Origin of the sequence: Thermodesulfobacterium sp. TA1 (assembly GCF_008630935.1) — a bacterium.
GTDB lineage: Bacteria > Desulfobacterota > Thermodesulfobacteria > Thermodesulfobacteriales > Thermodesulfobacteriaceae > Thermodesulfobacterium.
Genome location: NZ_CP043908.1, coordinates 1,308,238 through 1,364,760, shown reverse-complemented (window position 1 = coordinate 1,364,760; position 56,523 = coordinate 1,308,238). Strand labels below are relative to the sequence as shown.

Below are 56,523 nucleotides of genomic sequence, written 5' to 3'. Positions count from 1 at the left end.
GAGAAGTGGTCTTAAACGGAGCGGCTGCCAGGTTAGGAGAAGTAGGAGATAAGATAATTATAGTTTCTTATGCTTGGGTTTCACAAGAAGAATTAAACAATTTTTATACTACTTTGGTCTACGTAGACGAAACAAATCAAATATTAGACATAAAAAAAGTCTTTTCGTCTTAAGATGTTCAAACTCTATCCTGTAAGCCTTGGTTGCGCCAAAAATAAGGCAGATTTTGAGAAGTTGTTGGCCCTGTTGATAAAAAAGGGGGCAGAAATAGTCCTTTCTCCAGAAGAGGCCGACCTTTTTTGGGTTAACACTTGTGCTTTTATTAAGCCAGCGATAGAAGAATCTTTAGAACATATCTTTGATTTAGGTGAGGTAAAAAGGCAAGGCCAAAAGCTGATAGTGTCTGGATGTTTAATCGGAAGATATGGAGTAGAAATATTAAAAAACCTTCTGCCTGAAGTAGACGAGTTTTATGGAATAGAACCTTATCGAATTTTTACCCAAGAGGAGCCCTATGAAAGAGTATTAACCGAAAGTCCTTTTTATGCCTTTCTTAAAATTTCTGAAGGTTGCCATAGAAACTGTTCTTACTGTACTATACCTAAAATAAGAGGTCGTTTAAAGAGCAAACCTTTGGATTTACTTTTAAAAGAGGCAGATTTTTTGCTTAAACTTGGAGTAAAAGAGCTTATTTTAGTAGCCCAAGACATTACTTCTTATGGTTTAGACCTTAAACAAAAAAGAGGTCTGGTAAATTTGGTTAAAAGTTTAAGCCAGCTTCCTTTTGAGTTTAGAATAAGACTTCTTTATCTTTATCCAGTTCCTAACTTAAAAGACTTGATAGAAGAGCTGTTGTCTATACCCAAAGTAGTTCCTTACTTTGATATCCCTATCCAGCACGCCCATCCCGAAGTTTTAAAAAATATGAAAAGGCCTGATAACCTGGAGGTTTTAGCTGAGACGATTACTTATTTAAGGAAATTATCCCCTGAAATTGCCTTTAGGACTACGGTTATCGTAGGTTTCCCAGGGGAAGGGGAAAAAGAATTTGAATTCCTTTGTGATTATTTAAAAAAGGTTGAGTTTGACTATTTAGGGGTTTTTCCTTTTTATCCTGAAGAAGGGACTTTGGCAGAAACCCTTCCAAGTAAAGTGCCTTATAAAGAAAGACTAAGACGAAGAAGAGAGGTTTTGAAACTGCAAAAAGAAATTTCTAAAAAAAGATTAAGTTTAAGGAAGGGAAAAGAAGAAGAGGTTTTGGTATTAGGGGAGGATGAAAACGGTAGGCTTTGGGGAATAGCCAAGGCTCAAGCCCCAGAGGTTGACGGTATCACCTATATACTTTTCCCTAAAAATAACGTTTTTAATTTAACTCCAGGAGAATTGATAAAAGGAAAGATAAAGAGAACTACTACTTATGACCTTTATGTAGAGCCTATTACAAAATAAACTTAGCTAATTCTTGGTCTTGGATAATGCTTTCTAATTTTTCTCTTACATACTCTTTGGTTATCAAGACTTTTGTAGGAGCTATGTCTGGTGCTTCAAAAGAGATGTCTTCTAAAAGTTTTTCCATCACGGTATAAAGCCTTCTGGCACCGATATTTTCCATTCTTTGATTAAGCTCAAAAGCTATCTCAGCTAATTCTTCTATTGCTTCTGGGGTAAAGTCTACCTCAACTTGTTCTGTAGCTAATAAGGCTTTATATTGCTTAAGGATAGCGTTTTCAGGCTCGGTAAGGATGCGGATAAAATCTTCTTTGGTAAGAGGCTCAAGTTCTACCCTAATAGGGAACCTACCTTGAAGTTCAGGTATAAGGTCAGAAGGTTTGGCAATGTGAAAAGCTCCACTACCAATGAAAAGAATGTAGTCAGTCCTTACCATACCATAACGGGTGTTAACCGTCGTTCCTTCTACGATAGGTAGAAGGTCTCTTTGTACTCCTTCTCTTGAGACATCTGGGCCATGGCCTTCTCCACGGCTTGCGATTTTATCTATTTCGTCTATAAATATTATGCCGTTAGTTTCTGTCCTTTTGATGGCTTCTTTTACAACCTTGTCCATGTCTATGAGTTTAGCTGCTTCGTCTTTGGTTAAAATTTCTAAAGCTTCTTTTACCTTTACTTTTCTTTTTTTAGGTTTAAAAGGTAAAAGGGTAGAAAGCATGTCTTTTAGTTGCATTTCTATTTCTTCTAAACCTGAGGCTGCGAGTATTTCTATGGTAGGTGGTTTTTGAGAGACTTCAACCTCAATCTCTACATATCTTTCGTTTAAAGCACCATCTCTGAGCATTTTAAGAAGTTTTTCTCTGGTAAGAGGGTCATATTCTACCTTAGAAGATGTAGAGGGTAAAAGAAGGTCTACCAACCTTTCTTCCGCCAAAACCTTGGCTTTTTCTAAAACCTTTTTTTCTTCTTCTTCTCTTACCATTTGGACTGCAATATGGACCAAATCCCTTATCATCGATTCTACATCTCTTCCTACGTAACCGACCTCAGTAAACTTAGTAGCTTCTACTTTTAGAAAGGGAGCATTAGAAAGCTTAGCCAACCTTCTTGCTATTTCGGTTTTACCTACCCCTGTGGGTCCGATCATCAAAATGTTTTTAGGATAAATTTCTTCTTTTAATTCTTCTTTTAATTGCTGTCTTCTCCACCTATTTCGCATAGCGATGGCTACAGCTTTTTTAGCCTTATTTTGACCTACGATATATCTATTAAGTTCTGCTACTATTTCTTTTGGGGTAAGTTCTTTAGGTTCTTTCATAGCTCCTCAACCGTTATTTCTGAATTGGTGTAGATGCAGATTTCACCTGCGATTTTAATGGCAGTTTCTGCGATTTCTTTAGCAGAAAGAGAAGAAAACCGAAGCAAGGCCTTGGCTACTGCTAAAGCCATCGGACCACCTGAACCGATAGCAACTACATCTTCATCTGGTTCTACTACATCCCCTGCCCCTGAGATAAGAAGAATATGTTCTTTATCACAGGCTATAAGAAAAGCTTCAAGCCTTCTCAAAATTTTGTCTGTCCTCCAGTCCTTAGCAAGCTCTACCGCAGCCCTTAAAAGTTGTCCACCATAAGCTTCAAGTTTTTTTTCTAACCGTTCAAAAAGAGTTAAAGCGTCTGCGGTAGCTCCGGCAAAACCAACTATTACATTACCTTTATATAATTTTCTAATTTTTTTAGCTTTGTGTTTTAAAATAGTATTACCAAAAGTGACCTGGCCATCACCAGCTATGGCAACTTTCCCATTCCTTTTGACTGCAATAACCGTCGTTCCGTGAAACATACTCTATTTATACCACAAAAACCAAAAATAAAAAGTCTCTTAAATTGAGATATTGAAATATAATATAAAACATTCTTTCTGGGCTGTTTTTATTTTATACCTAAGCTAATTTATTACTATATCGGTTTTATCCGATACCTTGCTACAAGGTCATATTTGGTCTAAACTCGAAAAAAGGATGGTATAGATGGTTTTATAAACTTTTCAAGTTCTTGACTTTTAAAAGTACAGGTTTTAAAATAAATTTATTAATAAAATTTAACACAAAAATTTTTTTGGTAGTTAGGTCTTATATGGAAATTAAGAAATTAAAAAAAGTCTCGGAATATGAATGGGAAATTCTTCCTGTAGGAGACATGAGAGTTCCGGGGAAGATCTTTGCTAGTCAAAGGTTAATAGAAGAAATGGATGATAAGGTCTATGAGCAGGTATGTAATGTAGCCAGCCTTCCAGGAATAGTTAAGGCTTCTCTTGCCATGCCAGATGCTCACTGGGGTTATGGTTTTCCTATCGGGGGGGTAGCTGCCTTTGACCCTGAGGAAGGAGGAATAATTTCGGTTGGAGGGGTAGGATACGATATTTCTTGTGGAGTGAGAACCCTTCTAACCCCTTTAGAAAAAGGGGAAGTAGAACCTTATATAGAAACTTTGGTAAAAATGCTCTTTGAAACCGTTCCTTCGGGGATAGGCTCTGAGGGGACTATTAAACTTTCTCCTTCTCAATTAGATGAGGTCCTTGTTGAGGGGGCTAAATGGGCGGTCAAAAAAGGATATGGAGAGCTTGAGGATTTAGAGTATATAGAAGAAAAGGGTTGTATGTCAGGGGCAGACCCTGGATGTGTTTCGATGGAAGCCAAAAAAAGACAGCACAGACAGATTGGTACTTTAGGGTCTGGCAACCATTATTTAGAAATTCAGTATGTAGCAGAAATCTATAATCAAGAAGTAGCTCAAGCCTTTGGTCTTTTTAAAAATCAAGTAGTAGTAACTTTTCATTGTGGGTCTCGTGCTTTAGGACATCAAATCGCTACCGATTATCTTCCTGTTTTAGCTAAGGCTGCAAGAAAATATGGGATTCCTATCAAGGAAAAAGAGTTGGTTTGTGCCCCTATCAATTCCCCTGAAGGTGAAAGTTATTTTAAGGCGATGGTTTGTGGAGTAAACTGTGCCTTAGCCAATCGACAGGTAATCACCCACTTGGTAAGGACTGTTTTTCAAGAAGTATTTCCAGGGATAAAACTCAAGATACTTTATGATGTAAGCCATAATACTTGTAAGGTTGAATATCATTTAGTCGAAGGTAAACTCAAAAAACTTTATGTCCATCGTAAAGGTGCTACCAGAGCGTGGGGGCCTGGGAGAAAAGAGTTACCTTTGGCTTATCAGGGGGTAGGACAGCCGGTTATCATCGGTGGGTCTATGGGAACAGCCTCTTATATTTTGGTTGGTACAGCTGAAGGTGAAGAAAAAGCCTTTGGTTCTGCCTGTCATGGTGCAGGAAGGACGATGAGCAGAAATCAAGCCTTAAAATTTTTTAGGGCAGACCAAATCATAGAAGACCTTCGTAAAAAAGGCATAATCGTCATGGCTAAGTCTAAAAGAGGTTTATGTGAAGAGGCTCCAGAGGCCTATAAAGATGTTAACGAGGTAATAGAGGCTACTTGCAAAGCCGGGCTTACCAAAAAGGTAGCTAAGTTAATCCCTATGGGGTGTATTAAAGGCTAAATAAATTAAAAGGAGGTATCAGCGATGAAAAAAGGATGGATTAAATTTTTAGGTGTAATTTTTTCAGGGATGTTGGCTTTTGGTTGCGCTTGTCCGGTAGAAAACCCAGAAAAAGCGGTAGCTCAGCAGCCTTCTCAGCAGCCACCAGCCTGTCCAGAATGTGTTAAAAAAGTAGAAGATGAACTAAATGCTTTAAAACTTCAGGTAGAAAGTCTAAAATCTCAATTAGATAATTTAAAAGTTGAGGCAGCTGAGGCTAAACAGGCTTCCCAAAAAGCTATAGAAGCCGCTAACAAGGCTGAGGAAGCTACCCAAAAAGCTGAAGCAGCGGCTAAGAAATGCGAAAGAGTTTTTGAGAAAGGGTTGAAGAAATAACTTTTATGCAACGTCCTTTTGAAGTCCTCGGGGAATACTTAGGGTTAAGTATTCCCCGAAAAAATTTAGAATTAGATGATCCTTTAGCTTTGGAAAAGCCCTTTTTATCTGAAGAGAAAGAATGGTCTGAGGTAGTTAAAAAGGTTAAACCTCTTAAAGAAAAAAATTTTTTTTATTTTTTTTCTCATAAAAAACCCTTTTGGGAAGTCAAAAAGGAGTGGCCTCCTAAGAGAATAGACCTAAAAGTTTGGCTTACTTCAGAATATATCGAGGGTGTTTCTTCTAAGGTTTATAAAAGCTTGTTATATGACCTAAGAGAAGGGAGGTTTGCGATAAAAAGAACTTTAAACCTTAGAGGAATGTTTGTAGAAGAAGCCAAAATAGCCTTTGAAGATTTTTTGAAAGAGGCTATTTTAAACGGAGACAATTGTGTCCTTATTATCCACGGCAGAGGTCTTTCTTCTAAAAAAGAACCCGTTCTTAAAACCAAAGTAAAAGAATGGCTTGAAAAAGGGCCTTTTAGAAAGTATGTTATAGCTTTTTGTTCTGCTAGACCTTGTGATGGGGGGTTAGGAGCTACTTACGTCCTTTTATCTTCAAAACCTATTAAAAAGTCAACAAAAAAATCAAGAAATAATCGATGTTTTTAAATGGTCCTAGGGCTAAACTTTTTATTACCGGAGAACCTGGAGTAGGAAAAACTACTTTAGTAGAAAAGCTATTTAGATTTTTTAAAAAAGAAATAGAACCTCGATTTAAATTGAGAGGTTTTATTACTAAAGAAATCCGAGAAGATAGTAAAAGAACAGGTTTTAAACTTTTAGACCTTACTTCTTCTAAAGAATTTCTTTTTGCTAAAAGAAAAGATCTGGTTGTAGGGAGTAAGGATTTAGATAAATTTCCTACTATAGGTAGCTATGTAGTTTTTTTAGAAGGTTTAGAGGTTCTTTTAGACGAAAACAAAAAGGAGATAGACAACGATAAGGTTTTTTGGTTGATAGACGAAATAGGCAAGATGGAAGCTTTGTCTCCAAAGTTTTGTAGATTTATAGAAAAGATTTTAGGTTCTTCTCAATTTTTATTAGCAACCATAGGTAAGGGAGAAGACCCTTTTTTGAAAAAGATTTGGTCTTTTACACCGGCTTTAAGGTGTGAACTTACCCCTGAAAATCGAGATTTTTTGGCAGAAAGGCTTAAGGTAGAGTTTAAAAGAAAAGGTAGGTTGATCGTTTTTGAGGGAATAGACGGTTCAGGTAAAACCACTCTTAGTAAGCTTTTAGTCAAAGCCTTAGAAAATTTAGGGATTAAGGTGTTTTGGGGTTGTGAGCCTACAATAGAGGGACCTTTTGGTAAGGTTTTAAGAGAAAAGCTGCAAAAAAAAGAAGCCTCTCCTTTAGAGTTAAAGGAACTTTTTTTAAAGGATAGGTTTTGGAATGTTAAACATGTTGTCCTTCCCAAGCTTAACGAAGGAGTTTGGGTAGTTTTAGATAGGTATTATCTTTCTACCCTATCCTATCAAGGGGCCCAAGGTTTTGACCTTAAAGGTTTACTTTTGGAAAACGAAACCATAGCCCCTTTGCCAGATTTAGTGGTTTATTTAGACCTTTCGATAGAAGAAGCCTTAAAAAGGCTTAAGGATACCAGAGAAAACCTCACCTTTTTTGAAAAGACCGAATTTTTGGTAAAAGTAAGAAAAAATTACCTAAACTTACTCCCTTGGTTTAATCACTTAACTTTAGAAGCAACTAAACCTTTAGAAGAAAACTTAAACTATTTATTAGAATTTTTACACCGTAAATTTAAAAGTTCCTTTTCCTAAAACATCATGAAGGTGGAGAATACCGATAAGTTTTCCTTCAAAATTTACTACCGGTAAAACCGTAATAAGATGTTTTTCCATTATTTCCAAAGCCTCATAAGCCAAAGCGGTGTCTTGGATGGTTTTAGGGTTTTTGGTCATAACTTCTTCTACCTTTAGATGATCGATAATGCCATATTTAAGAAAAATTCTTCTTAAATCTCCATCGGTAATAATCCCCATAAGGGCGTTAAACTGATTTACTATCAATACACAACCTAACTTTTTTTGGTCTATCTCTTTTATGGCTTCTTTAAGAGGGGTTCCTTGAAAAACCTTAGGGATATTTTCGCCGGTGAGCATTATTTCTCTTACTTTTACCTTAAGTCTTTCTCCTAAGGAGCCTCCTGGATGGTTTTTCCTAAAGTCTTCTGATCCTAACCCTTTTATTTCAAAAAGGCAAATGGCTAAGGCATCTCCTAAAGCTAAACAAGCGGTGGTGCTGGTGGTAGGGGCAAGATTAAAAGGACATGCCTCCATAGGTACTTTCCCGTTAATAACTATATCTGAAAGTTGGGCTAAACGGCTTTCTTTGTTTCCTGTAATACTGATGATTTTTATGCTTCTTTTTTTTAGAATAGCTACTAACTCACAAACCTCAAGGGTATTTCCTGAATAAGAAAGCGCAAGCACTACATCTTCAGGGGTTACCATACCTAAGTCTCCGTGTAAAGCCTCTACTGGATGAAGGAAAAAAGCTGGAGTTCCAGTAGAAGAGAGGGTAGCTGCAATTTTTCTTCCTATAAGTCCGCTTTTACCTACTCCGGTAACTACTACCCTTCCTTTAGTTTGTAAAACCATTTCTACAGCTTTTACAAAAGCCTCATCAAGATTTTTAATAATCTCTTCTAAACCTGCTTTTTCGATTTCTAAAACACTTTTGGCCTTTTCTAAAACTTCTTTTTCGCTTAGCATACTCAAACCTCAAAAAGACTTTTTAGTGAAAAATCGGAGGGTTAATAGAGACTTCAAAAAGTATCTTCTGTTCCTCAATACCTACCATTACAGAAAGAATCTCTAAAACCTTATTTATCATCTTTGTAATCATTTCTTCTCTGTAAAAAAGAGCATTTAGTTTTTGTTCTAAATCTCCGGAAAGGTCAAAAGAAAAATTTTTTTTAGATAGATACCTATAAAATTGATAAAAAATCTTTCTTGTTCTTACCCTTTCTTTTATGTTGTTTAAAACTTCTCCTGGATCAAAAGGTTTATTATTAGAGACCAAATCTTGAAAATACTTTATATCTTCTTCTTGGAAGTCCCAAAAAAGATTTATCCAATCTTCAAGACTTATAACCTTATCTTGATTCTCCATATTTTTAATGTAAAACAAATCTTTGAAAATGCAACCTGAAAAAAAGAGGTTAAGGTGTTTAACCCAAGTTTTTTAAAGACTTAAATTAAGAGCCGATATCTTCAGGAAAAGAAGTAAGGTTGAATAAGATAGAACTTTTAAGCACCCTTTTAGCTCCTACAAATCGGGTTTTAAAATAATTACTATCTAAGGAATCTATAGCCAATCCTTTCTTAGTTGAAGAAAAATGAATAAAGCGATTGTTTCCAATATAAATACCTACATGGCTAATCCTTTCAGATCTATGATTTCTAACAAAAAACACTAAATCTCCTGGAATAAGCTCTTCTTTAGGCACAGGAATACCTACCATAAATTGCTCTCTTGAAGTCCTTGGTAAAGTTAGCCCTAAATTTTCAAATACCTTTTTCACAAACATCGAACAGTCCATATATCCGTTGCCGTTTCCTCCTAATTTATAACGATACTCTTCGTATTGTTGAGCTATCGCCATAAATTTATCTTTTAATAATTTTTCATCTTCTTGGTCTAAGAACGATTTGTTTAAAAATAAATCAGAAAAGCTGTAAGATTTTTCTTTTTCTTGAAAGGCCATAGCAGGATTTTCTAACACAAAAGGTGGTTCATTTCCATAGGTTGGGATTTTTAAATCCTGGCCTACAAAAATTACATTATCCTCAAGGTTGTTTAGTTTTTTGATATCTTCTATAGGGATAGCATATCTTAAAGATATGTTGTATAAAGTTTCACCTTCTTTTACCTTGTGCCAGACAAAATCAGAAGAAAAAGTCTGTTTCAACTTAGGCAAGTTCACTTTCTCTTGAACAACAACTTTAGTTTCTTTGATTTTTAGCACCTGCCCTACGCTTAATTTAGAATATCTAAGATTGTTTATACGTTTTAATTCTTCTACCGAAATACCAAACTTTTTAGCAATACTAAAAAGGGTATCCCCTTTTTGAACTTTATAAGTTATCCATTTTATCTTTGTAGTTTCTATAGGCTGAGATTGGATTAAAACATCATCCTTAGAGTTACTACTTAAGGATTGAGACCTTTCATCTTTCAAAGAAATCATTTTAGTTGTTTCTGAAGGGTTACCGATTTTTAAAGTTTGTCCCACCTTTAAAGAATTTTCAGAGAGTTGGTTTAAGTTTTTAAGTTCTTCTACAGATACCCCAAATCTTTTAGCAATACTGAAAAGGGTATCCCCCTTTTGAACTACATAAATCAAAGGTTCTGAATTTAAATTTTGCTTAATAGAAGGGGCTTTTGTGGTTAAATTTCTAACTTTAGAAGGTGGTTGAGATACGACAATCTTTAAAATTTGCCCAGGTTTTAAATTATTACTTTTTAAGTGATTGGTCTGTTTTAATTCTTCTACCGATAATCCAAATTTTTTGGCGATACTAAAGAGGGTATCACCTTTTTTAACCGTATAAATCGTTTGTTTGTTATAGGTTTTGGTATTAACTAAGGTTTTTTTAGGTTTGGTTTTAGTCTTAGCCTCAACCTGATAGGTCATCAAAAGAAAAATACAAAAAAACAGCCAAACTATTAAATGAAGGTCTTTTAATTGACTTTTGAAGTTTTTGAAGTTATAGAAGTTTTTAAACATAATAAAACTTTTTGAGATGTTCTTCTAAAGAAGAGAATAACAAAAAATTTACAAAAGTCAAGTAATTTGTAAAAAAAAAGATCTTTTTTAAATTTTTAGGCGTAAAAAGGTTAAAAAATTGAAGTTTTTAGCGTTTTAGGTTTTTTTTTGGGGGCTTAAAGGCGGTTGTATTTTGATAAAAACTGTTTAAAATTAAAAGAAAAATAAACTGGAGGTTCTGCGATTAACGTTTTTTTAGATTTTGAAGTTTCTACCAAACTTAATTTATTACAAAAACTTTACGAACATTTAGATAAAACCTATAAGTCTTGGGAACTTTTTTGTAAACCTGGTTGTAATCTTTGTTGTACTGAAAGAGTTTTTGTTACTTCCTTAGAGGCTTACTACATCTTAGAAAAGGCTAACCCTGAGATTTTAAAAAGGTTAGCAGAGGATAAAGATTATCCAAGACCTAAGCTTACCCATAATCAGACTCTTCTTTGTTATCTTCAAGGCACAGAGCCCCCTTTAGAGGAGTTGCCAGCTAATCTATCACCTTGCCCTTTTTTGGATGAAAAAGGACTTTGTTTAATCTATCCCTATCGTCCCCTCATGTGCAGGGTTATGGCTTCTGTTGAGAGCTGTGAAAAAGGAGAGGCTTTTTTGCCTCCTTTTTTGTTCCAGGTTGGTACCCTTACCCTACAATTAGTAGAAAACATAGACCTTGGTGGAGTTTACGGTAATTTTTTTGAACTTTTAAAGTTTTTAAAGGATTACAAAGAGGGGCAGGTGGAGGAGGTTCCTGCTTATCTTCTTTCTAACATAGACGTGGACGAGCTACCTATTCTTCCAGATGAAAAAGAACTAAAGTCTTGGGTAGGTACCCTTTACCGAACCCCGGTTAAAGAAGAAAAAAACTTTAGAGAGATTTTACAAGAATTGAGGGAAAAGTTCAGGGCTCATAAATCCCTTTCCTTTTTAGAGGAAATTTTTTAAGATGTATCAGGGTGAGGTTATAAAAAACCTGCCTGTTTCTCAAAATATTTATCTTTTAAAAATAAAAACAGATTTGGATTTAATTGTTAGGTTTAACCCAGGCCAGTTTGTAAAAATCAAAATCAACGAAAGGATTGACCCTCTTATCCCCAGACCTTTTACCATCCATGATGTACGAAAAAACAGTTTTTATGTACTTTATCAAGTGGTAGGGAAAGGGACAAAAGCCTTATCTTTGGTTCAGCCAGGAAGTAAAATCGAGTTTTTGGGTCCTTTAGGGAACCCTTTTCCTAAGCTCGAAAATTACGTACTTTGTGCTGGAGGTATTGGAATAGCTGGTTTTATCTATCTTATAGAAAGCATAAAAAGGAAAACCCATCCGTATGTCTTACCTAAAAAAATTTTTTATGGAGCACGTACCGCAGAAGACCTGGTTTGTTATCCTTTTTTAAAAGATATGAGGTCTAAGGTGCAAGTGGCCACTGAAGATGGCTCCAAGGGATACAAAGGTTTTATTACCGAACTCTTGCAAAAATATTTAACCAAAGATAAGGCAGATATCCTTGCCTGTGGTCCTTTACCTATGCTAAAAGCTGTAGCAAAGATAACACAGGATTTTGGAGTAAAGGCTTACCTTACGATGGAAACCTTTCTTTCTTGTGGAACAGGGTTCTGTAAGGGATGTGTTATTCCTCTTAAAAATGGAAACTATGTACACCTTTGTGTAGATGGTCCCACCCTTTTAGCAGAGGAGATCGATTTTGAGGCTATATCTTAAGGTTAGAAACCTTGAGCTTCAAACCCCTCTGATGCTTGCCTCAGGCACCTGGGGGCTTGGAGAAAATTTAGAACAGTATCTTACTAAAGAGGAAATTAAGTCTACCATAGGGGCTATGGTTTCCAAGGGAATTTCCCTTCTTCCTAAAAAAGGTAATCCCCCTCCTCGTCTATATGAAACCCCTTGCGGTTTAATCAATTCTATCGGGCTTGAAAATCCAGGTTTAGAGGTTTTTAAAACAGACTACCTTCCCAAGCTTTTCTCTTACGAAGTCCCTCTTATTGTAAACGTGCATGGAGAAACATTAGAAGACTTTGTGAGGCTTGCTGAAAGCTTTAGGGACGAAAAGATAGCAGGTTTAGAGCTAAACATTTCCTGCCCTAACGTTAAAAAGGGAGGCATAGCCTTTTCTTCTGACCCTAAGGGGGTTAAAACCCTGATAAAGGAAGTAAGAAAGGTATGGGAAAGGTTTTTAGCGGTTAAACTTTCTCCTGTAGGTCCGGTTTATGAAATCGCAGAGGTCTGCGAAGAAGAAGGGGTAGATGCTTTGGTAGTAGCCAACACCTATCCAGCCTTAGGGGTAATTAGTTTATCTCCTTTAAAGGTTATCAAAGGAGGACTTTCAGGTCCTGCGATTAAGCCTCTAACCTTGCGTTTAGTGTATGAACTCTCTCAAAGGATAAAACTTCCTATCATAGGTAGTGGTGGTATTCTTTCAGGAAAAGACGCAATAGAATATTTAGCTTGTGGAGCTAAGGCCTTTCAGATTGGGGTGGCAAACCTGATAGACCCAACCTCTCCGGTAAAAATAATGAAGGAGATAGAGGAAAAATATGGATTACTTGGTTAAAGGTTTGCCTTTAGATAAAAATTTTAGAGCCTATGCTGTTTGTTGTAAAGAGGTGGTAGAAGAGGCAAGAAAATTGCAAAAGTTAAGCCCTGTAGCTTCAGCTGCCTTAGGTAGGGCTTTAGCAGGGGTGGCCTTACTTTCTGCTGACCTAAAAATAGGTAGGATTCTTTTACAGATTAAAGGAGACGGACCTCTAGGAGAAATTTTAGCAGAAGGAGATTATCAGGGCTTTTTAAGAGGCACGGTGCAAAACCCCCAGGTTTATTTAGACCCTGTAAATAACAAACTTCCTGTAGGTCTTGCCGTAGGCAAAAATGGTTTTTTGGCTGTGGTGAAAGACCTGGGGTTGAAAGAACCTTATCATGGTTCTGTTGAGCTTATCTCAGGAGAAATCGCCGAGGATTTAGCCTATTACCTTACTTTTTCTGAGCAAATCCCTTCAGCCGTAAGCTTAGGGGTGTTGGTCGATAGAGACGGTTCTATTCTTGCTGCCGGAGGTTTTTTGATCCAAAAATTACCAGAAGCTACCGAGGCAGAAATAGAAGAGTTAGAAAACAGACTAAGAAATTTTCCTCCAGTAACGAGTCTGCTATCCTCAGAAAAAACCCCTGAAGAAATTTTGCAGATGATCTTTCCTAAGATCGACTTTTTAGAAAGAAAGCCTTTAGCCTGGAGGTGTACCTGTTCTGAAAAGCGGGTAGAAGAGACTTTGGTAGCACTGGGTAAGGCGGAACTTAAAGCCTTTCTAAAAGAGGGGAAACCAGTTTCAGTAACCTGTGAGTTTTGTAAAAAAACCTATACCATTTCTTTAGAAAAGATAGAACAAATCATGGAGGAGGTTTTTAGTGATGTTTAGGTTGATAGTTTGGCTAATTTTGATATTGGTGGTGGTGTTTTTTGTGGTTTTTAACGTAGACCCAAAAGTTAAATTGCATCTCTTGCCAGGGGTAACCTTAGAAAATATTCCTTTGGCTTTAGTAATCATTATAAGCTTTACTTTAGGGGTGCTTTTTGGGATAATGGTTTCTATTACTCAGATGATAAAGTTAAAACTTGAGATAAGAAAACTTCATAAAGAAGTTGAAGTAAAAGATGAAGATTCTAAACAAACTTTTTGAACTTCTTAATCAGGGAGTAAAAGAAGAGGTTTTTCCTGGGGCGGTAGCAGGGGTTTATTATCAACAAAGAAGATATATCGTAGGGGCAGGTTATAAAGCCTTAACCCCTTATACTGAACCGATAGAAGAAGGCACCATCTTTGACCTTGCTTCGCTTACAAAACCTTTAGCCTTGGTTTTTTCTTTTTTAGATTTTTTAGCCCAAAACCCCAAAACCATAGACCTTTTTTCTCCGGTAAAAACATATTTAGACCTTAAAGGCCCTCTTTCCGAAGTTCCTGTATACAGATTTTTTAATCATACCTCAGGCCTTAAAGCCTGGTATCCCTTTTATCAAGAAATATTAGAGTTAAAACCTCAAAATCCTTTGGAATACATCTTAAAGAAAATAGAAGAGCTGCCTTTAGAATATCAACCTGGAGAAAAAAGCCTTTATTCAGATTTAGGTTATTTTTTATTAACCTACCTTTTAGAAAACCTTTCGGGGAAACCTTTGGAAGAATTTTTTGAACAAGCTAAAAAACGTCTTTTCTTTGGGAAACGCTCTTTTTTAGGGTTTAACCCTATAAAAAAAGGGATAGACCAGGAAGAGATTGCTCCTACCTCTGTTTGCCCTTGGAAGAAAAAACTTTTAAGAGGGGCGGTTGAGGACGAAAATACCAGGGCTTTGGGAGGAGTTTCTGGGGTGGCAGGACTTTTTGGGAATATTTACGGCGTACTTGATACCTTAGAGTTTTTCTTAGATGCTTATCAGAAAGGGAAAGACCTTTTTTCTGACTTTTTAAAAACTTTTATCACCTATCGAGAAAAAAACGCCGAATATACTTTGGGATTTATGCTTCCCAACCCTAAGGAAAGAAACCTTTTAAGTCATCAAGTTTCTTTTAATACTTTGAGACATACTGGTTTTACCGGAACCTCCTTTTTGGTAGACTTTGACCAGGGCATTATCATCGTGCTTTTATCAAACCGGGTCCATCCTACCAGAGATAATTTAAAGATAAGAGATTTTAGGCTCTATTTTCATCAGGAGGTTATCAAGGCTCTTAACTAAAGGCCTCGCTCAGTTCTTTACTTCTTAGGTAGGCTTCATAAACCGCAGAAATTACCGTCCCAGGGAACCCTTGCTGATATAAAACCTCTAAGGCGGTTATGGTTGTTCCAGCAGGTGAGGTTACCATAGCCTTAATTTCATAAGGATTTTTTTTCAGTTTTCTCATCATTTCTACCGAACCTGTGATGGTGGCAAGGGCAAGCTTTTCTGCCAGGGGTCTGGGTAGTCCTGCCCTGACCCCTCCGTCTATTAAAGCCTCGACAAATAAGGCTACGTAGGCAGGACCGCTTCCTGAAAGAGCGGTTACCGCATCAAGCAACTCTTCTCCTACTATCACCGTCTCTCCTATAGCAGAGAAAAGTTTCTCTGCTGTTTTTAAGTCCTCATCTGTAGCAAAACTGCCTTTAGCTAAAGCACTAATACTTTGATGAACAACTGCACAAGTATTAGGCATAACCCTTATCAACCGTGCACCCTTAGGTAAAATATTTTCATAAAACCTTATCGGAAGACCTGCTGCTATGGTAATTAAAAGATGTTTTTTGGGGTCTATTTCTTCTTTTATTTCGGTTAAAACCTTTTTCATCACTTGAGGCTTTACCGCCAAAATTATTTGTTGACAATCCTCTAAAACCTTTCCGTTTTGCTCAACAGTTTTTACCCTATAGGTCGAGCTTAGATATTCTCTTCTTTCCAAAACCGGCTCAGATACTAAAATATTATCAGGGTTAAAAAGGCCTTTGTCTAAAAATCCTTTGATGATAGCTTCTGCCATCATGCCTCCGCCAATAAATCCTATATTAGCCATTATCCCTTCCTCCTTTTTTAGTTTTTAAGATATTAACACTAAAAGCATATTATAAGCTATAAGAATTTTTCTGTAAAGAACACCTCTTGAAAACATAACCTGCCTTGATCTTTTTATTTATAAAATTAAATATATTTTGCTATAATTTATTTATCAACAAAAATCTAATTTTATTGAATTTTTTTATAAAATTGATGTTTTATATTGAAAATTTCTATTTGACTTCGTATTAAAACTATAATAAAAAAATATCATAAAAATAATACTATTAGTAAAAGGAGGGGTTAAAATGCCTAAGGTAGGTGTATATGTATGTCATTGTGGGGAGAATATCAAGGGGGCGGTTAATATTCAAGAGGTGGTGGAGTTTGCTAAAACTTTGTCTGATGTGGTGGTAGTAAGAGATTATCAGTTTATGTGTTCTGACCCTGGGCAGGAGTTGATTAAAAAGGACATTCAAGAGGGTTTGGTTGACAGGGTGGTGGTAGCTGCTTGTACACCAAGGACCCATGAACCTATTTTTAGGGCAGCGGTTGAATCAACTGGTTTAAACAAATATTTTTGTGAAATGGCTAATATTAGAGATCAGGATAGTTGGGCTCATTGGCACGATAAAGAAGGAGCTACTAAAAAAGCCAAAAGGTTGCTTGCCAGTGCAGTGGCTAAAGTTCGTTTGGCAGAGCCTTTAGAGGACCGTTTCCAAGATGCTGAAAAGTCTGTATTGGTTGTAGGAGGTGGAATTGCAGGTATTTTTGCAGCTTTAGACCTGGCAACCATAGGACTAAAGGTTTATTTAGTTGAGAAACAACCTTCTATCGGTGGGGTTATGGCTAAACTTGATAAAACTTTTCCTACGATGGACTGTTCTGCTTGTATTTTGACTCCTAAGATGGTGGAGGTTGCTCAGCATCCTAACATTGAACTTATCACCTATGCTGAGGTAGAAGATGTTAAAGGTTATGTAGGAAACTTTGAGGTTACCATCAAGAAAAAAGCGAGATATGTAGACTGGGATAAGTGTACTGGTTGTGGTCATTGTATGAATATTTGTCCTTCAAAGGCTCCTAATGAGTTTAACCTTGGGTTAGATAAGAGACCAGCCATTTATATAGAATTTCCTCAGGCAGTACCTAAGAAGGCGGTGATAGATGCGGAGAATTGTTTGTATTTTAAGACATTAAGAAAGACGGGTAAGACTGCCTGTCAGATATGTCAGAAGGGGATACCTAACAAGAACATAGAGGGATGTCCGGCAGGTGCGATTAATTATGAGGACAAGGATGAGTTTATCAAGGTAAAGGTAGGGTCTGTGATTTTAGCTACCGGGTTTAAAGCAATGGAAAAACATCATTTTAAAGAATACTCTCCTAATTGTCCAGACGTTCTTACTGCCCTTGAGTTTGAGAGACTTATTTCAGCCACTGGACCTACAGAAGGTCAGCTTAAGAGATTATCTGACGGAACGAAGCCTAAAAAAATAGCCTTTATTTCTTGTGTAGGAAGTAGAGACGAAAGACATCATTCTTATTGTTCTAAAGTTTGTTGTATGTATATGTTTAAACATGCCAAGATTTTAAAAGAAAAGTATCCTGACATAGACCTTTATCTATTTTTTATAGACGTTAGGACCGCAGGAAAAGATTTTGAAGAGTTTTATGTTTCTACTAAACAGCTTGGTGCCAAGGTAATAAGGGGAGGAAGGGTTTCAGCGGTTGACGTAAAACCTGATGGCAAGTTAAGGGTAAGGGCTTATGATAACGACCTATGCAGTCCTGTAGAGGTAGACGTAGACATGGTAGTGTTGGCTACGGCGATAGAGCCAGGACCAGATACAGAAAAATTGGGAAGACTTTTTAGTGCTAGTTGTGGTAGGGAAGGGTTTATCAGAGAGGTTCATACCAAGCTCTATCCAGTAGATACAGCCTCTAAAGGTGTTTTTGTATGCGGATGTGTACAAGGTCCTAAGGATATACCTGAATCTGTTTCTCAGGCTAAAGCAGCAGCCGCTTCAGCCGCCGCAACGGTTATCCCAGGTAAGATTAAGTTTGAGGCTATTGCGGCGGAGGTGATAAGGGATAAGTGTAGCAGTTGTGGGGTTTGTGTACAGCTTTGTCCATACAATGCGATAGTGCTTGAGGAATATAATGGGGTTTACAAGGCTAAGGTTGAGCCAGCCCTTTGTGCTGGTTGTGGAACTTGTGCGGCTGCTTGTCCGTCTAAGGCCATCATCTTCCATGGTTTCTCTACTGAACAAGTACTTGCTCAAATAGAGGCTATAGTTGAGGATTATCCAAATTTATAAACCAAAGGGGGTAGGGTAATGGAGAAGGAAGTAAACGTTATAAAGTTAGACGAGGAGTTTTCTAAGGAGTTTTGGGATGAGTTAGAGCAGATGGGTATGCCTGTGAAGGAGTTGAGGGAGTGTATACAGTGTGGGAGGTGTGCATCTACATGTCCGATGGCGTTAGCGGGTTTAGAGTATTTTATTAAGAGGATAGTGCATGCGAGTATATTAGGGTTGAGGGAGATATTTATGGAGGATTCATCGGTATGGGGATGTCAGAGTTGCAACAGGTGTGTGGAGATATGTCCGATGGACATAAAGCCATATGAGTTGATACAGGCGATAAGGAGGGTGTGTTTTAGGGAGTATGCGATGCCGTCTAATACGATAGATGGTTTGAGGAATTATTATGAGAGGGGTCATGCGGTGGTGGTTAAGGGATTTGAGGAGAGGAGGAAGAAGGTGGGATTGCCGGAGTATCCACCTACGGTGATAGGTAATGAGGAGATGAGGAAGAAGTTTCAGGAGGTAATGAAGCAGACTGCGTTAGCAGAGGTAGCACCGTTTCCACTTGATTAAAGAAAAAGGAGGGAAGAGATGAAGAGGGTAGGATTATTTTTAGGGTGTAACATACCGTTGAGGAGGCCGGATATAGAGTATTCGATGAGGTATTTATTGAAGGAATTAGGTGTGGAGGTAGTGGATTTAGAGGGTGCGACGTGTTGTCCTGCGTTTGGTACGATGCCATCGGTTGATTTGGTTGGTTGGTGTGTGGGTTCTGCGTGGAACATGGCGATAGCAGAGGGTAAGGGGTTAGAGGTGATGGTGACAGGATGTGGGAGTTGTTATGGTAGTTTGAATGAGGCTAGGTATCACATGGAGAAGCATCCGGAGATTAAGGAGAAGGTGAACGAGATATTAGGTAGTGTGGGGATGAGGTATGAGGGGAAGGTTAAGGTTTATAACATATACAATTATTTATATGATTTTATAGGGATAGAGGAGTTGAAGAAGGCGGTTAAGTATCCGTTGAATGGTATGGTATGTGGGGTGCAGGTAGGGTGTCATAATTTATGGCCGAGCAAGGCGTATCCGGCGAATGATGAGAATACATTTCAGCCTAAGAGGATGGGTGAGATATGTGAGGCGTTAGGAGGGGTTGCACCTTGGTATAGTATGATGACAGATTGTTGTGGGATGGGTGCGTTGGGTAGTTTGGCAAGGGACAAGTCATGGAGTTTGTTTAAGAGGAAGGCCGAGAAGATGATAGAGGAGATCAATCCAGAGTTATTTGTGACTGGGTGTAGTAGTTGTTTATTGAGGTTTGACAACGACCAGGCGCAGATGAAGAAGGAGGGGGTAATAGATTTTGAGGTGCCTGCGGTGCATGTGGCGCAGTTGGTGGCGTTGGCGTTGGGGGCGGAGCCTGAGAAGGCGGTTGGTTTGGCGGAGGTGCCTATAGATAAGGTGGTAGAAAAAATAAGAGGAGGTAAGTAATATGAGCTGGGAGCCAAAGATAGTGGTGATAGCCTGTAACTGGTGTACTTATGCTGGAGCAGACCTTGCAGGTAGTTTAAGATATAGTTATCCACCTACAGCATATATAGTAAGGGTTCCTTGTAGTGGTAGGGTAGAGCCTGAGTTTATAGTTAGTGCCTTGGTGAAAGGAGCTGATGCTGTTTTGGTTGGAGGTTGTCATCCAGGGGATTGTCATTACCGGTCAGGTAATTACAAGGCGTTGAGGAGGTTTAAGCTTTTGAAGAGGGTGTTAGAGGAGTTGGGGGTGGATGGAGACAGGGTTAGGCTTGAGTGGATATCAGGTAGTGAGGGTAAGAAGTTTGCGGACATAATAACGGAGATGGATGCTAAGGTAAGGGAAATAGGACCAAATCCAATGAAGGGGGTATAGGAGATGAGCAAGCCTAAGTTAGCATATTACCTGGCAGGTGGATGTGCAGGTTGTGATATAAGTTTGGTTGATTTAGCAGATTTTTTGGTGGATGTGGTTAGTGCGGTTGATATAGTGTTTTTTGCGCCGACACTGGTTGATGTTAAGTATAAGGATTTTGAGGCATTACCCGATGGGTCTGTAGATGTGGGTTTATTGACGGGTAACATAAGGAATAAGGAACATGAGCACATGGCTAAGGTGATGAGGGCTAAGTGTAAGGTGTTGATAGCGTATGGTATATGTGCGAGTTTAGGGGGTATAAAGGGATTGGTGAATTTGCACAGTAATCAGGAGTTGTTGGAGAAGGCGTACAGGGATACGTTTAGCACAGACAATCCGAGCGGGGAGTTACCGAGTCCGAGGTATGTGGTGGATGGGAAGTATGAGTTGGAGTTACCTGAGTTGACGGAGGCGAGGACGCTTGACCAGGTGGTGGAGGTAGATTATTACATAGGAGGGTGTCCGCCGCATTATGAGCATGTGAAGGCGGCGTTGTTGGCGTTATTGGAGGGTAAGTTACCGCCGAAGGGTAGTTGGATAACGATGGGTCATGCGGTGTGTGAGGTATGTGCGAGGAATCCGGTGTTAAGGGGTGAGAAGAAGAAGCCGGTAGGTGAGGTTAGGAGGGTGATAGAGGGTGGATTGGTAGAGGAGGAGTGTTTGCTTGAGGCAGGTTATTTATGTTTGGGACCGGTTACACAGGGAGATTGTGGGGCGAGTTGTTTGAAGGTGAACATACCGTGTAGGGGATGTGGAGGACCGATACCAGGGGTAAGGGATTATGGATTGAGGGCTATAAGTGCGATAGCGAGTGCGTTAGAGGATGAGACTTTAGTGGATAGGATAGAGGACCCGGTGAGGTTATTTTACAGGTATAGTTTGCCTGGGTCTATGATAAGGAAGAGGCTTGGTAAGTAATGGAAAAAACAAAAAAGAGATAGGAGGGGAAGGGTATGCAGAGGATAGAGATAAACCCCATGACAAGGTTAGAGGGTCATGGGAAGATAACGATATTTTTGGATGACAAGGGAAATGTAGACAACGCCTTTTGGCAGGTAGTAGAGTTTATGGGATATGAGAAGTTTTTAATAGGTATGCCTATAGAAGAGGTTCCAAGAACGGTAAGTACGGTTTGTGGCGTTTGTAGGGCTGTACATTTTATGGCCTCGTTGAAGGCCGCAGATGGGGTATATGGGGTATTGCCTACGGAGACGGCGAGGAAGTTGAGGGAGTTGTTTTACTATGCGCATTATGTAGAGGACCACATGGAGATAATATATGCTTTGGGGTTACCTGATTTTGTATGTGGTCCTACGGCTTCACCAGCTGAGAGGAACTTGGTTGGGTTGATCATGAAGGTAGGTGTAGATGTAGGAAGGGATGTTTTAAAGAAAAGGTTTGCTGCGGTTAGAATTATGGAAATCCTTGGAGGGAGACCAACTCATCCAGTTGCGGCGATACCAGGTGGGTGGAGCAAGAGGTTAACCGAGGAGGAGAGGCAGGAGATACTTAAGTATGCGGATGAGTGTGTGGAGTTAGGTAAGTTTACGCTTAAGGCGTTTAAGGATTTGGTGTTAAGCAATCCTCAGTATGTGGAGTTGATAAAGGGTGATGTGTATAAGGTGGTAACGAATTATTTAGGGACGGTAGATGGGAATGGCAAGGTTACGTATTATGACGGGACGCAGGTATTTGTGGACACTAAGGGGAATGAGATAGGAAGGTTTGTAGGGAAGGAGTATTTGGACTGGATAGCGGAGAGGACGTTACCATGGAGTTATCAGAAGGCACCGTATATAAAGAAGTTTGGGTGGAAGGGTATAGTAGACGGAGAGGGTACGAGTTTGTATAGTGTGGGACCGCTTGCGAGGTTTAACGTAGGTAATGGATTTGATACACCTGGAGCGCAGGAGGCATATGAGGAGATGTTGGAGTTTTTTGGAGGGAAGCCTGTGCACAATATATTAGGTTATCACTGGGCTAGGGCGATAGAGTTGTTACATTGTGCGGAGAAGATTAAGGAGCTTGCGTCAGACGAGAGTATTACGGCACCTGATGTGAGGCAGGAATTAGGGGAGCCGGTAGGAGAAGGTGTAGGTATAATCGAGGCAGTAAGAGGAACGCTTATCCATCATTACAAGACAGACAATAAGGGTATAGTAACCGATGCTAACATTATAGTGGCAACCACCCACAATAAAGGACCTATTAATATAGCCATCAAGAGGGCGGCAGAGAATTTTATCAAGGAAGGGAAGGTAGACGAAGGTATTCTCAACTTAGTAGAAATAGCTTATAGACCTTATGACCTTTGCCTTGCCTGTTCTACCCATACGTTACCTGGTAAGCTGCCTGTGCAGATAGACATTTATACTAAGGATGGAGAATTGGTAAAATCTTTGAGAAACTTTGAAAATTTAAAATAAAATGTCTTTTGTGTCATTAAGTAGGGGGCTCTCCCCCTACTTCCCCCCTACTTTCTTTTAATCCTTTGTCTTTTAATCCAATTCTGAAAAACCGTCTTGTTCAGTTTTAAAATTTATAATTTGGTTAGACCCTTTGGGTGCATGTCTTAGCTGTATAAATATAAAAAGTAAAATTTTTCAAAAACAAATAAAAAAGCCTAAATTTTTTAGAAAAAATAAATAAAAAACGAAAAAAATAGAAAAAAGCGCTGTTAAATCTATTTGACTTTGATTGTTAGTATTTTATAAATAAATAGTAAGAAGACTAATAGAATATTAAAATAAGGGGGTTAAACATGCCAAAGGTCGGGGTTTATCTATGTCATTGTGGGGAGAACATCAAAGGTGGGGTTAATATCCAAGAATTAGTAGAGTTTGCTAAAACTTTACCTGATGTTACGGTGGTTAGGGACTATTTCTTTATGTGTTCTGACCCTGGGCAGGAGTTGATTAAAAAGGACATTCAAGAGGGTTTGGTTGACAGGGTAGTGGTAGCTGCTTGTACACCAAGGACCCATGAACCTATTTTTAGGGCAGCGGTTGAGTCAGTTGGTTTAAACAAATATTTTTGTGAGATAGCTAATATTAGAGACCAAAATACTTGGGCTCATTGGGGAAAGATTAAAGAAGCTACTGAGAAAGCCAAGAGAATCATTAAAAGTGCTGTTGCTAAAGTAAGGTTAGCTGAGGCTTTAGAAGACCGTTTCGAACCTATGGAAAAGTCTGTATTGGTAGTTGGTGGCGGAATTGCAGGTATGTTTGCAGCTTTAGATTTAGCCAACATGGGATTAAAGGTTTATTTAGTGGAGAAGAGGCCTTCTATCGGCGGTAACATGGCCATGCTTGATAAGACCTTCCCGACTATGGACTGCTCGGCTTGAATACTTACCCCCAAGATGGGCGAGGTCGCCCAGCATCCTAACATTGAACTTATCACCTATGCTGAGGTAGAAGATGTTAAAGGTTATGTAGGAAACTTTGAGGTTACCATCAAGAAAAAAGCGAGATATGTAGACTGGGATAAGTGTACTGGTTGTGGTCATTGTATGAACATTTGTCCTTCAAAGGCTCCTAATGAATTTAACCTTGGGTTAGATAAGAGACCGGCTATTTACATTCAATTTCCTCAGGCAGTACCTAAGAAGGCGGTGATAGATGCGGAGAATTGTTTGTATTTTAAGACATTAAGAAAGACGGGTAAGACTGCCTGTCAGATATGTCAGAAGGGGATACCTAACAAGAACATAGAGGGATGTCCGGCAGGTGCGATTAATTATGAGGACAAGGATGAGTTTATCAAGGTAAAGGTAGGGTCTGTGATTTTAGCTACCGGGTTTAAAGCAATGGAAAAACATCATTTTAAAGAATACTCTCCCAACTGTCCTGACGTAGTAACGGCCATGGAGTTTGAACGTATCCTTTCTCCTACCGGACCTACTGAGGGACAACTTAAAAGATTGTCTGATGGACAAAAGCCAAAGAAGATGGCTTTTATTGCCTGTGTAGGAAGTAGAGACGAAAGGTATCATAGCTATTGTTCTAAGGTCTGTTGTATGTATATCATGAAACATGCAAGAATCTTAAAAGAAAAGTATCCTGACATAGACCTTTATCTATTTTTTATAGACGTTAGGACCGCAGGAAAAGATTTTGAAGAATTTTATGTATACACCAAAAAGCTTGGTGCCAAGGTAATAAGGGGAGGAAGGGTTTCAGCGGTTGACGTAAAACCTGATGGCAAGTTAAGGGTAAGGGCTTATGATAACGACCTATGCAGTCCTGTAGAGGTAGACGTAGACATGGTAGTGTTGGCTACGGCGATAGAGCCAGGACCAGATACAGAAAAATTGGGAAGACTTTTTAGTGCTAGTTGTGGTAGGGAAGGGTTTATCAGAGAGGTTCATACCAAGCTCTATCCAGTAGAGACTTCTGCTAAAGGTGTATTCATTGCTGGATGTGTGCAAGGACCTAAGGACATTCCTGAATCTATCGCTCAGTCAAGGGCTGCTTCTTCTGCGGCGGCTGCTTTGGTATTACCGGGTAAGATTAGGTTTGAGGCGATTTCTGCCGAGGTGATAAGGGATAAGTGTAGCAGTTGTGGGGTTTGTGTACAGCTTTGTCCATACAATGCGATAGTGCTTGAGGAATATAATGGGGTTTACAAGGCCAAGGTTGAGCCAGCCCTTTGTGCTGGTTGTGGGACTTGTGCGGCTGCCTGTCCGTCTAAGGCCATTATTTTCCATGGCTTTACTACTGAACAGATAATAGAACAGATTAAGGCTATAACGGTTGATTAAAAAAGAAAGAAACCAAAGGGGGTAGGGTAATGGAGAAGGAAGTAAACGTTATAAAGTTAGACGAGGAGTTTTCTAAGGAGTTTTGGGATGAGTTAGAGCAGATGGGTATGCCTGTGAAGGAGTTGAGGGAGTGTATACAGTGTGGGAGGTGTGCATCTACATGTCCGATGGCGTTAGCGGGTTTAGAGTATTTTATTAAGAGGATAGTGCATGCGAGCATATTAGGGTTGAGGGAGATATTTATGGAGGATTCATCGGTATGGGGATGTCAGAGTTGCAACAGGTGTGTGGAGATATGTCCGATGGACATAAAGCCATATGAGTTGATACAGGCGATAAGGAGGGTGTGTTTTAGGGAGTATGCGATGCCGTCTAATACGATAGATGGTTTGAGGAATTATTATGAGAGGGGTCATGCGGTGGTGGTTAAGGGATTTGAGGAGAGGAGGAAGAAGGTGGGATTGCCGGAGTATCCACCTACGGTGATAGGTAATGAGGAGATGAGGAAGAAGTTTCAGGAGGTAATGAAGCAGACTGCGTTAGCAGAGGTAGCACCGTTTCCACTTGATTAAAGAAAAAGGAGGGAAGAGATGAAGAGGGTAGGATTATTTTTAGGGTGTAACATACCGTTGAGGAGGCCGGATATAGAGTATTCGATGAGGTATTTATTGAAGGAATTAGGTGTGGAGGTAGTGGATTTAGAGGGTGCGACGTGTTGTCCTGCGTTTGGTACGATGCCATCGGTTGATTTGGTTGGTTGGTGTGTGGGTTCTGCGTGGAACATGGCGATAGCAGAGGGTAAGGGGTTAGAGGTGATGGTGACAGGATGTGGGAGTTGTTATGGTAGTTTGAATGAGGCTAGGTATCACATGGAGAAGCATCCGGAGATTAAGGAGAAGGTGAACGAGATATTAGGTAGTGTGGGGATGAGGTATGAGGGGAAGGTTAAGGTTTATAACATATACAATTATTTATATGATTTTATAGGGATAGAGGAGTTGAAGAAGGCGGTTAAGTATCCGTTGAATGGTATGGTATGTGGGGTGCAGGTAGGGTGTCATAATTTATGGCCGAGCAAGGCGTATCCGGCGAATGATGAGAATACATTTCAGCCTAAGAGGATGGGTGAGATATGTGAGGCGTTAGGAGGGGTTGCACCTTGGTATAGTATGATGACAGATTGTTGTGGGATGGGTGCGTTGGGTAGTTTGGCAAGGGACAAGTCATGGAGTTTGTTTAAGAGGAAGGCCGAGAAGATGATAGAGGAGATCAATCCAGAGTTATTTGTGACTGGGTGTAGTAGTTGTTTATTGAGGTTTGACAACGACCAGGCGCAGATGAAGAAGGAGGGGGTAATAGATTTTGAGGTGCCTGCGGTGCATGTGGCGCAGTTGGTGGCGTTGGCGTTGGGGGCGGAGCCTGAGAAGGCGGTTGGTTTGGCGGAGGTGCCTATAGATAAGGTGGTAGAAAAAATAAGAGGAGGTAAGTAATATGAGCTGGGAGCCAAAGATAGTGGTGATAGCCTGTAACTGGTGTACTTATGCTGGAGCAGACCTTGCAGGTAGTTTAAGATATAGTTATCCACCTACAGCATATATAGTAAGGGTTCCTTGTAGTGGTAGGGTAGAGCCTGAGTTTATAGTTAGTGCCTTGGTGAAAGGAGCTGATGCTGTTTTGGTTGGAGGTTGTCATCCAGGGGATTGTCATTACCGGTCAGGTAATTACAAGGCGTTGAGGAGGTTTAAGCTTTTGAAGAGGGTGTTAGAGGAGTTGGGGGTGGATGGAGACAGGGTTAGGCTTGAGTGGATATCAGGTAGTGAGGGTAAGAAGTTTGCGGACATAATAACGGAGATGGATGCTAAGGTAAGGGAAATAGGACCAAATCCAATGAAGGGGGTATAGGAGATGAGCAAGCCTAAGTTAGCATATTACCTGGCAGGTGGATGTGCAGGTTGTGATATAAGTTTGGTTGATTTAGCAGATTTTTTGGTGGATGTGGTTAGTGCGGTTGATATAGTGTTTTTTGCGCCGACACTGGTTGATGTTAAGTATAAGGATTTTGAGGCATTACCCGATGGGTCTGTAGATGTGGGTTTATTGACGGGTAACATAAGGAATAAGGAACATGAGCACATGGCTAAGGTGATGAGGGCTAAGTGTAAGGTGTTGATAGCGTATGGTATATGTGCGAGTTTAGGGGGTATAAAGGGATTGGTGAATTTGCACAGTAATCAGGAGTTGTTGGAGAAGGCGTACAGGGATACGTTTAGCACAGACAATCCGAGCGGGGAGTTACCGAGTCCGAGGTATGTGGTGGATGGGAAGTATGAGTTGGAGTTACCTGAGTTGACGGAGGCGAGGACGCTTGACCAGGTGGTGGAGGTAGATTATTACATAGGAGGGTGTCCGCCGCATTATGAGCATGTGAAGGCGGCGTTGTTGGCGTTATTGGAGGGTAAGTTACCGCCGAAGGGTAGTTGGATAACGATGGGTCATGCGGTGTGTGAGGTATGTGCGAGGAATCCGGTGTTAAGGGGTGAGAAGAAGAAGCCGGTAGGTGAGGTTAGGAGGGTGATAGAGGGTGGATTGGTAGAGGAGGAGTGTTTGCTTGAGGCAGGTTATTTATGTTTGGGACCGGTTACACAGGGAGATTGTGGGGCGAGTTGTTTGAAGGTGAACATACCGTGTAGGGGATGTGGAGGACCGATACCAGGGGTAAGGGATTATGGATTGAGGGCTATAAGTGCGATAGCGAGTGCGTTAGAGGATGAGGGTTTGGTGGATAGGATAGAGGACCCGGTGAGGTTATTTTACAGATATAGTTTACCTGGGTCTATGATAAGGAAGAGGCTTAGTAAGTAATGGAAAAAACAAAAAAGAGATAGGAGGGGAAGGGTATGCAGAGGATAGAGATAAACCCCATGACAAGGTTAGAGGGTCATGGGAAGATAACGATATTTTTGGATGACAAGGGAAATGTAGACAACGCCTTTTTACAGGTAGTAGAGTTTATGGGATATGAGAAGTTTTTGATAGGTATGCCTATAGAAGAGGTTCCAAGAACGGTAAGTACGATTTGTGGCGTCTGAAGGGGTGTACATTTTATGGCCTCGTTGAAGGCCGCAGATGGGGTATATGGGGTAGTGCCTACGGAGACGGCGAGGAAGTTGAGGGAGTTGTTTTACTATGCGCATTATGTAGAGGACCACATGGAGATAATCTATGCTTTGGGGTTACCTGATTTTGTATGTGGTCCTACGGCTTCACCAGCTGAGAGGAACTTGGTTGGGTTGATCATGAAGGTAGGTGTAGATGTAGGAAGGGATGTTTTAAAGAAGAGGTTTGCTGCTGTTAGAATATTTGAAATTCTTGGAGGAAGACCTAGCCATCCAGTTGCGGCGATACCAGGTGGGTGGAGCAAGAGGTTAACCGAGGAGGAGAGGCAGGAGATACTTAAGTATGCGGATGAGTGTGTGGAGTTGGGGAAGTTTACGCTTAAGGCGTTTAAGGATTTGGTGTTAAGCAATCCTCAGTATGTGGAGTTGATAAAGGGTGATGTGTATAAGGTGGTAACGAATTATTTAGGGACGGTAGATGGGAATGGCAAGGTTACGTATTATGACGGGACGCAGGTATTTGTGGACACTAAGGGGAATGAGATAGGAAGGTTTGTAGGTAAGGAGTATTTGGAGTGGATAGCGGAGAGGACGTTACCATGGAGTTATCAGAAGGCACCGTATATAAAGAAGTTTGGGTGGAAGGGTATAGTAGACGGAGAGGGTACGAGTTTGTATAGTGTGGGACCGCTTGCGAGGTTTAACGTAGGTAATGGATTTGATACACCTGGAGCGCAGGAGGCATATGAGGAGATGTTGGAGTTTTTTGGAGGGAAGCCTGTGCACAATATATTAGGGTATCATTGGGCGAGGGCGATAGAGTTGTTACATTGTGCGGAGAAGATTAAGGAGCTTGCATCAGACGAGAGTATTACGGCACCTGATGTGAGGCAGGAGTTAGGGGAGCCGGTAGGAGAGGGAGTAGGTATAGTTGAGGCAGCAAGAGGAACGCTTATCCATCATTACAAGACAGACAATAAGGGTATAGTAACCGATGCTAACATTATAGTGGCAACCACCCACAACAAGGGGCCGATGAACATAGCCATCAAGAGGGCGGCAGAGAATTTTATCAAGGAAGGAAAGGTAGACGAAGGTATTCTCAACTTAGTAGAAATAGCTTATAGACCTTATGACCTTTGTTTTGCCTGTTCTACCCATACGTTACCTGGTAAGCTGCCTGTGCAGATAGACATTTATACTAAGGATGGAGAGTTGGTAAAATCTTTGAGAAATTTTAAATAAAAGTTTTTAGTTTTTCGAGATTTTAAAAGGGGGCTTTAAAAGCCCCCTTTTTTATTTTGATAAATAGTTTATAATAAAGCATTATGCAGAAAAAGGCTATAGTTATAGGGATAGGTAATCCTAATTTTCGTGACGACGGGGTCGGTTATAAAATAGTCGAACAATTAGAGGGTTTAGTAGATACGGTCTGTCTGCTTAATACAGACTTGAAGGTAATAGATGTAATGTTAGGTTATGACTTAGCGGTTATAGTAGATGGGGTAAAGATTGGGGTTGAGCCTGGGACGATCGTTGAGCTTGACCCGCTTAAAACCTTTGAAAAAGTCTATGCCAGCGGCACCCATAGTCTTACGGTTTTTGAGGTAATAAGGATTGGTTATCAAGTGTTTCCAGAAGAGATGCCAAAAGAGATAAAAATCATCGGAGTAGAGGTAGAAGACATAGACACTTTAGATAGAGATTGTAGTCTTAAGGTTAAGGCAGCAATCCCTAAGGTTGTGCAACTTATTAAAGAATATTTAAAGCTAACTTAGTCAACAAAAAAGTAAGGGTTATCGAAATAGTAAGGGTGAAAATCCAGTTTATTCCTATCTTTTTAATCAAGTCTATTTTAACGGTTTGAAAACCTTTAGTAAGTCCTACTCCAGTAATGCCTCCTATGATGCAGTAGGTGGTTGAAATAGGCATTCCTAACAAAGTAAAAGAAAAAATGCATAAACCTGCTCCAAACTGGGCAACAAAACCTGAAAGAGGGTCTAAAGAGGTTATACCTTTCCCTACGGTTTCTATAACCCTATGACTAAGTAAAACAGCCCCTAAGAAAATAAGGCTTGAGGCGATAAAATAAAGTAATATTTTATTGATTTTTAATCCCGTATACATCACAGGACCAAGGACCGTTGCCAGTTCGTTAGCTCCGGTGTTATAAGCAATAAGCGAAGAACTTATCAGTAGAAAAAACCTTAAAAGCTTTTCTAATCTAAAAAAGGGCAATTTAGACATGAAGTTTACCACTAACTTATAAAGAAAAAAACTTATTATACAAGCTATTATTGGTGAAATCAGCCAAGACAAAACAACTTTTATTAAAGAAATAGTATTTATATTAAGCTCTAAAGCTAAACCGCTTCCGATAAGGCTTCCTATGATTACTTGATGGGTTGATAGAGGAAGTTTTCTCCAGTTTGAAAAAAGTATCAACAAAGCAGACAAGAGCAAAGAAAGACTTAGGGTAAGAGGGGTAGTTTCAACCAGATTTTTGCCTACGGTTTTCATTACTTTATCACCGTTTAACAAAACTCCAAGAAAAACTAAAATTCCAAAAATAAAAACAGCCCTTTTAAACTTTATTACTCCGGCTCCGATGGAGATGCCAAGGGCATTAGAGGCATCGTTTGACCCTATTCCAAAGGCAATTAAAAGGCTGGCTATGATGGCGATTTCTATCATAGATTAAGACCAAAGACTTATTTTAAACTTAGGTCTAAAAGATAGAGGTAGTCGCTTGCATCTTCTATAACATCGCTGATAGAGAGAAGGGAATCTACAAAGTCAGACATAATCTTCCCTTCCCAATAGTTGGTAATCCTGCAGAGTTTACAATTTCTAATTTTTTCTGTAATCTCCATCTTGATTTCATCTACCTTTTTTTCTAAAATTCTTATCGCTAAGTTTTTTTCTCGAATGTTATCTTTGGTCCAAAGAGATTCAAAAGATTTTATCAATATTTGACACATCTCAACGTTTATATGAGCAACCCTTAAGCACTCTTCTTCTATGTTTTTGTAGGTTAATCCATAAAGGTCAGAGTTTAGGATATAACGGTATTCAAAGGCACAGACTTTCATATGGTCAAAAGCCTTTTCAGTGATTTCTATAAAATTGCAAAGATTAGGTCTGATGTAGGGTAAAAAAGCTCCCTCATAAATAAGACCGATAACTTCTCTTTTTAAGGCGTCTGCCTCTCGTTCAAGATTTTCTATACAATAGGTGTTCTCAAAACTTTCTTGAAGTAAAGTTTCCTTTAAACATTCGGTAGCAGCACAAAGGGTTTTTAGATAGTCTTGTATTTTGGCTATGGCTTTTTTTTCTAACTTGCCACCACTAAAAAATTTTTCTAACATAACTAAAACCTCTTTTATTTTTTAGCTTGTTCTACTAAGACGTTGTTTAGGACATCAAAAAAGGATACAACCCCTATAATCTTACCTTCTTCGTCGCTAACAAAAACTCTTGCGATGTTGTTTTTGTCCATAAGTTCTAAAATTTTTTCTATCGGGGTGTTTTTAGAAACCCTCAATACAGGTTTGGAGGCTATATCCCCTATCTTTACTTTATGTGGGTCTAAATGTTTACTTAATACCTTGAAGATGATGTTTCTTACGGTAACCACTCCATAGTCATCATTAGGGTCCTTAGGTAACACCAACAAAGACCTAATACGTTTGTCTATCAACCTTTCTATCGCATCATAAACCGTAGCATCGGCAGAGATGTTTTCTAATTTTTTATTCATGATATCCTCTGCTACTTTTCCCATTATACCCCCTCCTCAACTTTCTTTAATTGTTTATAAAAAACATTATAAACATAAAAAATACAAAAATCAACCGATCTTTTAAAAGATGCGATTGCAATTTTAAAATATAAATCTTTTAACTATTGAGTATAGCAGACAATAAAAGCCTATCTTTTCTCAGTCTAAATTATAGATATACTTTGAGGTTTGGAAAAGTAAGGTGTTGCTTAATAAAAAATAATAAAATAAAAGGGTAGGTGTAGTTTTTCGTGGTCCAGGTTTTTAGACCGATTGAAACTCCAAGAGAATTAAGGAAAAATAAAAAATGGGCGGAAGAGGATTTGAACCTCTGACCCCCGGCTTGTAAGGCCGATGCTCTCCCCCTGAGCTATCCGCCCGTTTTTGTTAAAAGAATTACAAGTATTAATTAAAGATAATATAAAATGAGGTTTTGTCAATATCTCTTAGAAGGTTGTTCTAAAAATATTATTCTATCCCCTTAAGGGATTTCAAGGAAGCGCTGTCTGTCCTAAGACCTTTATTACTTTAAATATGGTGAGGCTTTTTATCAGAAGATTCCTCGATTAAGAGCTAAAGATGGTCCGGGAAAAATTTTAGGGCTTTTGTTGGCAACCTCAAATAGGTTGCCAACAAAAGCACGGGATTAAAAGGTTTTCCTAATCTTTAGCCTCTATTTTATATTTTCCGTTTTCAAAAATTACGTTAGCATTGAGATAATAGGCTTTAAACCCGGCTCTTTTTAAAATATTGTAGGCCATTTCAGCCCTTACACCTGTAGTACAATGTATAAGTATGGTTTTGTCTTTGGGAAGTTCGTTTAATCTTTTTTCGAGTTCTCCTAAGGGAATGTTTACTGCATGAGGCAACTTGCCTTCTTGGACTTCGTTAACTTCTCTTACATCTAAAATAAAATAATTATCAGGTAAGGTAGGAGATTTAATTAATTTTTTAAAATCCTCTACAGCAAAAGTTCCAGGACGTGGTTTAGGAATATAGTTGATCTTTGAAAGTAGCTTTCCTTTTTCAACCTTACCTCCTGCTTTTTTCCAAGCTTCTATTCCACCAGGAATATAGGCTACATTAGTATATCCCCAAGCTTTAATTATATTGATCGCTGATAAAGCCCTTTCGTCGTTTTCATCATATAAAAAGATGGGAGCGTTCTTGTGCTTGGGAAATAGTTTTTTCGCTTTTTTAAGATTTTCTAAAGGAAGGTTTACTGCTCCAGGTATATGTTCTTTTTCTGCAGAAGCTTTAGGTCTTAGGTCTATAAGAACAAAAGACATGCCTTGAGCTATTTCTGAAAGAATATGTTGAGGAGCTACTGCCACAGGTAACCCTGCTTTTTTCCAGGCAGGAAAACCGTCTACAAATCCTTTTACGTTGGTATATCCAAGAGAAGCGGCCACACTGACCGCTGCGGGAGTTAAGGCTCAGCGCGGACCTTCACAGTATACTACAGCTAAAGCCTGTTTATCCTTTAAAATTTCAGGCAGTTTTTTTCCAAATTGAGCTAAAGGAAGGTTTATAGCTCCAGGAATATGTCCTTCTGCATACTTTGCAGGAGGTCTAACATCTATAATCAACACTGATTTTTGCTCTACCAGTTTTTTAACCTCTTCTAAACTTATGATTTTCTCTGGAGGAACCTTTACCGGAGGTTTTACACTTATGATAGAAGCATATCTTTTACCTTCTTTTTCAGTGTAAACCACCTTTATAGGGGTGCCTTTGCTAAGTTTGTTTAAAGGTTGTTCCCAGTATGAAACCTTTGAGCTCTCATCAAAAAATACATCTATCGTCTGACCAGTATCAATTTGAAGAAGGCCGGCTTTTTGGGAAATAGAAATAAGATTACCCCACAATTCATTAGGAGCTGAAACCTTATGACATCCAGGCTGAACACACGAAGGAAGAGCCTGTTTAATACCTGGCTCTCCAGAAGAGGAAATTATTTGGTTTATACCTAAGCTAAAACTAAAAAGCACAGAAGATATACTTAAAGCTATCAGGTATTTTTTGTTCATAACCTCCTCCTTTTATTTGTTAGAAGTTTGTATAATTTTTATTTTAATATAAATTCTTTTGAGATCAATTAAGTTTATCAATAAATTCGTATAAGTGGAATAGGGATGGTTAAATTACTCTTGCCATAGATTTTTTTCTAAGGTACGGTATTGAATGGCCTCTGTTAAGTGATGTTTTAAGATGATGTCGCTTTCTTCTAAGTCTGCTATCGTTCTTGCTAACTTCAGTATTTTATGAATAGCCCTGGCAGAAAAGCTGAACTTTTCTGCAGCCTTTTCTAAAAAATCTTGGGCCTTGGGCTCTAAAACACAATACTTTTTGATTTCTTTGGGTTTTAACTTGGCGTTGGTTTTTAGTTTTGTGCCATAACGTTTTTCTTGAAACTTTCTTGCGGTTAAAACCCTTTGTCTTATTTCTGAAGAGCTAACTTGAGGCCTATCCGAGGTTTTCAGTAAAGCCTTATAGTCTACCGAAGGGACCTCGAGATGAATGTCTATTCTGTCAAGGATTGGCCCAGAGATTTTGGTTCGATACTTTTTAACCTCTTGAAAGGTGCACTGACAAGGTTTGGTAGGATGACCATAATAGCCGCATTTACAAGGGTTCATCGCACAAACCAACATAAACTTAGAAGGGTAGGTAACCGTAAAATTAGCTCTGGTGATGGTAACTTGACCGTCTTCTAAGGGTTGTCTAAGGGACTCTATCACGTCTTTTCTAAACTCAGGAAATTCATCAAGGAAAAGCACCCCATTATGGGCTAAACTGATTTCTCCTGGTTTAGGATGGGTTCCTCCTCCTATCATCCCAGCTTCAGAAATTCCAAAATGGGGGTTTCTAAAAGGACGGTAGTTGATAAAAGGTTGTTCTGGGGTTAAAAGACCTGCAACTGAATAGATTTTGGTAGTTTCCAACGCCTCTTGATAGGTAATAGGAGGTAATATGGTCGGAAGTCTCTGGGCAAGCATCGTTTTTCCAGCACCAGGAGGGCCTATCATCAAAACGTTATGTCCACCTGCAGCAGCTACCTCAAGGGCTCTTTTAGCCATCTCTTGCCCAAATATCTCTGAAAAATCCTCTTCTAAATTACTTCCTTCTAAACTTAACTCTTGTTTCGGGTTAAGAGGGATAAATTCACCCCTTAAGTAATCAACCACTTCCCTTAAGTGTTTTACTCCCACAACTTTAAACTCCCGAACCAAAGAAGCCTCTAAGTAGTTTTCTAAAGGTAAGATGATTTCCTCAAGCCCAACTTCTTTAGCCTTTAACACCGAAGGAAGTATGCCTTTGGTGCTTTTAACCGTTCCATCAAGAGAAAGCTCTCCTAAAAAGGCCTTTTTAGCTAAAACCTCCTTAGGAAAGACCTCCATCCCGGCCAAAATCCCAAGTGCCATCGCTAAATCAAACCCGCTTCCTTCCTTTTTAAGGTCAGCAGGGGCTAAGTTTATGGTAACCTTTTTCTGAGGAAAATGAAACCCGGAGTTTTTAAGTGCAGACCTGATGCGCTCCTTACTTTCTTTGATAGAACTGTCAGGAAGACCTACTATGGTAATCCCTGGAAGTCCTCGAGAAAAATCTACCTCTATGTCTACAGGAAAAGCCTCAATCCCTAAGACGGCAAAACTTAAGACCTTAACAAACATCTTCTATCAAAGGCACCTTTAGAAAGGTTAAATAAAAAAAGAGGACCATAAGGTTTGGCCCTATGGTCCTCTTTTATGTTTTAGTTTTATTATTCGTTAAGCACCCAAACCAAGGATTTGGATGAGTTTGGGTAAAACAGGGTTGGCATAGAGAAGAATAAGGGCGATAACCAGAGCGTAAATCGTAAGAGATTCGATAAGAGCGATACCAAGGATCATCGTAACGGTAAGCCTACCGGCAAGCTCAGGGTTTCTGGCGATACCTTCACAAGCACCGCGGGTTGCATGACCCATACCGATACCGCATCCAAGAGCAGCCAAACCAACGCCCACACCAGAGGCTAACACGATGGCTGCGAAGAAACCAAAACCAGTAACCATCTTAGCAGCACCGACTTCTTCTGCTAAAGCAGGATTAGCAGAAAGTAAAGCCACCAACCCTAAAAGACCTAAAACCATCCACTTCTTCATAAAACCTCCCTCCTTTAAGATTTTTTAATTTTAAATAAAACTTACCAGAAGGCTTATGAACCCCCTGGTAAAGTTCTTTTTAGTGGTGTTCCTCAACCGCACCTGCAAAGTAAGCCAAACTTAACAGAACAAAAATCAAAGTCTGGATAAGGCTTACTAAAACACCTAAAACCATGATCGGAAGAGGAGCAAAGAACTTACCAGCTAACATCGTAAGAATACCCAGCAGAAGTTCCTTAGAAACTAAGTTTCCAAAAAGTCGTACCGAAAGAGAAATAATCCTTCCTACATGGCTAAAAATTTCGGCAGGAAGCATAAGAGGGGCTAACCAAGGGATAGGACCTAAAAAGGTCTTAAAATAGGCAAGCCCTTTAAACCTTAAGCCTAAAAAGTGGTAATAAACTATGGTAATAAGGGTTAAACCAAGGGTTACGTTAAGGTTGGCTGTGGGAGACATAAACCCAGGTAAAAGCCCTAAAAAGTTGCAGAAAAGGATATACAAGGCATAAAAAACTATCAGAGGAAAAACCAAAGGCACTAAATTAGGTCCATGCCCATCTCCATGAGGCACGTTTTCTTTGGTAAAATTGTAAAGGGTTTCGATTAAAAATTCCCAAAAGTTTTGAAAACCCTTAGGAATAAACTCCATCTTTCTTGTGCCTATATAGGCTAAAACGATAAGTAAAAGGCACACAAAAAAGCTGTGGACCATGTGAGGCGCAAAAAGCTTAGCTAAAGGTCCATAATGCGCCGCCTCTTCATAATAGTGAAACCCAGAAGGAAGACCAAGCTTTTCCAAAATAAAACACAGAAACAGTATAGGATGTTCCATAACCTAACCCCCTAAGCTAGTATTTCTTTTTTTTCTTTTCTCATCCATAAAATAAACCTAATAAAACTATAGGCTGTAAGACTAAAGTAAACCAAAACAAAAGCAGAAACCAAAAAAACTGGATGAGCCCTGAGATGGGCTATCAAAAAATAAATTACTATCGCAGTAGCCAAAAGTTTAAGATAAATCTTGGCTATATAGGCATGACGTTCCTTGTTGTAAAGGTTTTTTTGGTCTGAAAGAAGAATTTCCTGGATTTTCTTTACAAATGCTATTCCTTCTTTTTTGGTAGTCCGAAAATTTAAAAAACCTAAAAACCCACCTGCTAAAAAGGATAAGGTTTCCCCTATGCCTCCCCATAAAACATAAACCAAAATCGTAAACAAAATGACCAAACCAAGGATTAACCTTTCTGCCTCACCAAAAAACCTTTCAGGACTTACTTCCTTTATCATTTTTCCCTATATCCTTCGTCCTCTTTTTGGCATACCAAAGAAGGTTTTTTATTCCTCCTATCGCCCCAAAAATTATAAAAATAGTAGTAATCCATGGAGAAGTCCTTCCATGTAAAAGCTTCTCCTCTATCAGCCAACCTACCACCGCCCCTGCTATGATAGAAGAAACTACAGCAATACCGATGGTAAAACTTTCGGCTAAAACCTCTAACAAAAATTTAAAAGCACTATCTTTTTTCTCTTTCAACTTACATACATTTAAAACATAATTTAAAAAAAATCAACCAGCAAAAAACTACAAAATTAGGCATAATCCCAAAAATCCAATTAATTTTATGTTTTTAAGTTTATTTTTTATAAAATTTTTTAAGTTTGCTAAGCTGTTCTCTTGGTGTTATAAAATTCTTTTACCTGTTCGACAAAAGCTTCTATCCTCATCTTGGTGCCAAGAGATTTTTGTCCATCACAAGGCACGGTAATCAAAGGAAGTCTTTTACCTTCCCCTTCTTTTATCCTCTTTAACAAGGCAGAAACCACATTGCCAGGCATACAAGCAAAAGGTATGACGTTTACTATTCCAGAAACCCCGTTGTGGGTATATTCTACCGCCTTACCTACAGAAAGCAAAACCTCTCCTCCTTCAAACCTTATGTCTATGTATTTTTGGGTAAGCTTCATCAACTCTTCTACAGGCAGTTCTTCGGCGGTGTCAAGCACATCTTTAAACACCGAAACAAACTTTTCTTCTTCCCACTTTAAATACTTGCTTTCAAGGATATACCTAAAGTAGGTTTTAAAAAGGCCAAGCCTTTTAGCCCAATTTTTAGAGGTATAGTTGATAAAGTGTATCCACTCGGTGATAGGTGGAAGCCATACCTCTACCCCTAAGTCTTCTAAAAACCTGTAGAGGTCTTCGTTAGCAAACCGGTTGCTTCTTACGTAAATCTCTCCTACTACCCCTACCTTAGGCTTTTCTTGGGAGTTGAGCTCTATCTGAGTAAACCTGTTTTTTAGGTCTAAAAGCACAGAAAGAAGGTCCTCTCCTTTTTCTATAGCCTTTTCTATCTGATCAAGGCCTTCTTGATAGAGCCTTTCTACAGCTTCTCGGTCTTTAGCATAAGGTCTGGTTTCTCTAAAGAGTTTATGAAGAACGTCTACCGCTATTATTCCCTTCCAGGCGATCTTCATAAAGTTTTTGCCTAAGAGGTCTAAATCCTCGTAAAACCTCATGTCTTGCTGTAAAGAATACACAGGCAGGTTAACGTTTAGGTCTCTTAAGATTTTGCGATGAAGTTTGTTATATTGCCCAAACCTGCAAGGTCCACCGCTGTTTGGCATAAAAAACACGCTTTTTTCAGGTTTAAACCCAGGTTGGTTGATAAGTTTGATAAGGTCTCCTGTGGTAAGGATGGTGGGGTAGCATTCCTTGCCTGAGGTATATTTTCTTCCAAACTCAAGGCTTTCTTCGTCGGGCTCTGGTAAAACCTTAGCCTCAACCCCACAGGCCCTAAAAGCCGCTGCTAAGGCTACTGCATGGTCGCACATATAGGGGATATAGATGGTTCTCTTTTCTTTAGGACTTGCCTGTAAAAACACAAAACTTCTGGTGAGTTCATAACGTTTTACTTTGTCCCGGATGCTGTCTACAAAGGCCTCCAACCTGGTTACCACCCCAGCCTCAGCGCTGTGTTCGTCAACCTCAATCTCTATAAAAGGTTTTCCTCCCAACGTCTCCTCAAAAAAATGTTGGATAAAAGAGTCTGGACCGCAAGAAAAGTTGGTAAAAAAGACAGGGAAAAGGTTAGGGGTTTCTCTTATAAGATGGGCTGCCAGTAAAAACCTTTGCCCGTACTCCCAATACATCTCCGAAAGAGGTTCAAGCACCTTTGGGTCGTTTATTTCTTCTAAAGGTAGCATGTCTATCGGTAGACCTACCACCCCAAGCCTTCTTATCTTGTAGTGGATTCCAAGATTAGCCCCTGGGTCAAAGGCATTGTAAGGTCTTCCTACGATAACCAAGATGATTTGGTCTTTAAACCGAGATAAAACCTCTTTACCTCTTTGTCTAAGCCAATGATGAAAATCTCTTTGTGCCTCTTCTGCTGCCTTCCAGGCTCGTTTAGCCTCTTTCTCAGAAACCCCAAGCATCTTGGCTAAAGCTTTTATCTCTTCGTTTATCAAAAACTTAGGACGTCCTAAATGTAGGACCGGGCTTATTACTTTTACCCCCAGGTCCTCAAACCTAAAGGTAGCAGGACTTATCCAAGGCACGCTTTGAACATAAGGACACACCTTACCTACCTCAAAGTAAGGATGTTCAGGAGGTAGGTCGGTTATCTGGGGAAGAAACAAGGTTTTAACCCCTTTGTCTAAAAGCTCCTTTATATGCCCTATAGCTATCTTTATAGGAAAACAAGGCTCCCCTGGGGTTATCTCACAGCCTGTTTTGATGATCTTTTTAGAGGTTTGAGAAGAAAGAACTACTTGATATCCTAACTCTTGGAAAAAAGTAGCAAAAAAGGGTAACCACTCATAAAACTGAAGGATAAGGGGGATTCCGATGGTTTTATCTGAGGCTTTTTCTTCTTTAATAGGTTTTACGTAGGAAAGGAGTTTTTCAAACCGCTCTAAAGTAAGGTTAGGTATGTTTTCACCGGCTTTCCTGTGGTCTACCTCATATTTTTCGCACCTTCCTCCATAATAGTAAGGGGAAGAGCCTTCTATGATTACTTTATGGATTTCGCATTGATTAGGGCACTCTTTGCACTCAAAGGCTTTAATCTGATAGTTCACGTTGGTGAGGTCAAACCCTTTAAACTTGGTTTCTCCTTGGGTTTCGGCCTTGGCAAGAAGTGCCACCCCTATCGCACCTGTGACCTCATGGTGAGGAGGCACTATCACCGGTTTGCCTAACACCTTTTCAAAGGCAGCCACCACCCCTTGGTTAAACGCCACCGCCCCTTGAAAGAATATCTTTTTACCTATCTTTCTGTCTTCTACTACTTTATTTAAATAATTATGAACTATGGCATAACAAAGGCCTGCTATTAAGTCTTCCTTAGGAAGTCCTTGCTGTTGGTAGTGTAGAAGGTCTGACTGCATAAAAACGGTGCATCTTTCTCCAAGCTTAAGAGGGGCGTTGCTTTGTAAGGCTATTTCTCCAAACTTTTCTATCGGAACCTCAAGCTTTACCGCCTGTTCCTGTAAAAAAGACCCTGTGCCTGCAGCACAGGCCTTATTCATCGTAAAGTCTGAGATGGTGCCTTTTTCTAAGTAGATGTATTTTGAATCCTGTCCTCCGATTTCAAAGATGGTGTCTACCTCAGGGTCTATAAAAAGGGCTCCATAGGCTTGAGCGGTAATTTCGTTTCGGATAACGTCTGCCCCTACAAAATCCCCTATCAGATACCTACCAGAACCAGTAGTCCCAACCCCTTTTACCATAACGTCTTCAGGAAGTTGTTGCTTTAGGTCTAAAAGTCCCTTTTTTATGCTTTCAAGGGGTTTTCCCTGATGTAAGAGATAGACCTTGGCTACCAGGTTGCCTTCGCGGTCTATGGCTACCAGTTTGGTGCTTACTGACCCAACGTCAATCCCAAGCCATACCTCTTTAGACCGGTTTTCAAGGTTGGTTCTTTTGGCCAAAAACCTATTTTTAAGCTCCTTTGATAGGTCTAAAGACTTAAAAGGTTTAAGCACCTCATACCTTGGAGGAGAATAAGACCTTTCTTTAAGGTAGGTCCTTAGGATGTCTGCCCCTCGGTAGTCTGAAAAGGCTTTTCCTTCAAGCCCGTAAAGGGCTGCTCCTATCGCCCCCATAATCCTAAAGTGCTCTGGGATGATAAGCTCATCGTCTTTTAGCCTAAACACCTCTTTTATCGCCTTTCTTACCCCTAAGTTTGCCGCAACCCCTCCTTGAAAAACCAGAGGAGGAAGGATTTCCCTTCCTTTAGCTAAGTTGCTTTTAAGGTTTCTTATGATAGCAAAACAAAGGCCTGCGATGATTTCGTGGTCAGGCACCGCTGCCTGCTGAAGATGTATCATGTCTGATTTAGCAAAGACGGTGCACCTTCCTGCTATCCTTGGTATGTTTTGTGCCTCAAGGGCAAGCCTTGAAAACTCTTCTATGGTATAACCAAGCCTTGCTGCCTGTTGTTCTAAAAACGAGCCTGTTCCTGCGGCACAAAGGGTGTTTAACGCAAAGTCTTCTATCTCTGGAATACCCCTCTCATGGGTGATAAAGATAAGCTTTGAGTCTTCGCCTCCGATGTCTATGATGGTTTTAACCTCAGGATGAAAAAACGTAGCTGCCTTGGCATGGGCCATCACCTCGTTTACAAAAGCACATCCAAGGATTTGAGAAATGGTTTTGCCTGCGGTTCCGGTGCAGGTAATCCCAGATAAACCTTCTTTCCCAAACTGTTTTTCTACTTCGGTCAAAATCCTTTCTGCAGTTTCTATGGGCTGACCATGGGTCTTTTCGTACCTCCAAAAAAGGAGGTTTTTATCCTCATCAAACACCGCTACCTTGGCTGTGCCTGACCCTACATCAAGCCCTACATATCTTTTTATTACGATTGCCCTCCTTTAGAGGTTAAAGAGGCTTTAGTTTTTACATTAAATTTTAAGTATTTTTTAAAAACAGTAAAGTTTTATAAAAGGTTTTCTCTTAAGGCTAAAACTGCGGCCTTTTTGGTTTAATTTTTTTTTTACTTAAAGCCTTGTCCATCTTTTTAGCTGACAGGGTTAGTCTTAGGTTTAGTTAAGGTTGTTGGCTGATTGTATATCAAACCTAAAGTGGTATAATAAAAACCTGATTTTTTTTCGAAAAACAAGGTGGTCTACTTAGGTAAGTGTTAAAAGAAAGGGTGTCATGGAAAAGGTAGTTAGGATAGAAAAGGTGGTTTTTGGTGGAGAAGGCTTAGGGAGGCTGCCTGACGGTAAGGTCCTTTTTGTGCCTTATTCCTTGCCTGGAGAGCTGGTTAAGGTTAAGATAGTTAAAGATTTTGGGGACTATGCCGAGGCAGACCTGATAGACCTTTTAGAGCCCTCTCCTGAGAGGAGAGACCCTTTATGCCCTTATTATGGGGTGTGCGGAGGTTGTCAATTTCAGCACGCGGTATATCAAGCTCAGCTAAACCTTAAAAAGACTATCCTTTATGAAACTTTTGCCAGGGCTGGTTGGAAAGAAGAGGTACCCTTGGAAGGGGTGGTCCCCTCTCCCAAGGAGTTTTTCTATCGGAACCGGCTGAGGCTTCATGTAGAGGCTGAAAGCCTTAAGATGGGTTTTGTAAAAAGAAAATCCCATGAGGTCTTAAGGATAGAAAGATGTCTTCTTGCCGAAGAGGTTTTAAACCAGGTGCTTTTAAGCCTTTATCAAACTCCTTCTTGGTTAAGGCTTTCAACCTACAGCAAGCGGATAAAGATAGAGTCTTCTCCGTTAGACGGTAAAGCTACCCTGATTTTTTGGACAGCCTTTAGGCCTAACAAACAGGACTTAGAAGAATTGTCCTCTCTTCCTCAGCTCAAGGCCAGTTTTTACTGGATGAAAGGACGCCATCCAGAGGGTCCTTTTCCTGAAGACGCCTCTTTCGGAGGAAGAAGACTTTTTCAAGGACCAGAACAGCTGGTTTATTATGTTCAGCCAGGGGTTTTTGTCCAAACCAACTGGGGAATAAACTTAGCCATCATAGAAACTATAAAATCTTGGGGCCTTGATTGTGAAACGGTCCTTGATTTGCACTGCGGTATGGGAAACTTTGTGTTGGCTTTGTTATCAGAAGGGATAACCAAGGCCTTAGGGGTAGACACAGACTTAAGGGCGATAGAAGACGGGCTTTATACCGCAGAGAGAAACGGTATCAACGGAAGGCTTGACCTCAGACAGATGAGTTCAACCGAGGCTTTATATCAGGCCATCAAACAGGGAGAGGAGTTTGACTTGATGGTGCTTGACCCTCCCCGCGGAGGCTGTAAAGAAATCCTAAGGTTTCTTCCTGAGGTAAACCGAAAATATCTGGTTTATGTTTCTTGTGATGCCCCTACGCTGGCAAGAGACTTAAAGATTTTAAAAGACTTAGGTTATGTCCTTAAGAAGGTTTATCTGTTTGATATGTTTCCTCAGACCTATCACTTTGAGGTTCTTTCTCTTCTTGAGAAGAAAGCTTAATCTCTTTCCCCAAGGCCCAGAGCAGTTGTCTGCAAAACCCTTGGATGATTTTTACCTCTTTTGAGGTAAGCTCAAGCCTTGACAGAAAACGGCGGATGTTGGTAAGCCACAATACCTGGTTTTCATGGGGGATGTAGTCTATAGTCGCTAAGGTTGCCTCTATGATTTTATACATGATAGAAAGTTCATGCTGGGTTGCCAACTGAGGTTTAGGAAAAACCGGCTCTCCTGCGTGCTGAAAGATTTCATAAAGGATGATTACCACCGCTTGGGCTACGTTAAGGGAGGCATGCTCGGTGGTGGGGATGGTAACCACCTTATCACAAAGCCCTAAATCTTCGTTTGAAAGCCCAAACCTTTCGTTTCCAAAAAGGATGGCTATCCGGTTGTTTACCGAAAGCTCACATAAATAAGGGGCTATCTCCTTAGGGGTGTGATAGACCATCCTTCTTCTGCCAAGCCTGGCGGTTGTGCCTACCACATACCGAAAATCTTTTAAAGCAGATTCCAGGTCTGGAAAAACTTGCATGCTTTCTATTATAGGAATCCCTGCTTTAGTAGCCATCGCCTTCATTTTTTCTTCGTCAAGACTCTCAGGGTTTACGACGATAAGGTTAGGCACCCCAAAATTAGCACAGGCTCTGGCTGCAGCACCGATGTTTTCAGAATACATCGGGTTTACCAGCACTACCGCAAGGTTTTCAAGACGAGCCTTTTGAGGCTTAGCGATGGGACGTACTTGCATGTAGACCTAAAAAGAGAAATTATTGGAGGTGCCGGGGCCCGGAATCGAACCAGGGACACGCGGATTTTCAGTCCGCTGCTCTACCGACTGAGCTACCCCGGCAACCTGTTATCTAAAATAACCTAAATTAAAGTTTTGTCAACTTTTTAAACCTAAAAAAACTTTAAAATTTTTAAAACCCCCCCCTTTAAACCTTTACCGTGTTCCATCCCCAACCCCCCAAAGGCATCCCCCAGAGGTTGTAGGCTTAAAAAATGATAGGTTAAACCAGAGGCTTGCCTTAAGCTTAAAAAGGTTTAATATAAGGAGGCTTTGTGTTTGGGCTGAAGGTTTTTTGGTTTGACTTGCGGTGTTTAAAAAGGGTTTGACCCAAACGGCAGACTGTGTTGAAAAAATTGAGCTTAAGAGTATACTTTTAAAGTTTATTTTAAAAAAATTTTTTCAAAGATATCTTGTAATAATTAAATTTTATATTAAAATAAGCTAAGTATATTTAAATAGCTTTAAAATTACTTTTAAGAGGGGTGATGGGTTATGTTTAAGCTTTCGACCAAAGGTAGGTATGCCGTAAGGGCGATGTATGAGATAGCCAAGGCTTATCCCAACGGGGTTACTTTGGAGGAGATTTCTGCCAGTCAAAACATTTCTCGGGTTTATTTAGCGCAGATTTTAAACCGGTTGCGTCAGTCAAGGCTTATCAAGTCTTCTCGTGGGCCAGGGGGCGGTTATGTTTTAAGGAAACATCCTGACGAGGTATCTCTTTATGAAATCCTTGAGCCTCTTGAGGGACCTGTGTGTATTGCCTCTTGTATAGACCCTGGAGAGGGCTGTGAGGATGTAGAAGAGTGCGTGGCTTATCCTATCTGGAAAAAAATCGGGCAGTATATAGAGTGTCTGCTTAAGCAGGTTAAGCTTGGGGACCTTTTGAGGGTGGAGACCGAGAAAGACAAGAAAAAGTTGGTTGAGACGATTACTGCCGGTTGTTGTTAAGCAGACTTACTAAACGAGTTGATGGTGATTTGCTGAGATGGGTGAGTTTTTTAAACAGTTTTTTTCTAAGGCTAAGAGGCTTTATTTTCCTCTTGAGGATAGAGGAAGGCTTGATGGGCTTTTGCCAGGGGAGCCTGTGTTGATTTGTGGTTGGGTTTTATGTGGGAGGGATGCCACCCACCGCAGGATACTTCAGGCGTTAAAAGAGGGAAGTTTTTCCTTTGATTTTACCAACCAGGCGATGTATTATGTGGGTCCTACCCCTGCCCCAGAGGGAAGGATTATCGGGGCATGTGGGCCTACGACTTCAACCAGGATGGATGCCTATATGGAGGATTTTTTAGCCCTTGGGCTTGCGGCTACCATCGGCAAGGGTAAGAGGTCTTCCAAGGTGGTTGAGTTGATGAAAAGGTATCAGGCGGTTTATTTGGCTACTTTTGGAGGGGCTGGGGCTTTTCTTAGTCGGTTTGTGGAAAAGGTAGAGGTTGTTGGTTGGGAAGACCTTGGTCCAGAGGCTTTTTTTCGGATAAAGGTGAGAGACTTTCCGGCGGTGGTGATAAATACTGTTGTCGGAGAGGATTTTTATTCTATGTAGATTACTTTAAAAGTAGGTTTGGATGGAGGAAAAGGGAAAAGCCCTTAAAGCCGACCTTTATGGTCAGGTCCCTTTTTACCGCAGTTTGGTTAGTGGTGAGCTTTGCAGGTTTCGGGTGGTTTATAAAGAGACCGACCTTTTGGTGGTGGCAGAAAGGGATTTAAGCCCTCAGGTTTGGTCTCTTGTGCGGGAGATACGTCTTCCTCTTGAGGCTTATCTGTTAAAAAGGCCTGAGTTTTTAGCAAGCCTTAGGCCTTTGCCTTTTGACCCAGAGGCGCCGGTTTTGGTAAAGGAGATGTTTTTGGCAGGAGAGGTGGCAGGGGTTGGTCCTATGGCGGCTGTGGCTGGGGCGATTGCTGAAGAGGTTGGAAGGGCGCTTGTTGCTCAAGGGTTGACCTCTCAGGTGGTGGTAGAAAACGGGGGAGACGTGTTTTTATGGCTTAAAAAGGATGCCAAGGTGGCTTTGTTTGCAGGGATAGAGTCTCCCTTTTCTCAAAAGGTTTGTTTGGTCGTGCCTTCTTGTTTTATGCCTTGCGGGGTTTGCACCTCTTCTGGCAAGATAGGACACAGCCTAAGCTTTGGAAGGGCTGATGCGGTAACGGTGGTCCATAAAAAAGCCTCGGTAGCAGACGCCTTGGCTACTGCCTTTGGGAACCAGCTAAAAGAGGACAGGGACTTTGACAAGGTCATAAAAAAGGCAAAAAAGGTAGAAGACCTTTTAGGGGTGGTGTGTCTTTTAGGAGAAAAGCTTTTGGTTTGGGGAAAAGGCATAAGGCTTGAACCCTTGAAAATTTCTTAGGTTAAAAATAGATATGATTAAAAATCAAAGAAAAAGAGCGTAAATTTGTAAAAAAAGAAGTTTTTATCAAACAATACGGTCTAATATGTTTTTATTAAGTCTAATCAATAAAAAAAAGCTTAAATTCGGCTTGACAAAAAGTAAGGTCTGTAGTATAAAACCAAGTATGGAAGTTTATTAGGTCTTTGAAAGGGCGGTTTTTGTAGAGATTGTAGCGAGAGGTTGTAGGGAGCTTTTTTTGAGGTTTTGGGTAGAGGTTTGGGTTGGTGTTGGTTGGTGAGGGTTTTAAAGGGTTGACAAAACGGGATTTTGTGTTTATTTTTTTAAAGGTTTGTGTTTTTTTGGTTTAGGACATTAGGTTTTTAAAAAGAAAAAATAAAGGAGGTGTGGCATGAAGGTAGCAAGATGGAAGGTTTTAGGTGTGGCAGGTGCTTTAGTTTTAGGTTATGCAGTCAGTTCTCAGGCTGCACAGATCAAGGTGGACGAAGACACCTTTGCAGACTTTGGCTACAACATGAAGATTATGTATCAGCACTTTGATGAAAGGGCAAAGAGCAATGATTACACTAAAAAGGTTTTTGACGTCAAGGATTCTCGTTTTTACATCTCTGGTCAGGTAAGCAAGATGGTCCAGTTTTATGGTGAGTGGAACGCTGCCGGTGCTTATGATGAGAAATTCGTAAAGGAGAAAGCAGGTGGTTATGCTAAAGACAATAAGGTAGTTTTCTCTGAAGGTGGGGTTAACTTTGTGTTTATGCCTGAGCTTCAGGTAAGGGCAGGAAAGGTGAGGGTGCCTTTTACCAGGAATCAGATGACCTCTTCTTATAGCTTAATCATTCCTACCGATGCTTGGTATGATAAGGGTGGTGATGATGCTAAAGGAATTTTTGAGGCTGTTAAAGGAAAAGGAAACAAATATAATATTAGTAACAAACCTTTAGACCTTATTGGAAAGGTTGATGGTGGTTTGTATGTGCACGGAGACATCGCTAACGGTATGTTTAGGTATAATGTCGGTGTGTTTAACGAAAATCAAAGGGGAGGTAAGCCTTTTAAAAATTATCAGTGGGTAGCCAGGGTTGAGTTTACCCCAACTATGCTTGGGTTTGCCCCAGAGTCTACCTCTTCTCCGGCTGGTAAGGTTTCTGACACCTACCTTGGTAAAAAGGATGTTCTTACCATAGGTCTTGGCTACTACAAAGAAAAGCTTTATGATAAAGGTAATTATTCTAGCAGCGCCAGCAGTTTAGAGGCTGATGGTTGGACGGCTGACCTTTTCTTTGAAAAGAAGTTTGGTTGTTGGGTGCCTAACCTTCAGGTTGGCTACATCAAGTTAAACGACAGCCATTTCTATAACGAAACTACTTCAGATATTAAAAAAGGAGATACTACCATCTGGTATGCTCAGGGACAGCTTCTTTATGATGCGGTCGTTGGTTTTGGAAAGCCAGCCCTTGCCATCAGGTATGAAAACGTAGAAGCTGACGGTGTATCCGGTGACAAGAAAGATTTTACCTTTGACCGTTGGGGGGTTGCTCTTAACTACTACCTCAAGGGTCAGGCTGCCAAGGTATCCCTTGGTTTTGACAAGGTTAGCTATGACGACGCAGCCAAGGCATATTTGAAGGAAAAGGAGCTTGAAGATTCTATCACCGACTGGTACCTCTACATCCAGACCATGTTCTAAAAAGGGATAAAAAAGGCAGGCTAAGTGCCTGCCTTGGTTAGTTTTAAAAGGGGCAACCAACCGGTTGCCCCTTTTTGTTTTAAAGGCTTAAATAATGGCTTAAAAACCTTCTAACATGGCTTTTACCTCTTGGGTATAGACTCCTTTTCTTTTTTCGTAGATAAAAAGTGGGGGTAAAACTAAGGTTTCTTCTCCTGCAAGTTTTACCGCCTCAACCAAGACAAACCGGGCGTTATCCCCAGGGTAGGAATGGACAAACCTTAAGGTTTTAGGCTCAAGCCTTGTTTCCTTTAAGGCAGAGATGAGTTCAGCGGTCCTTAGGGCGGTAAAAATCAGGTAAAGTCTTCCTCGGTTTTTAAGCAGTCTGGCTACGTTTTTTAGAAAATTTTTTAGGCTTAAACCTATTTCTCTTTTAGCCAGATTTTTAAGAGGGTCTGGGCTTTGCCTTCCGCAACCAACCTTAAAATAAGGTGGGTTAGAGAAGACTACGTCAAACCTTTCTTGTTTAAAAGGGCTTTTTAGGATGTCTCCTTTTACCAAAAAAACAGGGTTTTTGAGTTGGTTTTCCTGAAGGTTTTTTTTAAGGCAGGACACGAAAACAGGGTCAACCTCAAGTGCCCAGAGTTTAGCCTTAGGGTATTTTAGCGCAGCCATCAGGGAGACTATCCCAGACCCAGCTCCAACCTCAAGTGCCTTTTCTTCAGGTTTTAGTCTTAAAAAATGACCCAAAAGCAAGGCGTCTATCCCAAACCGATAGCCCTTTTTAGGCTGGTAGACCTTTAATCTGCCTTGAAAAAAGGAGGTAAGGGTTAGGTCTTGAGCAAGGCCTTCCATAGCAGTTTTACCACCTGATTGTGTAAGAGTTTACCTTTAAACGTAAGGGTTAGGCTGTGGTCTCTTTTTTCTATCAAACCTTTTTTAGAAAGGTTTTTTAACAGGTCTTCTTTTAAGGTGTAGCCAAACTCGTTTTTAAGTCTTTTTAGGTCTATTCCTTTTTGGAGCCTTAACCCCATAAAGAGATATTCCTTGGCAAACTCAAGGTTATCAAGCCTTTCTATGATTTTTAGGGGAAGTTTTCCTTTTATCAGCAGGTTTTCAGCGTAGGCTTTTAGGTCTGCCGGGTTTTGCCATCTAAGGTTTGAGACCCGCGAGACTGCCGAGGGACCAAGCCCGAGGTAGGGTTTTACCTCCCAGTAAAAAAGGTTGTGCTGGCATTCGAAACCAGGTTTAGCATAGTTTGAGATTTCATAACGCAAAAAACCCCTGGTTTTGAGGGTTTCCTCTATCACAAGGTAGAGCTTTTCCACGGGTTTTTTAGGGGAAAAACCAGAAAAAGGCCGGTTTTTTTCTATGGTTAGTTCATAAAAAGAAAGGTGGGTAGGAGAAAAGCTTAGGGCTGTTTCTATCTCTTTTTTTAGGGTTTTTTCTCCTTGGTGCCTCCAGCCGAAGATAAAGTCTAAGGAAAGGTTTTTAAAAAGGGAAGAGGCGGTTTCTAAGGCTTTTAGGGTGGTTTTTAGGTCGTGGGTTCTTTGTAGGGTTTTTAGGCCCTTTGCCGTAAGGCTTTGGACCCCAAGGCTTAGCCGGTTAAAACCTGCCTGCAAGAAACCTTTTAGTTTGTCAGGGGTGAGGGTGTCAGGGTTGGCTTCAAGGGTTAGCTCTTCAGGCGAAAAGTTAAACACAGAAGCAAGAAGCTCAAAAACCGATTGGTAAAACCCAGGAGAAAGAAGGGAAGGGGTGCCTCCTCCGACATAAAAGGTGGTAAACCTGAGATGGTCTGGGTCTAACAAAGAGAACAAGAAGGGTTTAAGCTGACTTACCTCAGCCTTTAAGGCTTTAAGATAGGCTTTTTCATCTAAAGTTGAGGGAACATGAGGGATAGAGTAAAAATCACAGTAAGGACACTTTTTTAGACAAAAGGGGACATGAAGGTAAAGGGCAGCCTCAACCAAGGACATAAGGGTATTATAATTCAGGCTATAAGGGTTAGCAAGGTTTTAAGGGTTAAGAAAGAACGATAGATTGACAATTTTTTTTTTTGTATTAACATCAGTTTAGTAATATTTGTTAGCATTTTTTTATGGTTTAGTGTGGAAAGTCTGAGTTTAAGAGGGAGGAAGACAGGGGATGAACTATTTAATCTGGTTGGTAGACTATGGGATAATCGGGGTTTTGGTTGGGTTAAGCGTGATTTCTATAGCGATAGGGATAGAAAGGTTAAGTTATTATAGGAGGGTTGAGCTTTCAACCTATAAGCATGCCAAGGAGCTTGAGATAGACCTGACGAAAGGGCTTTATGTGATAGCTACCGTTGGGGCTAATGCCCCTTATATTGGGCTTTTAGGGACGGTTTTAGGGATTATGCTCACTTTTTATACCATCGGGCAAGAAGGGATGGTTGACAGCAGAAAGATTATGGTAGGGTTGGCTTTAGCTTTAAAAGCCACGGCGGTTGGGCTTTTGGTAGCCATACCTTCTACGGCGTTTTACAACTACCTTTTAAGAAAGGTAAAAGAAAAGGTTGCCTTATGGGAACTCCATTTTAACCGTTAGTTAAAAAGGGGACAGGAATGGAAGAAAAGGAGTTTGATTACATAAACGTGATACCTTTGGTAGACATCATGTTGGTTTTATTGACGATTGTGCTTGTTACCGCTACGTTTATCGTGCAGGGAAGCATTCCTGTAAACCTTCCTAAAGCCAAATCTGCAGAGACGGCCGAAATAAGGACCTATCAGATAACCCTTACCAAGGAGGGAGAGGTTTTTTTTGAAGGCAGAAAGGTCAGTCTAAAGGAGCTTGAGGATTTGGTAGGAAGTTTAAAAGGGGAGGTGCAGGTCTCTATCTTAGCAGACAGGTCCTCTCAGGTGCAAGGGCTGGTTGATGTGCTTGACCTGTTAAAAAGGCATGAGGTAAAAAGGGTATCTATAAAAACCGAGGTTGTAAGATAAAGGGATGGTTTCTGCAAGGTATCTTTCTACTTCTTTTTTTTTACATCTTTTGGTTTTGCTGGGTTTTTTGGTGGTTTTTAGACTAAGTGAGGTTGGGTCTGCTAAATACATAGAAATAGACTTAGACGCTTATTTAGGACCAGAGCTGAGAGGAGACACCCAAAAGGAAGGGAAAAAAGAGGCGGGTTCTCTTTTAAACCAACCTTTTTTCAACCAACCTTTGCCAGCCAAAGAACAAAGGTCTGAACAAGCTTTGGTAGAAGAGGACACAAACCCAACGATGGTTAATCAGGAGGAGTTCTCAGCTAAGAAAGAGGCTTCTTCTCAGAGGGTTTTAGCCAAAGAGACTCCTTTACAACCGGCAGAAGGGTCAGGAGGACATAAAGCGGCTTATTCTGTTGAGGCGGCAAACGAGGGTGGTTTAAAGGCTGGAGGGTTTAAAGGTGAGGCTCAAGAGGGTAAAGAGGCAGAAAAGGCAGGGGAGCAGTTTCTTGCGCAAAAGTTTTCTATCATCTCAGACATCGTAAGAAGGCATCTTCAATACCCCTATCTGGCAAGAAGGATGGGATGGGAAGGAAAGGTGGTTGTTTCTTTTGTGCTTACCAAGGAAGGGACGGTAAAAGAGGTTAAGGTGGTTAATTCTTCTGGTTATAAAGTGTTAGACGAAAACACCGTCGCTACTTTACAAGCCTGTGCCAAATACTTTCCTGTCCCTCCGGTAGACGTTAAAGTCAAACTTCCGGTAACCTACAAGCTAAACTAAAAGCCTTCAGTTAAAAGTCCTTAATTTTAATGGTATATTTTTAGGTTATAATGTAAGGTTAGAGGTTTTATAATGGTGGTTTTACCCTAAGTTGGATGGGGATTAAGAGGTGGGTTTACGCGTATCTGTTGATTGGCACGATAAAAAGGATGTGGGTGTTAAGGATATAAAGGGTAAAAGACAGGTTGGTTGGGGTACCAAGGTTTAGGAAGTTAAGAGCCGGAGGTAAGGGATATGGGAGGGTTAGATAAAGTGGGTTTTCAGGTTAGGGTTCAAGGGATTAGGTTTGTTGTCTTACTGGTGGTGTTTTGTTTAGTTTGGTTGGTTAGCCTTGGGGGTTGTAAAAAACAGGAGAATCTCTCTGAAAATACCGTAAAGGTGGTAAGGGCTTTAGACGGAGATACCGTGTTGCTTCATAACGGAGAAAGGCTCAGGTATGCAGGGATTGACACCCCTGAGTTAAACCATGGGAAGGGCTTACCGCCTCAGCCTTTTGCTGAAGAGGCCTACAGGTTAAACAAACGGCTGACCGAGGGAAAGGTTTTTAGGCTTAAGGCCTCCCTTAAGGAAAAGGACCATTACGGAAGGCTTTTAGGGGACCTTTATTTTGAAAACGGGACTTCGGTTTCTGAGATACTGGTGAGGGAAGGGTTGGCACTGGTTTGTTATTTTCCGGGAAGTGCAGATTATTATCATAAGCTACTTCCTTTGCAGGCAGAGGTGGTTAAAAAAAGAAAGGGCTTTTTTTCTTTGCTTGACAAACAACCAAAAGGGGTGGTTTACATCGGAAATAAGCAGTCTAAAAGGTTTCATCATCCAGACTGTACGGAGGCTAAGAGGATAAAAAGAAAGGTTTATTTTAAAAGTTTAGAGGAGGCTTTTTTGGAGGGGTATTGTCCCTCCAGAGAGTGTTTTGATAAAATTTTTCCGGGTTATTAAGGTTTTTTAGACCTGGGTGTTATTTTTTCAAGGCCTCCCATGTAAGGACGCAGTGCTTCTGGGATGATTACTGAGCCGTCTTCTTGTTGGTAGTTTTCTAAGATGGCCATAACCGTTCTTCCTATAGCCAGTCCAGAGCCGTTTAGGGTGTGGACAAACCTTGGTTTTCCACCGTCTTTGGGGCGGTATCTGATGTTAGCCCTTCTTGCTTGAAAATCCTCAAAGTTAGAGCAAGAGGAGATTTCTACATATCTTTTTTGTCCAGGGGCCCAGACCTCTATGTCATAGGTTTTGGCAGAGGCAAACCCTAAATCTCCTGTGCAAAGGGCTACTACCCTATAATGTAGCCCAAGGAGTTGTAAAACCTCTTCTGCGTCTAACAGCAAGGATTCAAGCTCTTGATAAGAGGTCTCAGGGGCTACAAACTTTACCAGTTCTACCTTGTTAAACTGGTGTTGTCTGACTATTCCTCGGGTGTCTCTTCCATGAGACCCTGCTTCAGACCGAAAACAGGGTGTGTAGGCGGTGTAGTAGAGGGGAAGGTCTTCTTCAGACAGGATTTCGTCCCTGTGGAGGTTGGTTACAGGCACTTCTGCGGTGGGGATAAGATAGTAGTCCCAGTCTTCAAGTTTAAAAAGGTCTTCTTTAAACTTGGGTAGCTGGGCGGTGCCTATGAGAGAGGTTTCGTTAACGATAAAAGGAGGAAGAACCTCTTTATATCCGTGTTTTTTAACATGTAGGTCTAACATAAAGTTTATCAGCGCTCTTTCTAAAAGGGCTCCTTCGTTAAAATAAACCACAAACCTTGAACCGGTAATTTTGGCAGCCCTTTCAAAATCAAGGATACCAAGTTTTTCTCCTATTTCCCAATGGGGTTTTGGTTCAAAACCAAACTGAGGAGGCTCTCCCCATCTTTTTACCACTATGTTTTCTGAGTCGTCTTTGCCTAAAGGGACGGTTTCATGAGGAAGGTTAGGAAGGTAAAGAAGTTTTTCCTGCAGGGTTGTTTCTACTTCAGCAAGTTTGGCTTCTAAGGTCTTTAGTTCTTCTCCTAAACGTTTAACTTCTTGTGCTAAAAGGTTTGCCTCTTCTTCTTTTCCTTGTTTTTTCAGCCTTCCGATTTGCTCAGATTTTTCCTTTCTCAGGTGCCTTAAAGCCTCTACCTGCTGGATAAGGTTTCTTCTTTGCTGGTCTAAAGAGAGGATTTCGTCTATAGGAAAGTCTTGACCACGGGTTTTAAGTCTGGCTTTTACCCAATCAGGTTTTTCTCTTATCAGTTTTAGGTCAAGCATTAGTCCTCTCCCACAGGTTTATTTAAAACAAGTTATAAGATGTCCAAGCTTTTCTTTTTTGGTTTTAAGGTAGTTATAGTTTTCTGGTCTGGGGGGTATTTCTATGGGGACCCTTTCTACTACCTTCATTCCGTATCCTTCCAGACCTACGATTTTTCTTGGGTTGTTGGTCATAAGCCTTATTTGTTTTATCCCTAAATCTCTAAGGATTTGAGCGCCTATCCCATAGTCTCTTAGGTCTGGTTTGAACCCTAAGGCTAAGTTAGCCTCTACCGTATCTTTACCTTCGTCTTGCAGTTTATAGGCTTTAAGTTTGTTTAAAAGGCCTATACCCCTTCCTTCTTGTCTAAGGTAAAGGATGACCCCTTTGCCTTCTTTACCTATCATTTCCATGGCTTTTTTTAGCTGAGGACCACAATCACACCTTAACGAACCAAAAACATCACCGGTAAGGCATTCAGAATGCACCCTTACCAGGACAGGGTTTTCGTCTATTTCTCCCATAACCAAGGCAATATGGGTGGCGTTGTCTATAAAGTTACTGTAGGCTATCAGTTTGAAGTTGCCGAAAGCCGTAGGAAGACAGGTTTCTACCTCTCTTTTTACCAGGGATTCGTTTTGGAGGCGGTAGGCGATGAGGTCTTTTATGGTTATTATCTTTAGTCCAAACTCCTCGGCAAACTTTTCTAAGTCAGGCAGCCTTGCCATCGTGCCGTCGTCTTTCATTATTTCACAGATAACCCCGGCTGGTTTAAGCCCGGCGAGCCTGGCAAGGTCAACGGCGGCTTCTGTATGCCCTGCTCTTACCAAAACACCACCTTTTCTTGCTATGATAGGAAAGACATGTCCAGGGGTGATAAAATCTTGAGGGGTGCTGTTTTCGTCTATCACCAGTTTTATCGTATAAGCCCGGTCATAGGCAGAGATACCTGTGGTGATACCATGTCTTGCGTCTATAGAAACCGTAAAGGCGGTTCCAAAAGGGTCTATGCCTCGTCTTGGTTGTAGAGGAAGTTGAAGCCTTTCTGCGATTTCTTGGGTGATGGCCAAACAGATAAGACCTCTTCCGTGTTTAGCCATAAAATTAATAGCCTCAGGGGTTACCTTTTCAGCGGCTAAGATGAGGTCTCCTTCGTTTTCTCTGTCCTCATCGTCAACCACGATGATTAGTTTCCCTTGTTTTAGGTCTTCTAAAGCTTCAGGAATGGTGCTTATAGGCATGACTAATTTAAACCTCCTTTGCAGGTTTCTGGTTTTATTTTTGAAAAATCGTTTTAATATAATAAAACTCATTTAAATTTTAGCAACCACAAAACAAGGGATGTTTTAAAAAACATGAAAAAGATCGAGGGCCTGACCAAGTCTGCTACCTCGGTTACGGTTGCGGTTTTTATCAGCCGTATCTTGGGTTTGGTAAGAGAACAGGTGCTTGCCTATTTTTTTGGGGCAGGAAAAATCATGGATGCCTATGTGGTAGCCTACCGTATCCCTAATCTTTTAAGGGACCTCTTTGCAGAAGGGGCTTTAGGGTCAGCCTTTGTAAAGGTTTTTAGCTCAACCTTAGAAAAAGAAGGTCCTGAAAAAAGCTTTAAGGTAGCCCAGACCATCCTTTCTAACCTGTTGATAATCTTAGGGACGGTAGTAATCGCAGGGGTTTTAGCCGCCCCTTGGATAGTAGGTTTTATAGCCCCTGAGTTTACCAAAGACCCAGAAAAGTTTGGGTTAACCGTTAGGCTTACCCAAATCATGATGCCCTTTTTACTTTTTATAAGCCTTTCTTCTGTTTTAGCAGGGATGCTTAATTCTTTTAGGGTGTTTTTTTTGCCAGCTTTTTCTTCAAGTATTTTTAACGTAGCCTCTGTTTTAGTCGGGGTTTTAGGCTATTTTTTATGTGTAAGCATTAACCTAAACCCTATCTATGCTATGGCTGTAGGGGTTAGCTTAGGGGGTTTTCTCCAGTTTTATTTTCAATACCCAGAGGTAAAAAAGAGGGGGTTTTTCTTTACTTTTAGCCCAGATTTTAAAGACCCTTCTTTTAGAGAGGTCCTCAGGCTAATCTTACCGGTAATCCTTGGGCTTTCTGCCGTCCAGATAAACATCTTTATCAACACTTTTTTTGCTACCTCTTGTGGAGAAGGGGCGGTTTCTTGGTATTCTTATGCCTTTAGGATAATGTATGTACCTTTAGGGCTTTTTGGGGTAGGTCTTTCTCAAGCCTTACTCCCTGAGCTTTCAAGGGCGGTAGCCAGAAAAGACTTTGTTTCTGCTAAGGATACCTTTTCTCGGGCTTTGGTGGTTTCTTTAAGCCTTTCTTTGCCTTCAGCGGTAGGTCTTTATTTTTTAGCCCAACCGGTGGTAGAGGTTTTGTTTGAAAGGGGAAGGTTTACCTCGGTAGACACGCTTAACACCGCAGAGATTTTAAAGCTCTTAGCGCTGTCTCTCCCGTTTTACGGGCTTTCTAAAACAGCGGTCCCTCTTTTTTATTCTTTGGGAAAGACCATCGTTC

At 40.4% G+C, this 56,523-nt stretch carries 57 protein-coding genes, 2 tRNA genes and 1 pseudogene (2 of these 60 cut by a window edge); 36 read left to right on the top strand and 24 right to left on the bottom strand.

The window, feature by feature from the left end:
• Both panD and rimO read left to right on the top strand, forming a co-directional pair.
• A protein-coding gene (panD, locus tag F1847_RS06970; protein WP_150072352.1) for an aspartate 1-decarboxylase crosses the window boundary here: on the top strand, positions 1-173 show its end. It extends 193 nt beyond the left edge of the window; 173 of the gene's 366 nt are visible here — the last part of the coding sequence; its start codon lies beyond the left edge, outside the window; its stop codon occupies positions 171-173.
• Position 174: 1 nt separating this feature from the next.
• On the top strand, positions 175-1,449 hold the full coding sequence (rimO, locus tag F1847_RS06965; RefSeq protein ID WP_150072351.1) for a 30S ribosomal protein S12 methylthiotransferase RimO: 1,275 nt from the start codon (positions 175-177) through the stop codon (positions 1,447-1,449).
• Here rimO and hslU read toward each other — a convergent pair.
• A complete protein-coding gene (gene hslU / locus F1847_RS06960) occupies positions 1,439-2,767 on the bottom strand; it encodes an ATP-dependent protease ATPase subunit HslU (RefSeq protein ID WP_150072350.1) in 1,329 nt (442 codons plus the stop codon). The two genes, rimO and hslU, sit on opposite strands and share 11 nt — an antisense overlap.
• Positions 2,764-3,291: an ATP-dependent protease subunit HslV gene (gene hslV, locus F1847_RS06955; protein ID WP_150072349.1), complete on the bottom strand. Its 528-nt coding sequence runs from the start codon at positions 3,289-3,291 to the stop codon at positions 2,764-2,766. Before hslV ends, hslU begins: the two co-directional genes overlap by 4 nt.
• A 293-nt stretch (positions 3,292-3,584) precedes the next feature.
• Here hslV and F1847_RS06950 point away from each other — a divergent pair, with 293 nt between their 5' ends.
• From F1847_RS06950 to tmk, 4 genes are read left to right on the top strand one after another with little or no spacing between them, the layout of a single operon-like run.
• The gene (locus F1847_RS06950; protein WP_150072348.1) at positions 3,585-5,015 is read left to right on the top strand and encodes an RtcB family protein; all 1,431 of its coding nucleotides are present in this window, start codon (positions 3,585-3,587) and stop codon (positions 5,013-5,015) included.
• A gap of 24 nt (positions 5,016-5,039) precedes the next feature.
• Positions 5,040-5,390 (top strand): alanine-zipper protein, encoded by a 351-nt coding sequence (locus tag F1847_RS06945; protein ID WP_150072347.1) that lies wholly within the window; start codon positions 5,040-5,042, stop codon positions 5,388-5,390.
• Positions 5,391-5,395: 5 nt separating this feature from the next.
• Positions 5,396-6,040, top strand: coding sequence for a Smr/MutS family protein (locus F1847_RS06940; protein WP_150072346.1), 645 nt, complete (start codon positions 5,396-5,398; stop codon positions 6,038-6,040).
• Positions 6,031-7,209: a dTMP kinase gene (gene tmk / locus F1847_RS06935; RefSeq protein ID WP_150072345.1), complete on the top strand. Its 1,179-nt coding sequence runs from the start codon at positions 6,031-6,033 to the stop codon at positions 7,207-7,209. Before F1847_RS06940 ends, tmk begins: the two co-directional genes overlap by 10 nt.
• On the opposite strand, the gene F1847_RS06930 is transcribed toward tmk, so the two are convergent.
• The 3 genes from F1847_RS06930 to F1847_RS06920 all read right to left on the bottom strand — a co-directional run bounded on the left by F1847_RS06930 (position 7,177) and on the right by F1847_RS06920 (position 10,181).
• Positions 7,177-8,163, bottom strand: coding sequence for an SIS domain-containing protein (locus tag F1847_RS06930; RefSeq protein ID WP_150072344.1), 987 nt, complete (start codon positions 8,161-8,163; stop codon positions 7,177-7,179). The two genes, tmk and F1847_RS06930, sit on opposite strands and share 33 nt — an antisense overlap.
• A gap of 22 nt (positions 8,164-8,185) precedes the next feature.
• On the bottom strand, positions 8,186-8,563 hold the full coding sequence (locus F1847_RS06925; RefSeq protein WP_150072343.1) for a hypothetical protein: 378 nt from the start codon (positions 8,561-8,563) through the stop codon (positions 8,186-8,188).
• A gap of 85 nt (positions 8,564-8,648) precedes the next feature.
• Positions 8,649-10,181: a LysM peptidoglycan-binding domain-containing protein gene (locus tag F1847_RS06920; protein WP_150072342.1), complete on the bottom strand. Its 1,533-nt coding sequence runs from the start codon at positions 10,179-10,181 to the stop codon at positions 8,649-8,651.
• A 222-nt stretch (positions 10,182-10,403) separates the two neighbouring features.
• Between F1847_RS06920 and F1847_RS09540 the strand changes: the two are divergent.
• From F1847_RS09540 to F1847_RS06890, 7 genes and pseudogenes are all read left to right on the top strand, one after another.
• A pseudogene (locus F1847_RS09540) lies at positions 10,404-10,736 on the top strand (hypothetical protein); the annotation flags it as partial.
• Positions 10,737-10,784: 48 nt separating this feature from the next.
• A complete protein-coding gene (locus F1847_RS09355) occupies positions 10,785-11,156 on the top strand; it encodes a hypothetical protein (protein ID WP_240702777.1) in 372 nt (123 codons plus the stop codon).
• 1 nt (position 11,157) lies between these two features.
• Positions 11,158-11,934: a dihydroorotate dehydrogenase electron transfer subunit gene (locus F1847_RS06910; protein ID WP_150072340.1), complete on the top strand. Its 777-nt coding sequence runs from the start codon at positions 11,158-11,160 to the stop codon at positions 11,932-11,934.
• Positions 11,918-12,784, top strand: coding sequence for a dihydroorotate dehydrogenase (locus F1847_RS06905; RefSeq protein ID WP_150072339.1), 867 nt, complete (start codon positions 11,918-11,920; stop codon positions 12,782-12,784). The genes F1847_RS06910 and F1847_RS06905 overlap by 17 nt, the downstream gene beginning before the upstream one ends.
• On the top strand, positions 12,768-13,640 hold the full coding sequence (hslO, locus tag F1847_RS06900) for an Hsp33 family molecular chaperone HslO (protein WP_150072338.1): 873 nt from the start codon (positions 12,768-12,770) through the stop codon (positions 13,638-13,640). The genes F1847_RS06905 and hslO overlap by 17 nt, the downstream gene beginning before the upstream one ends.
• Positions 13,633-13,902 carry a lipopolysaccharide assembly protein LapA domain-containing protein gene (locus F1847_RS06895; RefSeq protein WP_150072337.1) on the top strand — a complete coding sequence of 90 codons (270 nt, stop codon included), beginning with the start codon at positions 13,633-13,635 and terminating at the stop codon, positions 13,900-13,902. Before hslO ends, F1847_RS06895 begins: the two co-directional genes overlap by 8 nt.
• On the top strand, positions 13,877-14,956 hold the full coding sequence (locus F1847_RS06890; protein ID WP_150072336.1) for a serine hydrolase: 1,080 nt from the start codon (positions 13,877-13,879) through the stop codon (positions 14,954-14,956). The genes F1847_RS06895 and F1847_RS06890 overlap by 26 nt, the downstream gene beginning before the upstream one ends.
• On the opposite strand, the gene proC is transcribed toward F1847_RS06890, so the two are convergent.
• Entirely contained in the window at positions 14,949-15,764 is an 816-nt protein-coding gene (gene proC / locus F1847_RS06885) for a pyrroline-5-carboxylate reductase (protein WP_150072335.1), read from the bottom strand. The genes F1847_RS06890 and proC overlap by 8 nt on opposite strands.
• Before the next feature lie 289 nt (positions 15,765-16,053).
• Between proC and F1847_RS06880 the strand changes: the two genes are divergently transcribed.
• The 13 genes from F1847_RS06880 (at position 16,054) to F1847_RS06820 (ending at position 29,655) form a co-directional block, all read left to right on the top strand.
• Entirely contained in the window at positions 16,054-18,066 is a 2,013-nt protein-coding gene (locus F1847_RS06880; RefSeq protein ID WP_150072334.1) for a CoB--CoM heterodisulfide reductase iron-sulfur subunit A family protein, read from the top strand.
• 18 nt (positions 18,067-18,084) lie between these two features.
• Complete coding sequence (locus tag F1847_RS06875) at positions 18,085-18,627, top strand: 4Fe-4S dicluster domain-containing protein (protein ID WP_206202393.1); 543 nt, start codon at positions 18,085-18,087, stop codon at positions 18,625-18,627.
• 84 nt (positions 18,628-18,711) lie between these two features.
• Positions 18,712-19,545 (top strand): CoB--CoM heterodisulfide reductase iron-sulfur subunit B family protein, encoded by an 834-nt coding sequence (locus F1847_RS06870; protein ID WP_240702775.1) that lies wholly within the window; start codon positions 18,712-18,714, stop codon positions 19,543-19,545.
• A 1-nt stretch (position 19,546) separates the two neighbouring features.
• The gene (locus tag F1847_RS06865; RefSeq protein ID WP_150072329.1) at positions 19,547-19,957 is read left to right on the top strand and encodes a hydrogenase iron-sulfur subunit; all 411 of its coding nucleotides are present in this window, start codon (positions 19,547-19,549) and stop codon (positions 19,955-19,957) included.
• A gap of 3 nt (positions 19,958-19,960) precedes the next feature.
• Positions 19,961-20,917, top strand: a complete 957-nt coding sequence (locus F1847_RS06860) for a F420-nonreducing hydrogenase (protein ID WP_150072333.1) — start codon at positions 19,961-19,963, stop codon at positions 20,915-20,917.
• Positions 20,918-20,952: 35 nt separating this feature from the next.
• Positions 20,953-22,425 (top strand): Ni/Fe hydrogenase subunit alpha, encoded by a 1,473-nt coding sequence (locus F1847_RS06855; protein WP_150072332.1) that lies wholly within the window; start codon positions 20,953-20,955, stop codon positions 22,423-22,425.
• Positions 22,426-22,760: 335 nt separating this feature from the next.
• A complete protein-coding gene (locus F1847_RS06850; protein ID WP_150072331.1) occupies positions 22,761-24,761 on the top strand; it encodes a CoB--CoM heterodisulfide reductase iron-sulfur subunit A family protein in 2,001 nt (666 codons plus the stop codon).
• Between the two features lie 29 nt (positions 24,762-24,790).
• Positions 24,791-25,333 (top strand): 4Fe-4S dicluster domain-containing protein, encoded by a 543-nt coding sequence (locus F1847_RS06845; RefSeq protein ID WP_206202393.1) that lies wholly within the window; start codon positions 24,791-24,793, stop codon positions 25,331-25,333.
• An 84-nt stretch (positions 25,334-25,417) separates the two neighbouring features.
• Positions 25,418-26,251, top strand: a complete 834-nt coding sequence (locus F1847_RS06840) for a CoB--CoM heterodisulfide reductase iron-sulfur subunit B family protein (RefSeq protein WP_240702775.1) — start codon at positions 25,418-25,420, stop codon at positions 26,249-26,251.
• A gap of 1 nt (position 26,252) precedes the next feature.
• Positions 26,253-26,663, top strand: a complete 411-nt coding sequence (locus tag F1847_RS06835; protein WP_150072329.1) for a hydrogenase iron-sulfur subunit — start codon at positions 26,253-26,255, stop codon at positions 26,661-26,663.
• Positions 26,664-26,666: 3 nt separating this feature from the next.
• On the top strand, positions 26,667-27,623 hold the full coding sequence (locus F1847_RS06830; protein WP_150072328.1) for a F420-nonreducing hydrogenase: 957 nt from the start codon (positions 26,667-26,669) through the stop codon (positions 27,621-27,623).
• Positions 27,624-27,658: 35 nt separating this feature from the next.
• Positions 27,659-29,122 (top strand): Ni/Fe hydrogenase subunit alpha, encoded by a 1,464-nt coding sequence (locus tag F1847_RS06825; protein ID WP_150072327.1) that lies wholly within the window; start codon positions 27,659-27,661, stop codon positions 29,120-29,122.
• Positions 29,123-29,205: 83 nt separating this feature from the next.
• Positions 29,206-29,655 carry a hydrogenase maturation protease gene (locus tag F1847_RS06820; protein ID WP_150072326.1) on the top strand — a complete coding sequence of 150 codons (450 nt, stop codon included), beginning with the start codon at positions 29,206-29,208 and terminating at the stop codon, positions 29,653-29,655.
• Here F1847_RS06820 and F1847_RS06815 read toward each other — a convergent pair.
• The 12 genes from F1847_RS06815 to F1847_RS06760 all read right to left on the bottom strand — a co-directional run bounded on the left by F1847_RS06815 (position 29,630) and on the right by F1847_RS06760 (position 41,611).
• A complete protein-coding gene (locus F1847_RS06815; protein ID WP_150072325.1) occupies positions 29,630-30,571 on the bottom strand; it encodes an inorganic phosphate transporter in 942 nt (313 codons plus the stop codon). The two genes, F1847_RS06820 and F1847_RS06815, sit on opposite strands and share 26 nt — an antisense overlap.
• 17 nt (positions 30,572-30,588) lie before the next feature.
• A complete protein-coding gene (locus F1847_RS06810; RefSeq protein ID WP_150072324.1) occupies positions 30,589-31,245 on the bottom strand; it encodes a DUF47 family protein in 657 nt (218 codons plus the stop codon).
• A 14-nt stretch (positions 31,246-31,259) separates the two neighbouring features.
• On the bottom strand, positions 31,260-31,661 hold the full coding sequence (locus tag F1847_RS06805; RefSeq protein ID WP_150072323.1) for a cyclic nucleotide-binding/CBS domain-containing protein: 402 nt from the start codon (positions 31,659-31,661) through the stop codon (positions 31,260-31,262).
• Positions 31,662-31,966: 305 nt separating this feature from the next.
• Positions 31,967-32,038, bottom strand: a tRNA-Val gene (locus F1847_RS06800).
• Between the two features lie 279 nt (positions 32,039-32,317).
• Positions 32,318-33,070, bottom strand: a complete 753-nt coding sequence (locus tag F1847_RS06795) for a rhodanese-like domain-containing protein (protein WP_150072322.1) — start codon at positions 33,068-33,070, stop codon at positions 32,318-32,320.
• Positions 33,071-33,094: 24 nt separating this feature from the next.
• Positions 33,095-33,688: a rhodanese-like domain-containing protein gene (locus F1847_RS06790; protein ID WP_150072321.1), complete on the bottom strand. Its 594-nt coding sequence runs from the start codon at positions 33,686-33,688 to the stop codon at positions 33,095-33,097.
• 114 nt (positions 33,689-33,802) lie between these two features.
• Positions 33,803-35,332: a YifB family Mg chelatase-like AAA ATPase gene (locus F1847_RS06785; RefSeq protein WP_150072320.1), complete on the bottom strand. Its 1,530-nt coding sequence runs from the start codon at positions 35,330-35,332 to the stop codon at positions 33,803-33,805.
• Positions 35,333-35,428: 96 nt separating this feature from the next.
• Positions 35,429-35,803: an ATP synthase F0 subunit C gene (gene atpE, locus F1847_RS06780; RefSeq protein ID WP_150072319.1), complete on the bottom strand. Its 375-nt coding sequence runs from the start codon at positions 35,801-35,803 to the stop codon at positions 35,429-35,431.
• A gap of 79 nt (positions 35,804-35,882) precedes the next feature.
• Entirely contained in the window at positions 35,883-36,635 is a 753-nt protein-coding gene (gene atpB, locus F1847_RS06775; protein WP_150072318.1) for a F0F1 ATP synthase subunit A, read from the bottom strand.
• An 11-nt stretch (positions 36,636-36,646) separates the two neighbouring features.
• Entirely contained in the window at positions 36,647-37,090 is a 444-nt protein-coding gene (locus tag F1847_RS06770; protein WP_150072317.1) for an ATP synthase subunit I, read from the bottom strand.
• A complete protein-coding gene (locus F1847_RS06765) occupies positions 37,068-37,337 on the bottom strand; it encodes an AtpZ/AtpI family protein (RefSeq protein WP_150072316.1) in 270 nt (89 codons plus the stop codon). Before F1847_RS06765 ends, F1847_RS06770 begins: the two co-directional genes overlap by 23 nt.
• A gap of 128 nt (positions 37,338-37,465) precedes the next feature.
• Entirely contained in the window at positions 37,466-41,611 is a 4,146-nt protein-coding gene (locus tag F1847_RS06760; RefSeq protein ID WP_240702774.1) for an acyl-CoA dehydratase activase, read from the bottom strand.
• A gap of 352 nt (positions 41,612-41,963) precedes the next feature.
• Between F1847_RS06760 and rlmD the strand changes: the two genes are divergently transcribed.
• Positions 41,964-43,259 carry a 23S rRNA (uracil(1939)-C(5))-methyltransferase RlmD gene (gene rlmD, locus F1847_RS06755; RefSeq protein WP_150072314.1) on the top strand — a complete coding sequence of 432 codons (1,296 nt, stop codon included), beginning with the start codon at positions 41,964-41,966 and terminating at the stop codon, positions 43,257-43,259.
• Here the strand turns inward: rlmD and F1847_RS06750 are convergent.
• Positions 43,180-44,004 (bottom strand): RNA methyltransferase, encoded by an 825-nt coding sequence (locus tag F1847_RS06750; RefSeq protein ID WP_150072313.1) that lies wholly within the window; start codon positions 44,002-44,004, stop codon positions 43,180-43,182. The two genes, rlmD and F1847_RS06750, sit on opposite strands and share 80 nt — an antisense overlap.
• 29 nt (positions 44,005-44,033) lie before the next feature.
• Positions 44,034-44,106: transfer RNA gene (locus F1847_RS06745), tRNA-Phe, on the bottom strand.
• 432 nt (positions 44,107-44,538) lie between these two features.
• Between F1847_RS06745 and F1847_RS06740 the strand changes: the two genes are divergently transcribed.
• From F1847_RS06740 to F1847_RS06725, 4 genes are all read left to right on the top strand, one after another.
• On the top strand, positions 44,539-44,994 hold the full coding sequence (locus F1847_RS06740; RefSeq protein WP_022855595.1) for an Rrf2 family transcriptional regulator: 456 nt from the start codon (positions 44,539-44,541) through the stop codon (positions 44,992-44,994).
• Between the two features lie 37 nt (positions 44,995-45,031).
• Positions 45,032-45,589: a fumarate hydratase C-terminal domain-containing protein gene (locus F1847_RS06735; RefSeq protein ID WP_150072312.1), complete on the top strand. Its 558-nt coding sequence runs from the start codon at positions 45,032-45,034 to the stop codon at positions 45,587-45,589.
• A 22-nt stretch (positions 45,590-45,611) separates the two neighbouring features.
• Complete coding sequence (locus F1847_RS06730; protein WP_150072311.1) at positions 45,612-46,388, top strand: UPF0280 family protein; 777 nt, start codon at positions 45,612-45,614, stop codon at positions 46,386-46,388.
• Between the two features lie 391 nt (positions 46,389-46,779).
• Positions 46,780-48,075: a hypothetical protein gene (locus F1847_RS06725; protein ID WP_150072310.1), complete on the top strand. Its 1,296-nt coding sequence runs from the start codon at positions 46,780-46,782 to the stop codon at positions 48,073-48,075.
• 99 nt (positions 48,076-48,174) lie between these two features.
• Here the strand turns inward: F1847_RS06725 and F1847_RS06720 are convergent, their stop codons facing one another.
• Both F1847_RS06720 and hemW read right to left on the bottom strand, forming a co-directional pair.
• Positions 48,175-48,909, bottom strand: a complete 735-nt coding sequence (locus tag F1847_RS06720; protein WP_150072309.1) for a tRNA1(Val) (adenine(37)-N6)-methyltransferase — start codon at positions 48,907-48,909, stop codon at positions 48,175-48,177.
• A complete protein-coding gene (gene hemW / locus F1847_RS06715) occupies positions 48,885-50,030 on the bottom strand; it encodes a radical SAM family heme chaperone HemW (RefSeq protein ID WP_150072308.1) in 1,146 nt (381 codons plus the stop codon). Before hemW ends, F1847_RS06720 begins: the two co-directional genes overlap by 25 nt.
• 169 nt (positions 50,031-50,199) lie before the next feature.
• Between hemW and exbB the strand changes: the two genes are divergently transcribed.
• The 4 genes from exbB (at position 50,200) to F1847_RS06695 (ending at position 52,725) form a co-directional block, all read left to right on the top strand.
• The gene (gene exbB, locus F1847_RS06710) at positions 50,200-50,625 is read left to right on the top strand and encodes a TonB-system energizer ExbB (RefSeq protein WP_150072307.1); all 426 of its coding nucleotides are present in this window, start codon (positions 50,200-50,202) and stop codon (positions 50,623-50,625) included.
• Positions 50,626-50,642: 17 nt separating this feature from the next.
• A complete protein-coding gene (locus F1847_RS06705) occupies positions 50,643-51,023 on the top strand; it encodes a biopolymer transporter ExbD (protein ID WP_150072306.1) in 381 nt (126 codons plus the stop codon).
• 4 nt (positions 51,024-51,027) lie between these two features.
• A complete protein-coding gene (locus tag F1847_RS06700) occupies positions 51,028-51,786 on the top strand; it encodes an energy transducer TonB (RefSeq protein ID WP_150072305.1) in 759 nt (252 codons plus the stop codon).
• A gap of 234 nt (positions 51,787-52,020) precedes the next feature.
• Complete coding sequence (locus tag F1847_RS06695; protein WP_150072304.1) at positions 52,021-52,725, top strand: thermonuclease family protein; 705 nt, start codon at positions 52,021-52,023, stop codon at positions 52,723-52,725.
• Here F1847_RS06695 and serS read toward each other — a convergent pair.
• Both serS and F1847_RS06685 read right to left on the bottom strand, forming a co-directional pair.
• Positions 52,722-54,017 carry a serine--tRNA ligase gene (gene serS / locus F1847_RS06690; protein WP_150072303.1) on the bottom strand — a complete coding sequence of 432 codons (1,296 nt, stop codon included), beginning with the start codon at positions 54,015-54,017 and terminating at the stop codon, positions 52,722-52,724. The genes F1847_RS06695 and serS overlap by 4 nt on opposite strands.
• Positions 54,018-54,035: 18 nt before the next feature.
• Entirely contained in the window at positions 54,036-55,238 is a 1,203-nt protein-coding gene (locus F1847_RS06685) for a bifunctional 3,4-dihydroxy-2-butanone-4-phosphate synthase/GTP cyclohydrolase II (RefSeq protein WP_150072302.1), read from the bottom strand.
• 114 nt (positions 55,239-55,352) lie between these two features.
• Here F1847_RS06685 and murJ point away from each other — a divergent pair, with 114 nt between their 5' ends.
• On the top strand, positions 55,353-56,523 hold the 5' portion of the coding sequence (gene murJ / locus F1847_RS06680; protein ID WP_150072301.1) for a murein biosynthesis integral membrane protein MurJ. It continues 374 nt past the right edge of the window; 1,171 of the gene's 1,545 nt are visible here — the first part of the coding sequence; its start codon is at positions 55,353-55,355; its stop codon lies off the right edge, out of view.

Coding starts and splice junctions, on each gene's coding strand:
- rimO (WP_150072351.1), top strand. CDS start 175: ATGTTCAAACTCTATCCTGTAAGCCTTGGTTGCGCCAAAAATAAGGCA.
- hslU (WP_150072350.1), bottom strand. CDS start 2,767: ATGAAAGAACCTAAAGAACTTACCCCAAAAGAAATAGTAGCAGAACTT.
- hslV (WP_150072349.1), bottom strand. CDS start 3,291: ATGTTTCACGGAACGACGGTTATTGCAGTCAAAAGGAATGGGAAAGTT.
- F1847_RS06950 (WP_150072348.1), top strand. CDS start 3,585: ATGGAAATTAAGAAATTAAAAAAAGTCTCGGAATATGAATGGGAAATT.
- F1847_RS06945 (WP_150072347.1), top strand. CDS start 5,040: ATGAAAAAAGGATGGATTAAATTTTTAGGTGTAATTTTTTCAGGGATG.
- F1847_RS06940 (WP_150072346.1), top strand. CDS start 5,396: ATGCAACGTCCTTTTGAAGTCCTCGGGGAATACTTAGGGTTAAGTATT.
- tmk (WP_150072345.1), top strand. CDS start 6,031: ATGTTTTTAAATGGTCCTAGGGCTAAACTTTTTATTACCGGAGAACCT.
- F1847_RS06930 (WP_150072344.1), bottom strand. CDS start 8,163: ATGCTAAGCGAAAAAGAAGTTTTAGAAAAGGCCAAAAGTGTTTTAGAA.
- F1847_RS06925 (WP_150072343.1), bottom strand. CDS start 8,563: ATGGAGAATCAAGATAAGGTTATAAGTCTTGAAGATTGGATAAATCTT.
- F1847_RS06920 (WP_150072342.1), bottom strand. CDS start 10,181: ATGTTTAAAAACTTCTATAACTTCAAAAACTTCAAAAGTCAATTAAAA.
- F1847_RS09355 (WP_240702777.1), top strand. CDS start 10,785: ATGGCTTCTGTTGAGAGCTGTGAAAAAGGAGAGGCTTTTTTGCCTCCT.
- F1847_RS06910 (WP_150072340.1), top strand. CDS start 11,158: ATGTATCAGGGTGAGGTTATAAAAAACCTGCCTGTTTCTCAAAATATT.
- hslO (WP_150072338.1), top strand. CDS start 12,768: ATGGATTACTTGGTTAAAGGTTTGCCTTTAGATAAAAATTTTAGAGCC.
- F1847_RS06895 (WP_150072337.1), top strand. CDS start 13,633: ATGTTTAGGTTGATAGTTTGGCTAATTTTGATATTGGTGGTGGTGTTT.
- F1847_RS06890 (WP_150072336.1), top strand. CDS start 13,877: ATGAAGATTCTAAACAAACTTTTTGAACTTCTTAATCAGGGAGTAAAA.
- proC (WP_150072335.1), bottom strand. CDS start 15,764: ATGGCTAATATAGGATTTATTGGCGGAGGCATGATGGCAGAAGCTATC.
- F1847_RS06880 (WP_150072334.1), top strand. CDS start 16,054: ATGCCTAAGGTAGGTGTATATGTATGTCATTGTGGGGAGAATATCAAG.
- F1847_RS06875 (WP_206202393.1), top strand. CDS start 18,085: ATGGAGAAGGAAGTAAACGTTATAAAGTTAGACGAGGAGTTTTCTAAG.
- F1847_RS06870 (WP_240702775.1), top strand. CDS start 18,712: ATGAGGTATTTATTGAAGGAATTAGGTGTGGAGGTAGTGGATTTAGAG.
- F1847_RS06865 (WP_150072329.1), top strand. CDS start 19,547: ATGAGCTGGGAGCCAAAGATAGTGGTGATAGCCTGTAACTGGTGTACT.
- F1847_RS06860 (WP_150072333.1), top strand. CDS start 19,961: ATGAGCAAGCCTAAGTTAGCATATTACCTGGCAGGTGGATGTGCAGGT.
- F1847_RS06855 (WP_150072332.1), top strand. CDS start 20,953: ATGCAGAGGATAGAGATAAACCCCATGACAAGGTTAGAGGGTCATGGG.
- F1847_RS06845 (WP_206202393.1), top strand. CDS start 24,791: ATGGAGAAGGAAGTAAACGTTATAAAGTTAGACGAGGAGTTTTCTAAG.
- F1847_RS06840 (WP_240702775.1), top strand. CDS start 25,418: ATGAGGTATTTATTGAAGGAATTAGGTGTGGAGGTAGTGGATTTAGAG.
- F1847_RS06835 (WP_150072329.1), top strand. CDS start 26,253: ATGAGCTGGGAGCCAAAGATAGTGGTGATAGCCTGTAACTGGTGTACT.
- F1847_RS06830 (WP_150072328.1), top strand. CDS start 26,667: ATGAGCAAGCCTAAGTTAGCATATTACCTGGCAGGTGGATGTGCAGGT.
- F1847_RS06820 (WP_150072326.1), top strand. CDS start 29,206: ATGCAGAAAAAGGCTATAGTTATAGGGATAGGTAATCCTAATTTTCGT.
- F1847_RS06815 (WP_150072325.1), bottom strand. CDS start 30,571: ATGATAGAAATCGCCATCATAGCCAGCCTTTTAATTGCCTTTGGAATA.
- F1847_RS06810 (WP_150072324.1), bottom strand. CDS start 31,245: ATGTTAGAAAAATTTTTTAGTGGTGGCAAGTTAGAAAAAAAAGCCATA.
- F1847_RS06805 (WP_150072323.1), bottom strand. CDS start 31,661: ATGGGAAAAGTAGCAGAGGATATCATGAATAAAAAATTAGAAAACATC.
- F1847_RS06790 (WP_150072321.1), bottom strand. CDS start 33,688: ATGAACAAAAAATACCTGATAGCTTTAAGTATATCTTCTGTGCTTTTT.
- F1847_RS06785 (WP_150072320.1), bottom strand. CDS start 35,332: ATGTTTGTTAAGGTCTTAAGTTTTGCCGTCTTAGGGATTGAGGCTTTT.
- atpE (WP_150072319.1), bottom strand. CDS start 35,803: ATGAAGAAGTGGATGGTTTTAGGTCTTTTAGGGTTGGTGGCTTTACTT.
- atpB (WP_150072318.1), bottom strand. CDS start 36,635: ATGGAACATCCTATACTGTTTCTGTGTTTTATTTTGGAAAAGCTTGGT.
- F1847_RS06770 (WP_150072317.1), bottom strand. CDS start 37,090: ATGATAAAGGAAGTAAGTCCTGAAAGGTTTTTTGGTGAGGCAGAAAGG.
- rlmD (WP_150072314.1), top strand. CDS start 41,964: ATGGAAAAGGTAGTTAGGATAGAAAAGGTGGTTTTTGGTGGAGAAGGC.
- F1847_RS06750 (WP_150072313.1), bottom strand. CDS start 44,004: ATGCAAGTACGTCCCATCGCTAAGCCTCAAAAGGCTCGTCTTGAAAAC.
- F1847_RS06740 (WP_022855595.1), top strand. CDS start 44,539: ATGTTTAAGCTTTCGACCAAAGGTAGGTATGCCGTAAGGGCGATGTAT.
- F1847_RS06735 (WP_150072312.1), top strand. CDS start 45,032: ATGGGTGAGTTTTTTAAACAGTTTTTTTCTAAGGCTAAGAGGCTTTAT.
- F1847_RS06730 (WP_150072311.1), top strand. CDS start 45,612: ATGGAGGAAAAGGGAAAAGCCCTTAAAGCCGACCTTTATGGTCAGGTC.
- F1847_RS06725 (WP_150072310.1), top strand. CDS start 46,780: ATGAAGGTAGCAAGATGGAAGGTTTTAGGTGTGGCAGGTGCTTTAGTT.
- F1847_RS06720 (WP_150072309.1), bottom strand. CDS start 48,909: ATGGAAGGCCTTGCTCAAGACCTAACCCTTACCTCCTTTTTTCAAGGC.
- hemW (WP_150072308.1), bottom strand. CDS start 50,030: ATGTCCTTGGTTGAGGCTGCCCTTTACCTTCATGTCCCCTTTTGTCTA.
- exbB (WP_150072307.1), top strand. CDS start 50,200: ATGAACTATTTAATCTGGTTGGTAGACTATGGGATAATCGGGGTTTTG.
- F1847_RS06705 (WP_150072306.1), top strand. CDS start 50,643: ATGGAAGAAAAGGAGTTTGATTACATAAACGTGATACCTTTGGTAGAC.
- F1847_RS06700 (WP_150072305.1), top strand. CDS start 51,028: ATGGTTTCTGCAAGGTATCTTTCTACTTCTTTTTTTTTACATCTTTTG.
- F1847_RS06695 (WP_150072304.1), top strand. CDS start 52,021: ATGGGAGGGTTAGATAAAGTGGGTTTTCAGGTTAGGGTTCAAGGGATT.
- serS (WP_150072303.1), bottom strand. CDS start 54,017: ATGCTTGACCTAAAACTGATAAGAGAAAAACCTGATTGGGTAAAAGCC.
- F1847_RS06685 (WP_150072302.1), bottom strand. CDS start 55,238: ATGCCTATAAGCACCATTCCTGAAGCTTTAGAAGACCTAAAACAAGGG.